General features: G+C 39.4%; 62 protein-coding genes and 1 riboswitch (1 of these 63 running past the window's edge). Of the genes, 5 read left to right on the top strand and 57 right to left on the bottom strand.

Annotated elements, in window-relative coordinates; genetic code table 11:
* Together dapB and IEO70_RS18970 are read right to left on the bottom strand one after the other, a co-directional pair.
* On the bottom strand, positions 1-195 hold the beginning of the coding sequence (gene dapB, locus IEO70_RS18975) for a 4-hydroxy-tetrahydrodipicolinate reductase (RefSeq protein WP_190999947.1). 606 nt of this gene lie to the left of the window's left edge; 195 of the gene's 801 nt are visible here — the first part of the coding sequence; its start codon is at positions 193-195; the stop codon falls past the left edge of the window.
* A 1-nt stretch (position 196) separates the two neighbouring features.
* Positions 197-535 carry a nucleotide pyrophosphohydrolase gene (locus IEO70_RS18970; protein ID WP_190999946.1) on the bottom strand — a complete coding sequence of 113 codons (339 nt, stop codon included), beginning with the start codon at positions 533-535 and terminating at the stop codon, positions 197-199.
* A gap of 243 nt (positions 536-778) precedes the next feature.
* Between IEO70_RS18970 and IEO70_RS18965 the strand changes: the two genes are divergently transcribed.
* The gene (locus tag IEO70_RS18965; protein WP_190999945.1) at positions 779-1651 is read left to right on the top strand and encodes a YitT family protein; all 873 of its coding nucleotides are present in this window, start codon (positions 779-781) and stop codon (positions 1649-1651) included.
* A 213-nt stretch (positions 1652-1864) separates the two neighbouring features.
* Here the strand turns inward: IEO70_RS18965 and IEO70_RS18960 are convergent, their stop codons facing one another.
* A complete protein-coding gene (locus IEO70_RS18960; RefSeq protein ID WP_190999944.1) occupies positions 1865-3154 on the bottom strand; it encodes an MFS transporter in 1290 nt (429 codons plus the stop codon).
* A gap of 174 nt (positions 3155-3328) precedes the next feature.
* Between IEO70_RS18960 and IEO70_RS18955 the strand changes: the two genes are divergently transcribed.
* The gene (locus IEO70_RS18955; RefSeq protein WP_190999943.1) at positions 3329-4567 is read left to right on the top strand and encodes a helix-turn-helix domain-containing protein; all 1239 of its coding nucleotides are present in this window, start codon (positions 3329-3331) and stop codon (positions 4565-4567) included.
* Between the two features lie 69 nt (positions 4568-4636).
* Here the strand turns inward: IEO70_RS18955 and IEO70_RS18950 are convergent, their stop codons facing one another.
* From IEO70_RS18950 to IEO70_RS18800, 31 genes are all read right to left on the bottom strand, one after another.
* Positions 4637-5317, bottom strand: coding sequence for a zinc metallopeptidase (locus IEO70_RS18950; protein WP_190999942.1), 681 nt, complete (start codon positions 5315-5317; stop codon positions 4637-4639).
* Positions 5318-5371: 54 nt separating this feature from the next.
* On the bottom strand, positions 5372-6163 hold the full coding sequence (locus tag IEO70_RS18945; protein ID WP_190999941.1) for a sporulation protein YpjB: 792 nt from the start codon (positions 6161-6163) through the stop codon (positions 5372-5374).
* An 84-nt stretch (positions 6164-6247) separates the two neighbouring features.
* The gene (gene lhaT, locus IEO70_RS18940) at positions 6248-6838 is read right to left on the bottom strand and encodes a lipoprotein heptaprenylglyceryl N-acetyltransferase LhaT (RefSeq protein ID WP_190999940.1); all 591 of its coding nucleotides are present in this window, start codon (positions 6836-6838) and stop codon (positions 6248-6250) included.
* A gap of 398 nt (positions 6839-7236) precedes the next feature.
* Positions 7237-8004 carry a menaquinol-cytochrome c reductase cytochrome b/c subunit gene (locus IEO70_RS18935; RefSeq protein ID WP_190999939.1) on the bottom strand — a complete coding sequence of 256 codons (768 nt, stop codon included), beginning with the start codon at positions 8002-8004 and terminating at the stop codon, positions 7237-7239.
* A gap of 58 nt (positions 8005-8062) precedes the next feature.
* The gene (gene qcrB, locus IEO70_RS18930; RefSeq protein WP_190999938.1) at positions 8063-8737 is read right to left on the bottom strand and encodes a menaquinol-cytochrome c reductase cytochrome b subunit; all 675 of its coding nucleotides are present in this window, start codon (positions 8735-8737) and stop codon (positions 8063-8065) included.
* 3 nt (positions 8738-8740) lie between these two features.
* On the bottom strand, positions 8741-9253 hold the full coding sequence (locus tag IEO70_RS18925; RefSeq protein WP_190999937.1) for a QcrA and Rieske domain-containing protein: 513 nt from the start codon (positions 9251-9253) through the stop codon (positions 8741-8743).
* A 166-nt stretch (positions 9254-9419) separates the two neighbouring features.
* Positions 9420-9875, bottom strand: a complete 456-nt coding sequence (locus IEO70_RS18920; RefSeq protein WP_190999936.1) for a YpiF family protein — start codon at positions 9873-9875, stop codon at positions 9420-9422.
* Positions 9876-10098: 223 nt separating this feature from the next.
* Complete coding sequence (locus tag IEO70_RS18915; protein ID WP_190999935.1) at positions 10099-10638, bottom strand: ReoY family proteolytic degradation factor; 540 nt, start codon at positions 10636-10638, stop codon at positions 10099-10101.
* An 87-nt stretch (positions 10639-10725) separates the two neighbouring features.
* Positions 10726-11991 (bottom strand): tetratricopeptide repeat protein, encoded by a 1266-nt coding sequence (locus tag IEO70_RS18910; RefSeq protein ID WP_190999934.1) that lies wholly within the window; start codon positions 11989-11991, stop codon positions 10726-10728.
* Between the two features lie 310 nt (positions 11992-12301).
* Positions 12302-13591 carry a 3-phosphoshikimate 1-carboxyvinyltransferase gene (gene aroA, locus IEO70_RS18905; protein ID WP_190999933.1) on the bottom strand — a complete coding sequence of 430 codons (1290 nt, stop codon included), beginning with the start codon at positions 13589-13591 and terminating at the stop codon, positions 12302-12304.
* Between the two features lie 11 nt (positions 13592-13602).
* A complete protein-coding gene (locus IEO70_RS18900) occupies positions 13603-14706 on the bottom strand; it encodes a prephenate dehydrogenase (RefSeq protein ID WP_190999932.1) in 1104 nt (367 codons plus the stop codon).
* 26 nt (positions 14707-14732) lie between these two features.
* Positions 14733-15833 carry a histidinol-phosphate transaminase gene (gene hisC / locus IEO70_RS18895; RefSeq protein ID WP_190999931.1) on the bottom strand — a complete coding sequence of 367 codons (1101 nt, stop codon included), beginning with the start codon at positions 15831-15833 and terminating at the stop codon, positions 14733-14735.
* 161 nt (positions 15834-15994) lie between these two features.
* Positions 15995-16357, bottom strand: coding sequence for a chorismate mutase (gene aroH, locus IEO70_RS18890; protein ID WP_190999930.1), 363 nt, complete (start codon positions 16355-16357; stop codon positions 15995-15997).
* A 19-nt stretch (positions 16358-16376) separates the two neighbouring features.
* The gene (aroB, locus tag IEO70_RS18885) at positions 16377-17453 is read right to left on the bottom strand and encodes a 3-dehydroquinate synthase (protein ID WP_190999929.1); all 1077 of its coding nucleotides are present in this window, start codon (positions 17451-17453) and stop codon (positions 16377-16379) included.
* A 2-nt stretch (positions 17454-17455) separates the two neighbouring features.
* Positions 17456-18628, bottom strand: a complete 1173-nt coding sequence (gene aroC / locus IEO70_RS18880) for a chorismate synthase (RefSeq protein ID WP_190999928.1) — start codon at positions 18626-18628, stop codon at positions 17456-17458.
* Positions 18629-18737: 109 nt separating this feature from the next.
* Entirely contained in the window at positions 18738-19514 is a 777-nt protein-coding gene (locus IEO70_RS18875; RefSeq protein WP_190999927.1) for a CheR family methyltransferase, read from the bottom strand.
* Positions 19515-19753: 239 nt separating this feature from the next.
* Positions 19754-20200, bottom strand: a complete 447-nt coding sequence (ndk, locus tag IEO70_RS18870) for a nucleoside-diphosphate kinase (protein WP_190999926.1) — start codon at positions 20198-20200, stop codon at positions 19754-19756.
* 101 nt (positions 20201-20301) lie between these two features.
* On the bottom strand, positions 20302-21264 hold the full coding sequence (hepT, locus tag IEO70_RS18865; protein ID WP_190999925.1) for a heptaprenyl diphosphate synthase component II: 963 nt from the start codon (positions 21262-21264) through the stop codon (positions 20302-20304).
* A 101-nt stretch (positions 21265-21365) separates the two neighbouring features.
* Positions 21366-22076: a demethylmenaquinone methyltransferase gene (locus IEO70_RS18860; RefSeq protein ID WP_190999924.1), complete on the bottom strand. Its 711-nt coding sequence runs from the start codon at positions 22074-22076 to the stop codon at positions 21366-21368.
* 4 nt (positions 22077-22080) lie between these two features.
* Positions 22081-22899: a heptaprenyl diphosphate synthase component 1 gene (locus IEO70_RS18855; protein WP_190999923.1), complete on the bottom strand. Its 819-nt coding sequence runs from the start codon at positions 22897-22899 to the stop codon at positions 22081-22083.
* Between the two features lie 140 nt (positions 22900-23039).
* The gene (gene mtrB / locus IEO70_RS18850) at positions 23040-23264 is read right to left on the bottom strand and encodes a trp RNA-binding attenuation protein MtrB (protein ID WP_190999922.1); all 225 of its coding nucleotides are present in this window, start codon (positions 23262-23264) and stop codon (positions 23040-23042) included.
* Between the two features lie 16 nt (positions 23265-23280).
* The gene (gene folE, locus IEO70_RS18845) at positions 23281-23847 is read right to left on the bottom strand and encodes a GTP cyclohydrolase I FolE (protein WP_190999921.1); all 567 of its coding nucleotides are present in this window, start codon (positions 23845-23847) and stop codon (positions 23281-23283) included.
* Between the two features lie 549 nt (positions 23848-24396).
* On the bottom strand, positions 24397-24669 hold the full coding sequence (locus tag IEO70_RS18840) for an HU family DNA-binding protein (RefSeq protein WP_190999920.1): 273 nt from the start codon (positions 24667-24669) through the stop codon (positions 24397-24399).
* A 705-nt stretch (positions 24670-25374) separates the two neighbouring features.
* Positions 25375-26853: a stage IV sporulation protein A gene (spoIVA, locus tag IEO70_RS18835; RefSeq protein ID WP_190999919.1), complete on the bottom strand. Its 1479-nt coding sequence runs from the start codon at positions 26851-26853 to the stop codon at positions 25375-25377.
* A 294-nt stretch (positions 26854-27147) separates the two neighbouring features.
* Positions 27148-27864 carry a hypothetical protein gene (locus tag IEO70_RS18830; protein WP_190999996.1) on the bottom strand — a complete coding sequence of 239 codons (717 nt, stop codon included), beginning with the start codon at positions 27862-27864 and terminating at the stop codon, positions 27148-27150.
* Complete coding sequence (locus IEO70_RS18825) at positions 27864-28064, bottom strand: DUF2768 domain-containing protein (protein WP_190999918.1); 201 nt, start codon at positions 28062-28064, stop codon at positions 27864-27866. Before IEO70_RS18825 ends, IEO70_RS18830 begins: the two co-directional genes overlap by 1 nt.
* Positions 28065-28470: 406 nt before the next feature.
* Positions 28471-29514, bottom strand: coding sequence for an NAD(P)H-dependent glycerol-3-phosphate dehydrogenase (locus IEO70_RS18820; protein ID WP_235973663.1), 1044 nt, complete (start codon positions 29512-29514; stop codon positions 28471-28473).
* 16 nt (positions 29515-29530) lie between these two features.
* Positions 29531-30841: a ribosome biogenesis GTPase Der gene (gene der, locus IEO70_RS18815; protein ID WP_190999916.1), complete on the bottom strand. Its 1311-nt coding sequence runs from the start codon at positions 30839-30841 to the stop codon at positions 29531-29533.
* 225 nt (positions 30842-31066) lie between these two features.
* The gene (locus tag IEO70_RS18810; protein WP_190999915.1) at positions 31067-31252 is read right to left on the bottom strand and encodes a capping complex subunit for YIEGIA; all 186 of its coding nucleotides are present in this window, start codon (positions 31250-31252) and stop codon (positions 31067-31069) included.
* A 1-nt stretch (position 31253) separates the two neighbouring features.
* On the bottom strand, positions 31254-32144 hold the full coding sequence (locus tag IEO70_RS18805; protein WP_190999914.1) for a YIEGIA family protein: 891 nt from the start codon (positions 32142-32144) through the stop codon (positions 31254-31256).
* 4 nt (positions 32145-32148) lie between these two features.
* Positions 32149-32742, bottom strand: a complete 594-nt coding sequence (locus tag IEO70_RS18800) for a YphA family membrane protein (protein ID WP_190999913.1) — start codon at positions 32740-32742, stop codon at positions 32149-32151.
* Between the two features lie 72 nt (positions 32743-32814).
* Between IEO70_RS18800 and IEO70_RS18795 the strand changes: the two genes are divergently transcribed.
* Positions 32815-32955, top strand: coding sequence for a YpzI family protein (locus IEO70_RS18795; protein WP_190999912.1), 141 nt, complete (start codon positions 32815-32817; stop codon positions 32953-32955).
* A gap of 52 nt (positions 32956-33007) precedes the next feature.
* On the opposite strand, the gene fni is transcribed toward IEO70_RS18795, so the two are convergent.
* From fni to IEO70_RS18700, 19 genes are all read right to left on the bottom strand, one after another.
* Positions 33008-34033: a type 2 isopentenyl-diphosphate Delta-isomerase gene (fni, locus tag IEO70_RS18790; RefSeq protein WP_190999911.1), complete on the bottom strand. Its 1026-nt coding sequence runs from the start codon at positions 34031-34033 to the stop codon at positions 33008-33010.
* 15 nt (positions 34034-34048) lie between these two features.
* A complete protein-coding gene (gene rpsA / locus IEO70_RS18785) occupies positions 34049-35182 on the bottom strand; it encodes a 30S ribosomal protein S1 (protein WP_190999910.1) in 1134 nt (377 codons plus the stop codon).
* Between the two features lie 205 nt (positions 35183-35387).
* Complete coding sequence (locus IEO70_RS18780) at positions 35388-35975, bottom strand: lysophospholipid acyltransferase family protein (protein WP_190999909.1); 588 nt, start codon at positions 35973-35975, stop codon at positions 35388-35390.
* A gap of 1 nt (position 35976) precedes the next feature.
* On the bottom strand, positions 35977-36651 hold the full coding sequence (gene cmk / locus IEO70_RS18775; RefSeq protein ID WP_190999908.1) for a (d)CMP kinase: 675 nt from the start codon (positions 36649-36651) through the stop codon (positions 35977-35979).
* A 226-nt stretch (positions 36652-36877) separates the two neighbouring features.
* Positions 36878-37075 (bottom strand): DUF5359 family protein, encoded by a 198-nt coding sequence (locus IEO70_RS18770; protein ID WP_190999907.1) that lies wholly within the window; start codon positions 37073-37075, stop codon positions 36878-36880.
* A 64-nt stretch (positions 37076-37139) separates the two neighbouring features.
* Positions 37140-37796: a flagellar brake protein gene (locus tag IEO70_RS18765; protein WP_190999906.1), complete on the bottom strand. Its 657-nt coding sequence runs from the start codon at positions 37794-37796 to the stop codon at positions 37140-37142.
* A 173-nt stretch (positions 37797-37969) separates the two neighbouring features.
* Complete coding sequence (ypeB, locus tag IEO70_RS18760; RefSeq protein WP_190999905.1) at positions 37970-39325, bottom strand: germination protein YpeB; 1356 nt, start codon at positions 39323-39325, stop codon at positions 37970-37972.
* Positions 39326-39340: 15 nt separating this feature from the next.
* Positions 39341-40162 carry a spore cortex-lytic enzyme gene (gene sleB, locus IEO70_RS18755; protein ID WP_190999995.1) on the bottom strand — a complete coding sequence of 274 codons (822 nt, stop codon included), beginning with the start codon at positions 40160-40162 and terminating at the stop codon, positions 39341-39343.
* A gap of 574 nt (positions 40163-40736) precedes the next feature.
* Entirely contained in the window at positions 40737-41417 is a 681-nt protein-coding gene (gene prsW, locus IEO70_RS18750) for a glutamic-type intramembrane protease PrsW (RefSeq protein ID WP_190999904.1), read from the bottom strand.
* Positions 41418-41567: 150 nt separating this feature from the next.
* Positions 41568-42533 (bottom strand): asparaginase, encoded by a 966-nt coding sequence (locus tag IEO70_RS18745; RefSeq protein ID WP_190999903.1) that lies wholly within the window; start codon positions 42531-42533, stop codon positions 41568-41570.
* Between the two features lie 109 nt (positions 42534-42642).
* Positions 42643-43623, bottom strand: coding sequence for a YpdA family putative bacillithiol disulfide reductase (locus IEO70_RS18740; RefSeq protein WP_190999902.1), 981 nt, complete (start codon positions 43621-43623; stop codon positions 42643-42645).
* A gap of 129 nt (positions 43624-43752) precedes the next feature.
* Complete coding sequence (locus IEO70_RS18735) at positions 43753-45027, bottom strand: Glu/Leu/Phe/Val family dehydrogenase (protein WP_190999901.1); 1275 nt, start codon at positions 45025-45027, stop codon at positions 43753-43755.
* A 209-nt stretch (positions 45028-45236) separates the two neighbouring features.
* Complete coding sequence (locus IEO70_RS18730; protein ID WP_190999900.1) at positions 45237-45815, bottom strand: adaptor protein MecA; 579 nt, start codon at positions 45813-45815, stop codon at positions 45237-45239.
* 290 nt (positions 45816-46105) lie between these two features.
* Positions 46106-46906 (bottom strand): metallophosphoesterase, encoded by an 801-nt coding sequence (locus tag IEO70_RS18725; protein WP_190999899.1) that lies wholly within the window; start codon positions 46904-46906, stop codon positions 46106-46108.
* Positions 46907-47072: 166 nt separating this feature from the next.
* Positions 47073-47534: a YpbF family protein gene (locus tag IEO70_RS18720; RefSeq protein WP_190999898.1), complete on the bottom strand. Its 462-nt coding sequence runs from the start codon at positions 47532-47534 to the stop codon at positions 47073-47075.
* Positions 47535-47609: 75 nt separating this feature from the next.
* Positions 47610-48296: a LysM peptidoglycan-binding domain-containing protein gene (locus IEO70_RS18715; protein WP_190999897.1), complete on the bottom strand. Its 687-nt coding sequence runs from the start codon at positions 48294-48296 to the stop codon at positions 47610-47612.
* Entirely contained in the window at positions 48293-48889 is a 597-nt protein-coding gene (locus IEO70_RS18710; RefSeq protein ID WP_190999896.1) for a CPBP family intramembrane glutamic endopeptidase, read from the bottom strand. The genes IEO70_RS18715 and IEO70_RS18710 overlap by 4 nt, the downstream gene beginning before the upstream one ends.
* 1 nt (position 48890) lies before the next feature.
* Complete coding sequence (locus tag IEO70_RS18705) at positions 48891-50402, bottom strand: RecQ family ATP-dependent DNA helicase (protein ID WP_190999895.1); 1512 nt, start codon at positions 50400-50402, stop codon at positions 48891-48893.
* Positions 50399-51484 carry a helix-turn-helix domain-containing protein gene (locus tag IEO70_RS18700; protein WP_190999894.1) on the bottom strand — a complete coding sequence of 362 codons (1086 nt, stop codon included), beginning with the start codon at positions 51482-51484 and terminating at the stop codon, positions 50399-50401. The genes IEO70_RS18705 and IEO70_RS18700 overlap by 4 nt, the downstream gene beginning before the upstream one ends.
* 263 nt (positions 51485-51747) lie before the next feature.
* Between IEO70_RS18700 and IEO70_RS18695 the strand changes: the two genes are divergently transcribed.
* Complete coding sequence (locus IEO70_RS18695; protein WP_190999893.1) at positions 51748-51996, top strand: ferredoxin; 249 nt, start codon at positions 51748-51750, stop codon at positions 51994-51996.
* 337 nt (positions 51997-52333) lie between these two features.
* Here the strand turns inward: IEO70_RS18695 and IEO70_RS18690 are convergent, their stop codons facing one another.
* The gene (locus IEO70_RS18690; RefSeq protein ID WP_190999892.1) at positions 52334-52915 is read right to left on the bottom strand and encodes an ECF transporter S component; all 582 of its coding nucleotides are present in this window, start codon (positions 52913-52915) and stop codon (positions 52334-52336) included.
* A gap of 286 nt (positions 52916-53201) precedes the next feature.
* A riboswitch (FMN riboswitch) is annotated at positions 53202-53350 on the bottom strand.
* 240 nt (positions 53351-53590) lie between these two features.
* Here IEO70_RS18690 and serA point away from each other — a divergent pair.
* Complete coding sequence (gene serA, locus IEO70_RS18685; protein ID WP_190999891.1) at positions 53591-55165, top strand: phosphoglycerate dehydrogenase; 1575 nt, start codon at positions 53591-53593, stop codon at positions 55163-55165.
* 125 nt (positions 55166-55290) lie between these two features.
* Here serA and IEO70_RS18680 read toward each other — a convergent pair whose 3' ends face one another.
* The 3 genes from IEO70_RS18680 to sigX all read right to left on the bottom strand — a co-directional run bounded on the left by IEO70_RS18680 (position 55291) and on the right by sigX (position 57426).
* Complete coding sequence (locus IEO70_RS18680; RefSeq protein ID WP_190999890.1) at positions 55291-55989, bottom strand: peptidoglycan DD-metalloendopeptidase family protein; 699 nt, start codon at positions 55987-55989, stop codon at positions 55291-55293.
* A gap of 200 nt (positions 55990-56189) precedes the next feature.
* A complete protein-coding gene (locus IEO70_RS18675) occupies positions 56190-56900 on the bottom strand; it encodes a hypothetical protein (protein ID WP_190999889.1) in 711 nt (236 codons plus the stop codon).
* On the bottom strand, positions 56872-57426 hold the full coding sequence (gene sigX / locus IEO70_RS18670) for an RNA polymerase sigma factor SigX (RefSeq protein ID WP_190999888.1): 555 nt from the start codon (positions 57424-57426) through the stop codon (positions 56872-56874). Before sigX ends, IEO70_RS18675 begins: the two co-directional genes overlap by 29 nt.
* Between the last annotated feature and the right edge of the window lie 245 nt (positions 57427-57671).

The following is a 57671-nucleotide window of genomic DNA, read 5'->3' as shown; positions in this document are numbered from 1 at the left end:
AAGGCACTCTTTAATATCTGTAAAAATTGGCGCCGGAATATTTTCAAATCCCTTTACATCTTGTAAATTGCCGCCGTCATTTTTTCTGTCGATAACTGCAACAAGCTCGAAATGTTCCGTATTATGTACTAGCAGGACAGCTTCTTTCCCCATTCTTCCACGCGGTCCGGCTACTGCTATTTTAATTTTCTCCATATTATTCATTCCCCTTTTCTTCTATTCTTGTCCATCTATCTCGATCTCGCGTTTTAAACTTATTCATAACCATCTCATGCGCTTCTTCCAAATCGATATTTAACGAATTGGCAAAGCAAATAAGAACAAAAAGCATATCGCCTAATTCTTCTTGTATTTTCTTCTCCGTCTCGGTATCCTTCTTCGGTTTCTCGCCATAATAATGATTCACTTCGCGCGAAAGCTCTCCCAGTTCTTCTGTCATTCTTGCCAGCATTGCAAGCGGGCTGAAATAACCTTCCTTGAATTGACCGATATACTGGTCGACATCCAATTGCATGTCCTTCATGCTTTTAGCCATTATGTATCACCCTTATCAACAAATATATTTCTATTATAGCAAATGTTTGGGTGCAGACTGAAATTTACGGATTAACGCTAGCAATACGCGCCCTTACATATTAGCTAAATTAATGGAGCATTTCAATTGTTCAAAGCGAACTGTTTTATCATTTATGTAATACATAACGCCAATTGGCTTTCTTGCTATTTTTCTTATATAATGAGAACGCAGTTGATGTCTTTTTAGTTTGGAGGTTTTGCAGTGGTATTTGGCTTAAAATACAAAAATATATTCTTTATTCTTTTAGGAGCTGCCATCTTTGCTTTCGGTTTGGTTCATTTCAATATGCAAAACAATTTGGCTGAAGGCGGATTTACCGGCTTAACGCTCATTTTGTATCAATTGTTCAATATTAATCCCTCTTATTCCAATTTGGCTTTAAACCTTCCACTATTTCTAATTGGATGGAAATTTCTCGGAAGGAATTCATTTCTGTATACAATTATCGGAACAGTCGCACTGTCTGTATGGCTATGGATTTTTGAAAGATATCAAATTAGTCTTGGCCTCGAAAATGACTTGATGCTTGTTTCATTATTTGCAGGTGCGTTTATTGGAGTCGGTCTAGGCATCATTTTCCGTTATGGAGGCACAACCGGCGGAGTCGACATTATTGCCCGTCTTGTTCAAAAATTTGTCGGCTGGAAAATGGGCAGAACGATGATTATTTTCGATTCATGCGTTATTATTCTTTCGTTATTTACATATTTATCAATTCGGGAAGCGATGTATACATTGATTGCCGTTGCAATTGGAGCGCGACTTGTTGATTTTATGCAAGAAGGAGCTTACTCTGCCCGTGGTGCGATGATTATTAGCGATAAAAATGAGCAAATAGCTGATGTAATTTTAAAAGAGATGGAACGCGGAGTAACTATTTTGCGCGGACACGGACCTTATTCAAAAGTCGATCGTGATGTTTTATATTGCGTTGTCGGAAAAAAGGAAATGGTCCGACTAAAAAACACAATTATGTCTGTCGATCCTCATGCCTTTGTTACGGTGAGCATGGTGCATGACGTGCTTGGAGAAGGCTTCACATTAGATGAAAACAAAAATCCGATTGAACATTAAAGCAAAAGCGTAGGCGCCCCCTAAAAAGCACCGTATGAACTGGAAGCCGCCGACCAAGATATAGAAAACACGAAGGGCGGTTGACGAAGGGCAATAGGTGCTGGGCGCTGAAGCTAGACGTCGATACTCTTCATAAAATTTAGTAGACTTTTACAATTTCATAATACGTTTAGAAAAGCCATCTGCTGCAGATGGCTTTTCTTATCCCGCAAACTATGCGGTTTCCACTTCTTTCACAGCATGTTCTATGTGCATCATCCTCATATTGGAAGGTCGGAACACGTATAGAGTTATGATTATTAATGCCAAACTAGAGCCGAACAAAAGCAAGTGAGCCGGCACCAGGTCATAAAGCAAACCGAACAGCAATGTGCCAAGCGGCATCATTCCCATTGCCATTGTTTCAAGGATGCCAAACACTCTTCCCCTATATGCTTCATCCACCTCTTTTTGCAGCAAAACTCCAACTGGTGTGTTCGTTAAAACACCGCAGCTTGTTAAACCAAACATCATAATCATATAGAAGATGACAATACCAACATAAGGAAAATCAATGACTAATGGAACAGCAAGCATTCCTATAATGATTGACATTGATAAAATCGAACGTTTCGAAAACATAAGCGGGTTTTGAACCGTGCTCCTAGAAGACATATAAATGGATGCGATCAGCATGCCGACTGCTCCAGCCGCTTCAATGACTCCGATATGTCTCGCTTCAACCTGAAGGATTTCTACTAAAACGTAAGCCCCACCTACATTAAAAGCTGTAAAAAAGAAGTTAAGCCATAATGATACCCATAAAATCGTTGAAACAATCGGTTTTCCTTTCACGTAAGCAAGGCTATCTTTCATGCTGGTCACGATTCCTTCTTGCTTCACTTCATTATCTTGCGCCGCTTCAGCCTTTTTACTGAATAAACGGAAATCCATCGTTGCTTCTAACAATAAAGAAATCGCATACGCAATCATGTGAATGAGCAGAAAGACATGCATTGAAACAAAGCCATACAACATTCCTCCGATAACCGGTCCCCCAATTGCAGCAACAGAAAGAGATAATTGATTGAAAGACATTGCTTTTTGTATGCGATCTTCATCAACTAAATTAGCAATTGAAGAACTAAAGGCTACACTTGTGAAAGTACTGCTAATCGCATAGCAGGCGGTTGTTATATAGACCGCAACTAGTGACAAGTCAACGATACTCGAATAGAGAAGCAGACCACCAACCGAAATAACCGCACCTGCCTGACCTGTCAGCACAAGCATCTTCTTCGAAAATCGATCTGAAAAATAACCAGCAATTGGTGCCAAAATCGTTCTTGGTAAAATGCTGCAAATCATATTTGCCGCAAAGCTGAATGCTGACCCTGTCATCGCTAAAATATACAAACTTAAACCAAATGAATATACATTAGAACCTAATGAAGAAATCATTTTACTAATTAAAAACGTCCATAAGTGATATGTCGCTCTCTTCATTTTTACAGCTTCATTCATAGCTTAACACCATCCAATCCCCAAATGTTTAATTTAATTAAACTTAATATAACACAGGAAGTTTTTTCCTGACAACAGTTTTTTAAATTTAATTAAACTTTTTATACTTTACTACGCAATTATTGTTTAATATAATTAAACCAAGAGACAGACGTTGGAAATAGGGTGAAAAAAATGAACGGAATTGGCAAACGAATTAGAAAGCTTAGAAAAGAGAAGAAACTGACATTAGAGACACTTTCTGGAGATCAACTTTCCAAAAGCATGCTCAGCCTGATTGAGAACGGTAAAGCGCAGCCATCAATGGAAAGCTTGCATTTTATCGCAAGCAGGCTCGGCGTAGAGGTAAATGCTTTGCTTCAAGATGACGATTCAGAAGAGGTTCGGCTATTGCTGGATAAAGTCGAACAATTGATGGCAGAAGCAAATACGGTAGAAATGTACGAACCGATCGAAAAACTGATTGAACCGCAAATACCCAATCTTCAAAAACGAAATTATGAAAATGCGCGCCTGTTAGATTTATATGCCCGTCTTGCCTATGTAACAGGATCATACAAGGAAGAATCACATATGCGGGATGCCATCACACGATATAAGGAATTAAATATGTTCAATCACGTCATAGATTGTTATATTCATTTATGCTGGAGACAATTTGAACAGCGTCATTACAAAGAAGCGTTGCAGTTTTTACATGAAGCCGAAGCGCACACTGAAGGAAAACAGCATTTCATCAATAATTTAACGAAGCTTGATATGCACTATATGTTAACGATTATGTATTTAGCAGTTGATGATATTGAACGTGCTATGGAGCACTTGCAGGAAGGGATTAAATTATCTAAAGAAGATAAAATCTTTTATCGGATCGATGACTTATACCGCTTTATGTTAATTCGCGCAATTATGGATTGCGATGAAAAAGCAGCTGAATACTATATTTTAAAACTTGAGCAGTATTCAGATTTTGCTGATGATACAGCTGTTAAAGTGTCATTAAACTTTATAAAAGCACATTACTTGAACCAATTTAAGAAAGAATTTGATGAAGCTCTTACTTTACTTGAAGAGACCGTCAAATCTCATAAAGACGTAATTTCAAGTACTGGAATCACAGGGCTTTTTAAAGTAGAAGAAGCCTATTGCCACTGGGCATTAGGACACTATGAACAATCACTGGAATTGCTAAAAAACGAGAAAGTCTCTGAGTACATTCATCATCCTTATGATTTAGCCATCAGCTATCAACTTTTTGCTATACGAGCCCTTTGCTATGAAGAACTTGGGCAACACGAAAAAGCAATGGTCGAGATTACACTCGGCTATAACTTGGTAAAACCTTTACCTAAAAACTTGTACCAATCATTTATTTTTGACACATATGAAAAAGTAACAGGAATGAAAGTATAAAAAAACAGGTTGTTCCTAATAGGAGCAACCTGTTTCTTTCTTAAAAAGGAACGGTGACGGTTTTTCGAGTTAGTCTTCAGAATTCATGCCAGTGTAAATCATGATCAGACGAACTAATTCAAGCACAGCAACTGCAGCTGCTGCCACATATGTTAATGCTGCCGCATTTAAAACTTTTTTAGTTTCGCGCTCTTCATCTGAGCGGATAATACCAAGTGATACAACTTGATCCATTGCTCTTGTTGAAGCATTGAACTCTACAGGTAACGTAACGACTTGGAATAAAACCGCTGCAAGCATACAGATAATCCCGAACAGAACGAAATTAGATAAACCTGCAATAAAACCGATTAAAATCAGTACCCATGACAAGTTTGAACCAATGTTCGCAACAGGGACAAGCGAGTGACGCAATCTCAGGAATGCGTAATCTTGCTGGTCTTGAATAGCATGGCCAACCTCATGGGCAGATACGGCAGTTGCCGCTAATGAATGACCGTGGTAATTTTCAGATGATAAACGAACAACTTTGCTTCTTGGATCGTAATGGTCGCTTAAATACCCTCTTGTTTCTTCAACATGGACATTGTATAAACCATTATCATCAAGAATTTTTCTTGCTACTTCGGCACCCGTCATGCGAGAAGATGATGCAACTTTTGTATAACGTTTATACGTTGACTTCACCTTGAATTGAGCATAAATCGGGATCAAAATGATAATCGCCAAGTAGATTAAATAACTAGCCATTGTTACCTCCCAAAAAAAGTATTACTATTATTTTAGAAATAATAGCAGTAACTGTCAATCTTTCTGTTTATTCTTATACTTTAAACCCTCCTTTGAGCCGCGGTATTTTTTCCAGCCTACATACGATAATGTTGTAATAATGACACTGCCTGTCGATATAATGACCCACCAAAGAGAAGGGTCGGCTTCATCCTCTTCCATTTCATCAAAAAGCGATTGCATTTCATATTTCAAGACAGCCAATTCCTGCTGCTCCACTCCATTAAGATATACTTGCGGGCGATATTGATCAATATAATAAAATTTCGAATCCAGCATTTGAACCGTCTCCGGATGAAAATCCACTTGCAGGCTGGCATATATTAAATCGTATTGCTCCAGCAGACGATCTAATTCACTTTCGAACATAGCCTCATCATGCTCACCGGCTGCACGAATCGCATCTTGAAAAGCGCCCATCATTTGCTCTTCCATATTCGTCCATAGCGGCTGACTATCAGTATGGACGGCATCTACGACAAGCCTCAGCTTTGTAGCGGAATTTACTTTTTCATTATGCTCTGCATCCGGATCCTTCATCTTCTGCATTAGTTCTTCATATGCTGAATACACAATTCTAAATTCATCATTTGTAAATACATTTTCACTTGCAGTCACATCTAAAAAATTTGCTGAAAAAGAATCTAGTAGTTTCAAAGCTAAATCATACCGTTGCACCTTCACCATTTGCAATATTTCATCCGTCTTTGCATCAAGCTTCTGCAAATCTGAAGAGGCATCAGCAATATTAGCGTATGGAATAAATACATAAAAGGCAACAAATAGTATTAAGATTTTTTTTACCACAGCATGTCCCTCCTCTTCCTCTATTACTTATATGAGAGAGAGAATGCTAGTATAACTAAAATTCAAAACAATTAAATGATAAGTCTACAGCGTTAACGTCCAGCATTGTTTTTTCATACCAAAATAGTAGCAGACAAAAATTGAAAGGACACTCAGCCAGAAAGTAAAGTAAGCAATTTCATTTATATAAACCGACAATGAACCATACCAAGGCATTTGCCCAAATACATAGTCAATGATTTCATTATGTAATGTGAATACAGCAGCAACGGAGAGGTGCCACACTTTTATTCGGTAAAAAGGTGAATACAGTAAAGCTTGAATAGCCATTGCAGCATGAGAAGCCATCAACATATACCCTGTCCAATGGAAATTATCGCTGACCATTAATGTCCATACATTCATAACTACCGCCCAAACGCCGTACTTAAATAATGAAATGAACGCAAGCGCCTCAAACACCCCCCAATTTTTATTCATAAGAAATCCAATCAGTACAATTACAAAAAACAAGCATGCAGTAGGGCTGTCCGGAACAAACGGAATGAAAATCAATTCGGTTTCTGCAAGCTGGTGTCCATACCAATCATATCCGTATATCGTGCCAAAAATATTTATGATCAAAAGAAACACTATAAATTTTTTATTACGGAGAATGGCATAAATCTCATTCATTCACTTTTCCTCCTTATCTCTTATAAATCTAATATGTTAATCTATCATACTACAGTCATGAAAGAAAAAGAAATTAGAACAAAAGCGTAAGCGCCCCCTAAAAAGCACCGTATGAACTGGAGGCCGCCGACAGAGACATAGGAAACACGAAGGACGAGAGTCACAGCGACGAAGATATGCAGACGCAGCGCCTTTAGTCGCTGTACCTTGCTTGCGGGCCGATTCCACATTTCGCGTTGACTTATCGAAGGAGGCTGCCGAAGGGCAATAGGCTGGGCGCTGGAGCTAGACGGCGATACACTATTTTCAACTTATACAAAATGTAGATTTATAATTTCCTAAAACTTAAAAAAAGATGGTTTAAAGCTTGTAAGCCTTAACCATCTTTCTCTTCTTTCTTATTCAGCTTCAATTCCTGCTATAAATTCAGAAAGCAGTTGCAGGTCTTCGTCTGTGCCTTTATATAAACCGGCCGGCATAGAACCTGTTCCATTTACAGCGATTTCAGCAATCTCTTCAGCTGTTAATCCCGTTCCGGCTAAAGTAGGGGCTCCAGGTCCGCCTTCCAAGTTTCCGCCGTGACAGCCGATACAGCCGCTCGCTTCATAAACAGCATAGCCAGGATCTTCTTGGTCAATTTCAGGTCCTAATACAATCTCACCTTGCTTCTTGGCAGCTTCCCAGTCATGCATATCAACAGAAGCCCAAGTCAAATAGAAAATGCTGATAACAGACAGCAACATGAAGCCTGTTGCAAACGGACGCTTAAAAGGACGTCTTTCCGGTCCGCGGTCGATAAATGGCGCCAACAATAACGCACCAAATGCCAAACCAGGCATAACCATTGCTCCAATCACATTGTATGGACCGGAAGCATACGTATATTTCAATAATTGATATAAGAATAAAAAGTACCAGTCAGGTAACGGTATATATCCGACAGCTGCCGGATCGGCCATTTTCTCCAAAGGCGGATCATGAGCAACACATAAAGCTAAAAATCCAACTAAGAAGACCGCTCCTACCATCCATTCTTTCAAAAGAAAGTTGGGCCAGAATGCTTCCGTTTTCCCAGGGTACTCCGAGTAATCTTTCGGAATATTCGGTGTTTTCACAGCAGTAATACGTGAATCACCTACAAACTTCATTCCTTTGCCACGATGCATCGTACAATCCCCTCCTCTTGTTAAAAGCTTCTAAATTTCAAATTTATCACCTTTCGGCTTACAACGGACCGGATATACCTTGCTTACGAATCATCATGAAGTGGACAGCCACCAATCCAAGTAATGCTGCCGGCAAGAAGAACACGTGGATTGCAAAGAATCGTGTTAACGTTACAGCTCCGACTATTGTAGGATCCCCTGCCAGCAAGGTCTTAATCTGGTCGCCAATAAGGGGAACAGAACCCGCAATTTCCAGACCAACCTTTGTTGCGAACAACGCTTTCATATCCCATGGCAATAAATAACCTGTAAATCCAAGACCTAACATGACGAAGAAAATTAAAACTCCGACAACCCAATTCAACTCACGTGGTTTTTTGTAGGCTCCCTGGAAGAAAACCCTTAAAGTATGTAAAAACATCATAACAATAACGACTGATGCTCCCCAGTGATGCATACCACGAACGATTTTTCCGAATGCTACTTCATTTTGCAAATAATAAACCGATTCCCAAGCATTTTTAATATCCGGTACGTAATACATCGTCAAAAACATTCCGGATAATACTTGAATAACCGTAACAAAAAATGTTAATCCACCAAAACAATAAACAAATGCTGAGAAATGATGGGCCGGATTAACATGCTCAGGTACTTCATGATCGGCAATATCGCGCCACAGAGGCGTAATATCGATTCGCTCGTCCACCCAATCATAGATCTTGTTTAGCATACATTACGCCCCCTTGTTTCTGTTTGGCTCTATTGCACCTAATTTGATAATTCCGTCTTCGACCTGTACTAAATACATGTCTAGAGGTCCCATTGGCGGTGTGCCTTCAACATTCATGCCATTTTTCTCATATAATCCGTTATGGCAGTTGCAGAAGAACCTATTCGGATTTTTGGAATCTGTATTCCAATCTACTACACACCCAAGATGTTTACAGATTGGAGATAGTGCAACAATCTCGCCAGCTTCATCTTTAAAAACCCACGCTACTCTTGTTTCTTCGGAATCATACCATGCATCTTTCTGCTGAACTAAAAAGCTGACACGCTGAGGCTCAGTCGTCAGGTCGCTTTCCTTCATGGTCGTTGCTACAAAATCACCGCTTGCACTCGCTTTTAAAACAGGATCGACTGCAAAACGCACCATAGGCATTAGCATCCCCGCCGCCATGAAACCGCCTACACCTGTTAACGTATAGTTCAGAAATTGACGTCTTGAAACGCGCTGTTTACTCATAAAATCCCCCCTCTACCTAAAAAACTTCAGTCCGACGGACAATTATCAATATAATTCTATAAAACTAGGACATCCCCATGATACTTCATTACCAAAATAAGGTCAATATTCTGATAACACAAAATTTGGTATTTGTGTGTTGCATACCCAAAATTTCATATTTTATTCATTTTTTCCATTTTTGACTAATTACTTTCAATAACATTTTGACTTGTTCTTCCATCATTGGCTGCTTATATTTTTCTTCTAAATGTTCTAAAGGAATAGGGCTTATCCAAAGCAAGCTCTGACCAATCTCCATTTCAAGTGTTTTCCATTCCGCGTCAGACGTAAGAAATAGCACATGAGAAAATTGTTTATCCAAATCTGCTTTCCACTTTAATAATAATTCGAGCCTTTCTTCTTTAGACCAATCACTGCAATATGTCAATGGAGGCATTAATAGGACTCTTCCTTTAAACTGCTGCTCAACCTGCCTCGATACAATCGATATAAAATCATGAACAGAAGCACTTTGCTTCGCTTGCTCTTTAAACGTCAAACCAATCAGCGGCATGACTGCTGTATCGACGTATTCTCTAGCTTGAAAAAACATGTCCATATCTTGAGGTAACCATTTCATGTTTTTTTCGCTCCCTATCTTTTTGTTCATCATACCATTTTTAGTATTTTTTTACATAAAATTCACAAAACATTCAAAAAAGCCGTTATCGCTCCTTTTTCATTGAAACTCCCGCTTGAATTCGCATCAATGAAAAAGGACAGGGCATGGCAGGTATAAGGTTAGAAAGTTATCTGCGTTCAAAATTTCTTACCATAAAAAAATAGCCTTCCGAATCGAAAGGCTACTCCATATTTTGCAAAGCAGTTGTTAACTCTTGAAATAGTTCTTGATCATGGTGATCCAACGCTTCATCTATTTGCTTTAGCAGCTGAGTTCTTTTAAATGATGTCAGCGAAAGTTGTAACACTTGCTCTGCCATTTTTTTGTCTTGCTCATTTGTTTCCATATTGCTCGGTATAAAAGGATTTTTCTCAAGAACGACAGCATAGTGATAGGAAGAATAAGCTGAGCGAAAGTGCAAGGTAATATAAATGTCCTCATCCCTGTTCAAACGGATATCGTGGAAAGATTTTTCCGCATCAGTTGTCATGATGTTGGACTTATAAAACTTAAACGGCGCTTCATCTACACAATGTGTTGACATTACCAAACCGCGGGGACAAAATTGTGCATCCTCAACAAAATGTACTTTCTTCATCAGCTGATCGTGGCTCATTAAGTAGTTCAGTATCCATACACACTCACGTCGTTTGAGCTGGTAATGATTCAAAAACCAGCGAATGAATTCCTTTTTTTCGTTCACAGAAACAAGGGCAGCCATTTTAAATCCCTCCTCTGTAGCATTGTTTATCTTATTTCTTTGAAAAGGTTTAAAACCCTCCCAAAAGATTTGTACACTGCTTGAGTGCTATTCCTCATTGGATTGAACACGTTCCTTTAATGATAAATACTCTTCGTTCCAAGGATCGAATGCAAGAAGCTTATTAATAATTTCTGCAAAAAGCTTCATGTCTCCTTCTTCAAGTAAAAAATATCCATACTCTAATAAAAATTCTTCATTTTGGCTATATTCCTCATAAGCTTCAGCATAATGCTTTCCGGCTTTATCAAATTCTTCTACTTGATTGAAACAATATCCTAGAAGCCAATCAAATTGAGGATCGTTTTCCCCTAATTCAGTAATACTTTCAATTGTTTCAATACATTCTTCATATTCTTCCGATTGGATAAAATATTTAGCCAAAGTGATGCCTGCCTCTAAATAGCCAGGATCTATAGCAATTGCTTGACGGAAGTATGAAACAGCCTCCAATTGCTTATTGAGCTTTAAGCAAAGCTTCCCTGCTTTAAAATACAATTCTTTATTGTATTCATCTTGTTTTATACCCTCTTTTGCGATTTTGTAAGCCATTTCATAGTCATTAAGCATCTCATAAGAGCTTGATAAATATAAGTAAAGCGAATGAAATTCATGGTCAATTTCTTTAAGTTTTGTCAGTTGGCTGACTGCTGTTTTATATTGACCTGCCTGAAAAGCGGTTAAGCCATATTGGAAGAGTGTATGAAGTTCCATTTTCTTTTGCAGACTTTTATCATAAAAAGGAAGAGCCTCTTCAAATTGCCCAAGATTGCTGTATGATTCCGCAATACGCTGGTTAATAGATACACCTGCCATTTCGTCGTTTTCCTTCAACACTGTCTCGAAGTATCCGATTGCCTCTTGGAAACTTCCTTGCATGTAGCATTGCTCACCTAAAGCAAAATCTATGACGGTTTCTTCCGGAAGCAACTTCTTCGCATCAAGCAGCTTTTTATAAGCGACTTCATACAATCCGTTTAAAGAATAAAGGTCGGCTTCTAGCAATAATACGCTTGGATAGACGGGGTCATCCTTTTTCACTTGTTTGACAAGCTCTAACGCATCATCTTCCTGATCAAGTTCGATGTAGATTTCCGCTAAAGAAAGCAAAAGCTCTCCTTCATCAGGATGCGTTGCCAAAAGCTGTTCGTACAACTTGATTGCCTGCTCCAGGAAGCCCAGTTCCACTAGATTTTCAGCAAGTACAAAGATGTCCTCTTCCAAACCGCTGTTTTGTATTGTATGTATATGACGATATGCTTCTTCAAATTCACCATTATTGATTTTTTCTAAGATTTTTTCGATAGTTACCATATTAATTCCTTCCTAACTTTTCCTTCTTTTTCAAACAAAAAGCGCTGTTAAAAGAGAGTGTTGATTTCCGCTGCGGGCGGACGCTTTCCGCTCCAATCAACAAACAATCTACGTTAAAAAATCACTAATTAAAATTAACAGTGCCAATCAAAAAAAGAGTGTACTTTATTCTATCATAATATGGTTATTATCTTTTCCACAATATATGGGTCTTCAAACAGTAAGAAAAACCGTTACCGGTCCTTTTTCATTGACTTTCGTATCTTTCAAGAAAAAAAGCCATCAAATCACTTTGATGGCTTTCGTCTATTTATTTTTGCATTAATTGGTGCAGATGCTCAAAGAAGTTTGGATATGATACGTTAATAGCTTCTGCATCATGCAATGTTACTTCTTCTGGACAGATGAGCGCTGCAACTGCAAGCATCATTCCGATGCGGTGATCCCCGTAGCTAGTCACTTCTCCGCCATTTAAGGATGTTTTCCCTTTAATAATCATGCCGTCTTCTGTAGCGACGATATCAGCCCCAAGTTTAGATAGCTCAGAAACTACCGTATCAATACGATTTGTTTCCTTTACCTTCAGCTCTTTCGCATCCGAGATGACAGTTGTGCCGTCTGCTTGTGTTGCCATTAGAGCAATAATCGGCAATTCATCAATCAATCTTGGGATAATACTGCCATTTATAGCTGTAGCTTTCAGATTAGACGTTGAAATTGTAATATCACCTATCGGCTCTGCTGCATCAGGAGCATTTGTTTGTTTAATGGTCATTGTTGCTCCCATATTTTTTAACACATCTAAAATTCCGGTGCGTGTTTCATTCAAGCCGACACTTTTCAGACAGATTGTGCTATTTGGAACAATAGCCCCAGCCGCCAGGAAAAATGCTGCCGATGAAATATCACCTGGAACCGTTACAGAAGTAGCTTGCAATGATTGTCCGCCTTCAACAGTGATTGCATTGCCATCGCTAACGATATTACCACCAAACATTTGCAGTATAGTCTCTGTATGGTTTCTTGTTTTTTCTTTTTCGATAACCGTTGTTTTGCCATTGGCTTGAAGTCCCGCCAAAAGAATAGCAGATTTTACTTGAGCGCTTGCAACCGGCAACGTATATGTAATTCCCTTTAACGTTCCGCCTTTGATTGTAAGCGGCGTATATTTTCCATCCTCGCGTCCTTCGATTACCGCCCCCATCTCCCGGAGCGGTTGCACGACTCTTGTCATCGGTCTTTTGGCAATTGATTCATCACCTTCCAAAGTCGTTTCAAACGGCAATGAGGAAAGAATACCCGACATTAGACGAATCGTCGTCCCGCTGTTGCCGACATCAAGAATTGTATCCGACTGCTTAAGGCCCTTGACACCTTTCCCTTCTACAGTTACCGATGTTCCATCCTGAGCAATTTCGACACCAAGTTTGCGGAAACAAGCAATAGTACTTAGGCAATCATCTCCTGCGAGGAAATTTTCAATTGTTGTCTTCCCTTCAGCCATCGAGCCAAACATAATTGCGCGATGAGAAATCGACTTATCTCCAGGGACTGCAACCGTTCCTTGCAATCCTTTTACATTCGTTATCATTTTCTCCATCGTTTCACTCCTCACATTATGTATACCCCATAATTCGTATGATCAGCTAGGCAGTCCTCTGCCGCCTTCCGGTCTTCTTCCGATTGGAACGAAATAACGAGCACACCGTACAACTCTTCCCTTGTTTCCAAAATACGTATATTCGTAATACTGATTCTTGACTGCGCTAAATAGCCTGTAATTTCAGAAATGACACCCGGATAATCGGGTACGTCGACATACAGATCATAAAATGCTGGAATCGCCCCTTGAGAACGTACAGGCAATTCGTCTCTAAATGTCTTCGCACTTGAGAAATACCGGAAAATCGAGTCGCTGTCGCTAGCCTGAATATGGCGCTTAATTTCAGCCATTTGTTCAATCCAATCGTCCATCAGCAATAATAACTCATCTTTATTATGAAGTAAAATGTCTCTCCACATTTCCGGACTGCTTGAAGCAATTCTCGTCGTATCTCTAAAACCGCCGGCAGCAAGACGCGCCACCAAATCATTTTGCTTCGCCGCTCTTTTAGCACTATGCACAAGACCAGCCGCAATAATATGCGGAAAATGACTGATTACACCTGTCATCTTGTCATGCGTCTCAGGAGAAACTGTAAGAAATTTTGCTTTCGTACCGCGCAGCCATGCTTTAAGCTCAGCCAATTTTTTCTCTTCTTCTTGTTGCGTTGGAGTAAGCAAATAAAAAGCATTTTCAAAAAGATGGGCTTTCGCTGCAGCCGGACCGCTCTTATGCGAGCCTGCCATCGGATGACCGCCGATAAATGTCGCGCCGCTTTTCTCCAGTTGCTTAGCGCTTTCTGTCACCTTTATTTTCGTACTGCCGACATCTGTTACAATCACATTTTTCTTTAATGAATAGCGAGATAAATCACCTATTAATTGCACAGTCTGCTTAACAGGCGTACCTAATATAATTAAATCTGCTTCCTCTGCACCTGCCCGGACAGAGTCACAAATATCATCGATAATTCCGAGCGCTTTAGCAAGCTGGGCACTATTATCGTTAATATCATAGCCGTAAATACGGACATCACGATGCGTATTTTTGATTGCAAGAGCAACCGATCCTCCAATTAAGCCAAGACCAATAACAAAAACAGTACCTCTCAAGCTTTCTCCTCCTCAGCTAACTACGATCATTTATTTCTTTTCTCAGCCAATAATCCACGCAATTCAGAAATGATGCCGTCATTTTGTTCTTTAGTTCCGACCGTTATTCGGACACATGTCGGAAAACCAAGAGCGACACCGCTTCGAACAATATATCCCTTACTCATCAAATAATGAAACACATCGTCCCCGCTTATGCCGAAATCTATTAAAATGAAGTTGGCTTGCGATGGATAGTATGATAATTTCTCTTCTTCACAGAAAGAATAGTATTGCTGCAGTCCTTCACGATTTTTCTCGCGACAGCTCTCCACAAAATCTTGATCCTCCAATGCTGCAACAGAAACCCATTGTCCGAAAGTATTGACATTGAATGGTTCGCGCACAGGATTCAGTTTTGCGATAACTTCTTCGTTGGCAATTGCATAGCCAACTCTGAAACTAGCTAAGCCGTATATTTTAGAAAATGTGTGAAGAACGATAACATTCGGATATTTTTCAACAAGCTGCAAGCTATCCGGATAGTCTTCCGCCACTACATATTCGCGATATGCTTCATCTAAAACAACTACTACATCTTTAGGAACCGCTTCAAGGAAAGGAATTAAATCACCTTCCGCAATGTAAACACCTGAAGGGTTATTCGGTGTGCACAGCCACACAACGCCTGTATTTTCATCAATCGCCTCAAGCATCGCATTAAGGTCATGGTCGCCCTCTTTTGTCAGAGGAATTTCTCTCACTTCCGCATTTTCTACTATTGCATTATGTTTATATTGCGAAAATGATGGAGTCGCCATCACTGTATTGATTCCCGGGCGCAAAATACTGCGTGAGATAATGCCGATAATCTCATCCGAACCATTACCCAATAAGAACCGGTCCTCAGGCAGATTATAAAATCTAGATAGCGCTTCTTTTAATACACTTCCGTTTCCATCGGGATAAATAGCAAACTGGGATGGCTTTTCCTGTAAAGTTTCCAAAACTTTCAATGAATATCCATAAGGATTTTCATTGCTTGCAAGCTTTGTAATGTTATCTAAGCCGAATTCCTTTTTTACCGCTTCAGTGGATCTGCCTGGCTGATACGCCTTTAAATCTAGTATATTTGTTTTCCACTTCATTTAAATCGACTCCCTTTTAACGTATTAAAGTAATAAAGTTATTTTATTGTAGCATATTTTTAATCCGTACGATAGTTTATTAACTGATAATTTAAAAAACTAAAATTATAAGAGAGAGGCTCTCAAAAGCGAGCTAACGCATTCGAGAAGCCTCCATTTAATTATCGGTTTAAATCCGGACGCAATACTTTAGCACCTTTTAAATATACGTGTTTAATGTCTTGCTGACTTTTGTCTGTATTCCAATGCAGCATGATTCTCACGCACTTTTCCAAAGCACCAGGAACCGGAATTTCTTGGAAGCACATCACCGGCACATACTTCCATCCCTCTACTTTTCTCAAAGCTTTTGCGGGAAAGGTTGCCGTAATATCATCCGTGACAGAAATGATAGCCGAACCTACAGTTTCAGGTTCAATGTTATTGCACTCAATGATTTCTCTGAGAAGTTCTTCGGTCGCATCAATTATTAGCTTCTCATCATTTTCCGCAACTGTTGTCGCTCCTCTTACTCCTCGAGTCATCCTTTTTCCTCCCATTTAGTTAAAAATACCGCTTTAAGCAGTCGATAATTTCGCTATCACCCAATTGAATCGTACTTGGATTGCCGATCTCATTTAAGACGACAAACGTGACCTTGCTTCCTGTTGTTTTCTTATCCTTTTTCATGCTGACCAGCAAATCCTCATAGGCTATATCAGGCAATTCCGTTTGATAGCCAAGCTTTTTAGCCCAAGCAATAAATTCGGAAATATTAAAGGTCAACCCGCATTTTTCAATGCTCATCTTCAAGGCAAAAATCATGCCGATCAAGACTGCCTCACCATGCGTCGTTTTTCCGTAGCCCAAGTTGCTTTCAATACTATGGCCCAAAGTATGACCGAAATTCAAATATTCACGTATGCCCGTTTCCCTTTCATCCTGCTTAACGATTGCCGCTTTAATTCCGATTCCTTTTCGAATCACTTTAAGCAAAACATCGTCCGGCATTTCACTGACGTTAGTCACACTGTCTTTCATCCAATGGTAAAAATCCTTGTCCTGAATGAGCCCGTGTTTGATTGCCTCAGCAAACCCTGAGCGCCACTCATGCTCAGGTAATGAACGGAGCAAATCATAATTATAGAACACTGCTTCTGGCTGATGGAAGGCTCCAACCATATTTTTTCCGAGTGTATGGTTGATGGCTACCTTCCCGCCGACTGCACTATCATGCGCGAGCAATGTCGTCGGCAAACCGATAAAACGGATGCCGCGCATATAAGAGGCTGCAACGAAGCCAGCTAAATCGCCTGTTGCTCCTCCTCCTAATGCCAAAATTAAAGATTTTCTGTTAATGTGTCCCTTCAAGCCCTCTCCATGACATTGTTCAAACACTTGAAATGATTTGGCCTTTTCACCGCTTGGCACAATGGTCGTGACCATGTTCGGATAAGCGGATTTCAAACAGTTTTGCAAAGGTTGTAAATATAAAGATGCAACCGTTTCATCTGAAATAATCCATACATTGGAAACCGGTGCAAGCTCTTTCTCAATAAAAGCAGGAAGTTCCTTATATAAATTGCTACCGATTACAACAGGATAAGTTTTAGAAGACGTTTCAATCGTTAGCTGTTCCATTATCAAAACTCCTTTAATTGTTGTCGATATAGCTCCAAATATTCTTTTAAGCCTTTCAATGTATCGCTTGGGAACTGATCAACAATCGCACTTGCCAGCTCCCAAGCTACTGCACTTTCAGCCACAACAGCCGCTGCCGGCACTGCACAGCTGTCCGAGCGCTCAATGCTGGCATTGAATTCTTCCTTCGTGTTGATGTCTACGCTTTTCAATGGTTTATACAGTGTCGGAATCGGCTTCATTACACCTCGAACGACAAGCGGCATACCGGTTGTCATTCCGCCTTCCAAACCGCCTAATCGATTCGTCAAACGATAATAACCGCGCTCCTCGCTCCAAGCAATTTCATCGTGAACCTCGCTTCCGAAACGGTCGGCTGCTTCAAACCCGATACCAAATTCAACACCTTTAAACGCATTGATACTCAAGATTGCCGCTGCCAGTTTTGAATCCAACTTTCGGTCATAATGCACGTAGCTTCCGACACCAGCCGGCATACCTTCAACGACCACCTCGACAATACCGCCGATAGAATCGCCATTCGCCTTAGCATCATCAATTGCTTTCATCATTTCAATACTCGCTTGTTCATCTAAACAGCGTACTGGAGAAGCTTCCGTTTTCTCTTGCAGTTGCTTCATGCTTTCATATGAACAATCTTTCGCCTCAACTCCGCCAATTTTCACAACGTGCGAGCCAATTTCAATGCCAAGTTGAGAAAGCAGCGTTTTGGCAACTGCTCCTGCTGCAACACGAACCGTTGTTTCACGCGCTGATGAACGCTCCAAAACATTGCGTAAATCACGGTGACCGTATTTCATGCCGCCATTCAAATCAGCATGGCCTGGTCGCGGTCTTGTAATTGTACGGGCAATATTTTCCGCTTCTTCATCCGTAATCGGCTCAATGCCCATTATTTTCGTCCAATGCTTCCAATCATTATTTTCAACAACCAATGCAATTGGCGATCCTAATGTTTTACCATGGCGAATGCCTGATGTAATTTCAGCTGTATCTGTTTCAATTTGCATACGGCGTCCTCTTCCATGCCCTTTTTGGCGCCGAGCAAGATCCTTATTTATATCTTCTGCTAATAAAGGCACACCGGCCGGCATACCTTCAATAATTGTTGTTAGCTTTGGTCCGTGTGATTCACCAGCTGTTAAATAACGCAACCTATCCATCTCCTTTTTAGCACTTTAAAGCTTTTATGTAAGAATATATCATAAACTAGACAATTGCTGAAATAAAAATATTGGAAAAATTAAATAATTTCGTTCAAATCTAGCATTTTTTATAAAAAAACGTATCTTCCGGGTCAAAACCATACTTGGCGGAAGAAAAAATCTGTTCGGTACTGCCAACGAATAAAATTCCGTTTTGCTTTAGAGCGTTACTGAATTTTTGATAAAGCATATCCTTCGCATCTTCCGTAAAATAAATAAGCACGTTTCGACAGACTATTAAATCAAAATTTGAATCAAATGAATCAGCCAGCAAATTATGCTTTTTAAAAGTTACCGACTTCTTAATACTTTCATCTACGTTATAATAATCTGCTTCCTGCTTAAAAAACTTTCTTTTTACATCCATCGGCACTTCATTCAGCGATCTTTCATGATACACACCTAATTTCGCTCTCGCCAACACATTATCATCAATGTCCGTTGCTAAGACCGAAAATTTAGCGGACGGCAGCAGTTGAGAAAGTATCATAGCCAGTGTGTACGGCTCCTCGCCGGTAGAGCAAGCAGCACTCCACACCTTAATTGTTCCGCTGTTCTTTTTAATTAACTCCGGCAAAATCTTTGTCTGCAATACTTCCCAGCGCTTATAGTTCCGATAGAATTCTGAAACATTGATTGTCATCCGGTCAAGCAGCTCATGCAAAGCGTCCCTATCGGCAGCTACATGCTGGTAGTAATCTTGAAAGCTCTTAAATCCCTTTTTTTCATACAACGAAGTTAGCCGTCTTTTCATCTGCGCCTCTTTATATAAACTTAAATCAATGCCTGTCAGAACTTTTAATTTCCCGCAAAAAAGTTGATAATCCCTCTCCATGAAAATCTATATCCCCCATATCCAAAAAATATTATGTAATAATATTTCATTTTTCCCCACTATATAGTATAGCGAAATTTGACATAATAAGGTTGATTTTTCATGAAATTTGTAAGAAAAACCGTTACCGGCCCTTTTGGTTAGGCAGCTGTCCGCGTTCAAAAATTATACATTAATAAGAAAAAAAGGGCTTCCCAATTGCCATAAAATGACTTTCAAGAAACCCTTCATTGTTTAAATTAGTAAATCCACTCGTTGATTAGTTTTGAGTAAGCAACAAGCTCTTCTTCTTTAAAGAATAAGCCGATTTCGCGCTCTGCGCTTTCAGGTGAATCTGAACCGTGGATAATGTTCTTACCAACAGTTGCAGCATAATCGCCTCTGATTGTGCCAGGCATTGCATCTTTAGGGTTTGTAGCACCCATCATTTGACGAGCTGTAGCGATTACATTATCGCCTTCCCAAACCATAGCGAATACAGGGCCTGAAGTGATGAAGTCTACAAGCTCACCAAAGAAAGGACGCTCTTTGTGCTCTCCGTAGTGCTGTTCAGCAAGCTCAGTAGAAATTTGCATAAGTTTTGCTCCTACTAATTGGAAGCCTTTCTTTTCAAAACGTGCTACTATATCCCCGATTAATTGGCGTTGAACGCCGTCTGGTTTTACCATCAAAAAAGTTTTCTCCATGTAAATCCACTCCTATACGTATTTCTATTAGACTGCAAGACAATCCACGAAAAATCTTAACATTTTTTCACTATTATCGCAACTTGTACTAATTGAAGTATTCAAAATTTTCTTTTGCCGATATACTTTGCGATATCATATAGATTTTTCCGGGCACGGATATTCGGTAATTTATCCAGTTCCCGCATCGCTTTCTGCAAATATCGATCACTTACTGCAATCGATTTTTCAATTGCTCCTGATTGATTGATCAACTCAATAATTCTGCGTAACTCATTATCCTCTATATGCTCATGAACTTTAACAATTTCCCTTTTCAACTCGGGGTCTTCGCGGGCAAAAAGAACCGGCATTGTTATGTTTCCATGCTTCAAATCACTGCCGGCAGGCTTACCAAGCACTTTTTCAGAAGCAACAAAATCTAAAATGTCATCTGTTATTTGATAGGACATCCCTACATAATAACCAAATCGGAACAGGCTTTTATGAATTTTCTCATCCGCTCCAGCAACAACTGCTCCCAATTGACAGCTCGTTGCGATTAAAAGCGCTGTTTTCCGTTTGATTCTTCTAAAATAAGTAGTAACGGTTTGTTCAAAATGGTATTTATCGCGAATTTGTTCAATTTCCCCTAAACAAACTTCGACAATTGTTTTTGACAACAATTGATGCGTCAATGGCTTCTTTACTTCCGTAATCAATTGCAGTGATTGTGCCAGTATATAGTCTCCGGTATACATCGCCACTTTATTGTTCCACATTGCCTGGACAGTCGGAGCCCCTCTTCTCGTCAGCGCTTCGTCTACCACATCATCATGAACAAGTGACGCCATATGGATCAATTCCAAAGCAGCTGCTGCTTTTTTGATCATAAGCATATTATAATCTCCAAATTTAGCAGCCAATAACACAAATACAGGACGAATGCGTTTGCCCCCGGCATGCAATAAATGCAAACAAGCCTCTTGCAGAAGAGGATCGCCGGCGTTTATGCTTCCTTCTAATTCCTTTTCTATCGCTTGTAAATCTCCGTTAAAATAAGAGGATAACATTTTATATTTCATATATTCCACCTAGCTTAATTATCGTCAAAAACTTGTTCTCTTTTAAATTATCCATTCTATTGAACAATAAACCTTTACGACTATATCCCTGTCTGCAAAAACTATTGCTCCGGCTTATAGCCAAAATGCGTCGCCGCTACGCCTCCGGTATGCGCTTTATAGCTGACCTTGATAAAGCCTGCTTTCTCGAACATGCGGGCAAGCTCTTTCATTCCGGGAAATTCCCTTGCTGATTCATTCAGCCAAGCATATTCCTTGTAGCTTTTTGCGAAAATTTTACCAAATAACGGCATAATATATTTGAAGTAAAAGAAGTAGCCTTGCTTAAAGCCGATTAGTGTAGGCTGTGAGGTTTCAAGACAAACGACAAGCCCGCCCGGCTTGACAACTCTGTACATTTCCCTAAGTACTTGGTCATAATCAGGCACATTTCTCAATCCGAAGCCGATTGTCACATAATCAAAAGAATTATCTGTAAACGGCAGCTCCATCGCATTTCCGTGAATTAGCTCAACATTATGCAACCCAAGATGCTCCACTTTCTCTTTGCCGACTTTGAGCATATTTTCACTGAAATCAAGCCCGATTACACTTCCTTCTTGGCCTACTGCTTCCGCCATTGCAATAGACCAGTCCCCTGTGCCGCAACAAACATCAAGCGCTTTTGCTCCCTTTTGGACATTCATCGCCTTCATTGTTTTTCCGCGCCATTTTATATGCTGCTGAAAACTGATGACAGAATTCATATGGTCATAATTTTTCGAAATGTTTTCAAAGACAGCATGCACTTTCTTTTCTTTTGGTGTTTCCATCCTTTTACCCTTCTTCCGCATATGAGCTTTCTTTCAACTCATTTTCTGTAAGTATCGCTTGCAAACTTCTATACAGGCTTGAATTTTGATTGAAGCTTGAAAGCAGAGATTGAGAACAAGCAGAATGCAATGATACAATTCTTTTTTCTGCCGATGACAGCAACTCACTTCTTTCACGCTCTACTAAATCCTTAGCCTGTTTTTTGAAGATTAAACCCGATAAGGAATTGAACAAGAAAGAATCTCCCTGTGCAATGAACTGTTCTCTTTGCTGCTTTAATGCGCAAATTAATAAATATTGCTCAATAAATTCTTGGTAATGACTCTTTTTGAAGCATTCTGCAACTTTAACAACGAGAGATGATTGAATTGTCCGGATGGCTGAATACAGTGCCTCTTCATCCACAAAATGCAACTGATGCAGAATCATTTTATGTTCATTTATATCTTTAATACCAACCGCCAATGAGCGAATTAGATCGATACGTTCCAGTTTTGACAGAATGAAATAATAAAGCCCGCTGTAGTAGTCTCCTGCCAATACTGTCAATTGATGTTCAGTAAGTGACTTTCCGTCATTAATCGTGGAAGAGGCGGGTATATGATCATGTATATCCAACGCAATTTGCACGAGTATAGTAGCTGCAATGATTTGATCACGTTCTTCGTCGGATAAATCGATATCCTTCAATAACATAATCAGCAAATACAGCTTATCGTCATCTATAATCGGATCAGACAAATAGCGGCGAACATAAGGATGAGAGGCTAATGATAAAATATAATTATGTAAGTGCTTTTTATATGCGTTTATGTTATCCATACTAATCACCCTTACTTTCATTCAGAGCAGCCTCGGTTCACGCTGCCATTTTCATATAATTAATAATGTTACAAAAGCCTAATTATTATAACATATAAATTCTAATAACTTAAACCGCAAAAATAGCAGGATAAACCTGCTTATTTTCGCGTACTCTCTACCTCACCAAAAGGCGTGTAAATTTGAGCATTTCCACGAACTTTAATAGCGGAAGTATGCTCAGTGAATTGGGCGATCATTACCTCACCTTGGTCAAGCTTCTCCGAATGGTGAAAACGGGTATCCGAACCTCTCGTTAAGCCGATTACATTGACCCCGTCCTCTTTTGCTTTAATGATTACGTAATCTGAACCTTGTTTACTCATTGTTTCACCTCAATCATTAGCTCTTAATGAACGATAACACTTCTGAGCGTGATCTTGCATCTTCAGCGAAAATTCCGCGGACAGCAGAAGTGACTGTTTTCGCACCCGGTTTTTTCACACCTCGCATCGTCATGCACATATGCTCTGCTTCTACAACGACCATGACGCCATGCGGATCCAAACTTTCTAAGATGCTATCGGCCACTGTAGACGTAATCCGTTCCTGCAACTGAGGTCTTTTTGAAACGGCTTCTACCGCTCTAGCCAATTTGCTTAACCCCGTAACAACACCATTACGCGGAATATAAGCGACGTGCGCGACTCCGTAAAAAGGCACAAGATGGTGCTCACAAACAGAGAAAAACGGGATGTCTTTCACTAATACCAGTTCCTCGTGATCTTCACCGAAAACGGTTTTGAAATACTCTTTCGGATCTTGATGCAAACCGGAGAAAATTTCCTCATACATACGCGCTACTCGCTTAGGTGTATCCAGCAGTCCTTCTCTTGTCGGATCTTCCCCTACTGCTTCCAGAATCATTTTTACTGCTTCCTCTATTTTAGCGTGATCTACTTTTCCCAATTGATTTTCCCTCCAAAATTCGACCGCCAAGACTATCAATTAAATCTTATCGTTAATATATTTTTTTACAATATAACGCTTTACTAGTAAGTTACAAGACATAATTATAACAATCTTATATTAACACATTTATAAAAATTCTCTAAACGAAAACAACTTCTCTCCAAGAACAAAAGCGCAAGTGCCCCGGTTTGCACCGAATGCACTGGAGGCCGCCGATCAAGATAAAGGAAACATGAAGAACGCAAGTGTTTGATGTGTCTAGTTGCATCGGCCAGCCAGTTTTCATCTTCGAAAAGCTTCCTCGAATATCTTGTATAAATCATGACTGCCAAGTGATGATTTTTACAGCTCGGTTCATTAGTGTTGACTTATCGAAGAGAGGTTGACGAAGGGCAATAGGTGCTTGGCGCTGGAGCTGGATGTCGATACATTTTTTACTTATACACATTGTGAATTTTTGTAATTTCCTAGTGAATAAAAAAAAGAGGAATAATCATGCCAAAAGCATATTATTCCTCTTATACATATTAAGTTAATATGTAAACATTATTTAACTGCATCTTTAAGTGCTTTACCTGGTTTGAAAGCAGGCACTTTGCTTGCAGCGATGTCGATTTCTTCCCCAGTTTGAGGGTTACGACCTTTACGAGCAGCACGCTCACGTACTTCGAAGTTACCGAATCCGATAAGCTGTACTTTATCACCATTTTTAAGTGCTTCTAAAATTGTATCAAAAACAGCATCAACAGCTTTCGTTGCATCTTTCTTAGAAAGCTCGCTAGCTTCTGCAACTGCATTAATAAGTTCTGTTTTGTTCATGCCATTCACCTCCTCCCAAAGGGAATTTCATTTTCAACATTCTCATTCATTCTGTTTCATGTTGTACAATGAGGTTTGTTCAAATCATTTTTATTTAAAACTTTTACCCATGCTATGCATAAGCCTATTTATCCTACTCTATCTATTAAAAGAAATCAAGTAGCTACAAATCAAAAAGCATGTACAAAAGCTTGAAATACGTAAGAATGGCTGTTTCTCATCTCATTTACTGTAAGTAGATTATCACAATCGTTTCTTGTTATCAAGAGTATTCAATAAATAATGGTAATCTTTTAGTAAAATAAAATATTTTCTTAAAATTTCTGTCACTGTTTTCTTAGCCTTCCCATTAACACCATTAAATAAACAACAAATTTGAAATATTCGGTAATTAATAAATTATATCAGAAACCTTTGCACACAAAAAGAAGAACCGGGACTTTATTCTTAATAAAGTTCCGTTCTTCCCGTTTTTTTACAAGATAAATATATTTTTTTGAACTTAAAAGACTGTCTAACCTTATACCTGCCATGCTTGGTCCTAAGCTGCCTCCCCCAAGAAACCAAAGGCGGGTTTCTCGTGTGATTCATCTTACTCCTCCCGCATGGCTCCTTTTGATTTGAAATACATTATAGAAGGTAATCATCTGTGGCTGACTGCAAATTCTTGCGTGTGTGCCTTATCAAAAGGACCGGTAACGGTTTTTATAATATAATCGCAATCAAACCGCCTGATCCTTCGTTAATAATGCGCTCGAGCGTTTCCTTCAGCTTATATCGCGCATTTTCAGGCATTAGTGACAGTTTAGCCTGAATGCCCTCTCTAACCAGACTGCTTAAGCTTCGACCAAAAATCTCGGAGTTCCAGATCGACAACGGATCATCTTCATAATCTTGCATCAAATATCGAACGAGCTCTTCGCTTTGCTTCTCCGTCCCGATAATCGGCGCAAACTCCGATTGGACATCAACCTTAATCATATGAATAGATGGAGCAACCGCCTTCAGACGAACACCGAATCTAGGTCCTTGACGAATGATTTCTGGCTCATCGAGACTCATATCGGCCAACGAAGGGGCAGCAATTCCATAGCCGGTTTGCTTCACCATTTTCAAAGCATCCGCAATTTGATCATACTCTGCTTTCGCATGGGAGAAATCCTGCATCAGCTCTAATAAATGATCCTTGCCTCGAATTTCAACCCCGACTATTTCTTTTAAAATTTGATCGTATAGCTCATCGGGTGCAAATAAGTCAATTTCCGCTATACCCTGGCCCATTTCCATACCCGCAAGGCTTGCGTTATCAATAAACTCATAATCTTTAAATTGATGGACAACCCGGTCCACATCACGTAATCTTTTAATATCCTTCACTGTATCTTTTACGGCATCCTGATAACTTTCTCTCAGCCAATGGTTCTCGCGAAGAACCATTACCCAACTCGGCAAGTTCACATTTACTTCTAATACAGGGAACTCGTATAATGCTTCTCTCAGGACATTCATTACATCCGATTCCCGCATTCCCTCTACGCTCATCGCCAGTGTAGGGATATTATATTTCTCTTGAAGTTTTTCCCGAAGTGCTTCAGTATCCGGATGGAAAGGCTGCACAGAATTAATGACAATGATAAACGGCTTACCTACTTCTTTTAGTTCCTCTATAACACGCTCTTCCGCTTCGATATAATCACGTCGAGGGATTTCACCGATTGTTCCGTCAGTTGTCACAACAACTCCTATAGTCGAATGATCTTGAATAACCTTGCGTGTTCCGATTTCTGCAGCTTCATGAAATGGTATTGCTTCTTCATACCACGGCGTCGTAATCATACGTGGGCCGTTTTCATCTTCATATCCTTTCGCACCCGGCACTGTATAACCGACACAATCAACGAGGCGGATATTGACCTCCAAGCCTTCTTCTACTCGAATATTTGCTGCGGCATTCGGCACAAATTTTGGTTCTGTCGTCATGATCGTTTTTCCGGCAGCACTTTGCGGCAATTCATCTAATGCGCGCGCTCGATCTGCTTCATTATCCATATTAGGCAATACGACTAATTCCATGAACTTTTTTATAAACGTTGATTTTCCAGTACGAACCGCTCCCACAACACCTAAATAGATGTCACCGCCGGTCCGTTCTGCTATATCTTTAAAAATATCTACTTTTTCCACGAGATTCCCTCCCGATATTAGAGTGCTTGGGGTAAAATAACGACACACGTTAGATAGACACTATATATCTATGATGTTGTCCTATCACTTTATGCAAAACTGATACAATTTATTTACTGATCGTTATATACCTCCCATTTTTGTTTCCAAAGTGCTGATTCAACAATATTTCATCCCACTACAGTTAAAACCGACTGTATGTTGTTTTCATTATTGTTAGTACTTAATTAATATTGGGCTAAAAACAAAATAACCTTTCCCTTACAAATATATTTTGTAAGAGAAAGGTTATTCCTAATTTGGCATAAAAACCGGAATATTGTTTTCATCTGTTGTATAAGGCAAAGAAAAAGCTGGAACAAATATCGAATCTTCTGTTAATATGTATCGAATATCCTCTCCCGGCTCTACGATTGCTCCGTCGTCCAGAGAAGCTTTTAAATCAGCTGTATAATCGATATACAAATCCCCCTTGGAATCTATAACAATCGGAAGCTGAGCTTCGGAAAACGGGCTTTGTATAAGCGGAACTTCATTGTAGCCCAGCGCTTCATAATCGAGTGTGAAAACATTCGTATGTAACTGCTCTTTAAAAGGCAAGTACGGATTGCTGTCCATATACATAGTTAGGCGCAGATTGTATTCTTGTATCAATTGTGCGGCACGTAAGTCCAATACGCGCACTAGAGGATTTTCTTCAACATCAATGAGGACATATTGGAAAGGACCTCCATTTTCGTAAGCATTGCCGGGAGCATCTTCTAAATATTTGCCGATTAGCTTCTGAAAATCAATCGGATATTTTTGATAATACGGCACATCCGCTTCCTGATTTTTGATTGGGAGCAGACCTTCTGTGTCTTGTCTGAATTGATCGACTGCTGTTTGTACCGATTGCAATTGCATATCATTCGGAACAGTATTTTCCACCTTTTGACTTTGCGGATACATACATCCCGCGAGTAAAACAGCAAGCAAAAGCACAAGGATGCTTAACTTTTTCTTTTGCATCATTTTGTCGGCCCACTCGCCACTACTACAAATATAATGATTCCTGCGAAAATCATCAGTGTATAAGCTACAATTGCTGTTAAAATTCTCAATATCTTATTTTTCAATTTAAAGCGGCTGAAGTAGATAGATAATAATGAAATCATCATAAACAACATGGCTCCAAAAGAAATCCACATTTTTTGCAAAGCTGGCGACATTTCCTTCACTCCCTCTGACGTTTATCGATACCTTTGTGTTATTTCCTTTTTTTATATACTTATCCATTATAGTACAATCTTGCATTAAAACGACATATTTTTCTATAAATTCACATCTTTTTCATATAAGAAAAAACCGTCACCGGTCTTTTTTCATTTATAGATACACCACTTAAATCCCTTCAATGATAAAAGGAGCATGGCAGGTGTAAGGTTAGACAGCCAGCTACGTTCAAAAATTGAATTTTCTTTATGCAAAAAAACAGGAGTCTGCTCAAATTGCAGCTCCTGTTCCTTGACTAAATTTCCCATTTTAGGTTTTAGAGTCTTTTTTATACATAGCATTGTATGAATTAATCTGAAATAAGGCATCTTCATCTGCCTATAAATCTTGATTTTCCGGATATTATTTTGCGGAATGCAAAATATCCACTAAATCTTCCATCTCAGACTTCTTATCGCGGGACATTAACGAATCAACCGCAGCCTGAACATCTTTATGTTCAAACAGTACTTTGTATAAAGCTACCGTAATCGGCATTTTTACATTGTACTTTTCAGCAAGCTGATAGCCGGCCTTTGTTGTGCGTACACCTTCAACAACCATTCCCATCGCATCGAGCGCTTGTTCAAGTGTATAGCCTTTACCAAGCATATTTCCAGCACGCCAGTTTCTTGAATGGACGCTTGTACAAGTAACAATTAAGTCTCCGATTCCTGTCAGTCCGGAAAAAGTCAGTGGATTCGCCCCCATAACAGTGCCTAATCTGGCAATTTCAGCAAGTCCTCTTGTCATCAATGCAGCTTTCGCATTATCTCCATAGCCAAGACCGTCGATAATACCGGCTGCCAAGGCAATAATGTTTTTCAAGGCACCGCCAATCTCAACCCCAATCAAGTCCGGATTCGTATAAACTCTGAAATTTTGATTGATGAATAGATCTTGAACTTTTGCAGCAGCCTCCATATTTTTCGAAGAAACTGTAACGGTTGTAGGATGACGCAGAACTACCTCTTCCGCATGGCTTGGACCTGATAAAACAACGATATCCGAAATTTTTTCCTCATTACGTTCCTGCTCAATAATTTCCGAGATGCGCAACAGTGAGTCAGGCTCAATTCCCTTACTCACATGAACCACTGTAACAGGCTGATTGGCATCTTTATTGATTTTTTGAACAACCTCTCTGATTGCCTTTGTAGGCACAGCAAGTATAACTGTATCAACGCCTTCAAGTGCTTCAGCCAAATCCGTAAAGCCGACAATGTTAACCGGTAGCTCAACGCCCGGCAAGTATTTCTTATTCTTATGGGTTTGGTTAATCTCCTCAATTTGAACAGCATTATTTCCCCAAAGTTTTACGTCATGACCATTATCAGCTAGAACCATGGCAAGTGCAGTTCCCCAGCTGCCGGCTCCGGCTACTGTTACTTTTTTCTTCAAATCCATGTTCATCACTTCTTTCTTATTTTCTTTGACGTGCGAAGATTTTTATCGGCGTACCTTCAAAATCAAACGCATCACGAATACGATTCTCAAGAAATCTTGAATAAGAGAAATGCATTAATTCCGGATCATTAACGAACACAACAAAAGTAGGCGGCTTCGTTGCAACTTGCGTCGTATAGTATATTTTCAAGCGTTGACCTTTATGAGTCGGTGTCGGATTCATTGCTACCGCATCCATAATCACTTCATTTAAGATATTAGTCTGTACGCGTAAAGCGTGACTTTCGCTCACTTTATCGATGATCGGCATAACAGAATGGATACGTTTCTTCGTTTTTGCCGATAAGAAAACAATCGGAGCATAATCTAAGAACAAGAAGTGTTCACGGATATTTTGTTCAAAGTTTTTCATTGTTTTATCATCTTTTTCAATGGCATCCCATTTGTTTACGACGATAATAACACCACGTCCTGCTTCATGAGCGTATCCTGCGATCTTCTTATCCTGTTCACGGATACCTTCTTCCGCATTCAGGACAACTAAGACAACGTCGGAACGTTCAATTGCGCGCAATGCACGAAGCACACTATATTTTTCGGTGCTTTCATACACTTTTCCTTTCTTTCTCATACCGGCTGTATCGATGATGACATACTCTTGGCCGTTATATTTATAAGGAGAGTCAATCGCATCTCGAGTTGTACCTTCGATATTGCTGACAATGACACGGTCTTCTCCAAGCAGTGCGTTTACTAATGAAGATTTTCCGACATTCGGTCTACCAATCAATGAGAACTTAATAATGCCTTCATCGTATTCCTGACCATTATAAGAAGGGAAATGCTTCGCTACTTCGTCTAATAAGTCTCCTAAGCCCAAGCCATGTGTACCTGAGATCGGGAATGGCTCGCCAAACCCAAGCGCATAAAAATCATACACTTGTTCTCTCATTTCCGGATTATCGACTTTGTTAACTGCCAATACAACAGGTTTCTTTGAGCGATAAAGTATTTTTGCAACTTCTTCATCAGCTGCTGTTACACCTTCGCGGCCATTTGTCATAAAAATAATGACATCCGCTTCATCAATCGCAATTTCTGCTTGTTGGCGAATTTGTTCAATAAACGGCTCATCGCCGATATCAATTCCACCTGTATCAATTATATTAAAATCATGAGTAAGCCACTCGCCTGAACTGTAGATACGGTCACGTGTCACGCCTGGCACGTCTTCAACAATAGATACGCGTTCTCCTACAATTCGGTTAAAGATAGTTGATTTACCAACGTTTGGTCTTCCTACTATCGCAACGACAGGTTTTGGCATATTCATCACCCTTTCATGTTTAATTCCCCATTCATTTATGTGAAGGAAATGCTTCTAGTCGTCTGTTTTCGGCATATTCAGTCTATACGTATGTACTGCAACGAAAGTAGCACGTATGTTTCTTCGTTTACACCTGCAAAACAACCCTTCTTATAAAAAGAAGGGTGTAACTATCCTATAGTAACAAATTTTTCTGTTCCAAACAACAGCAGAGGACCAGTTCATTTAATGCTTGACAATGATATAGACATCCTCACTAATCTTATGGGCAATACCATCCAATATTGCCTCAAGGTTCGCAGCAACTGAATCCATCTCTTCTATTGTATCACAATGAAACAAAGCAGGCGCAATCAAAACCTTCTCTTTTCTCGTTGTGACAGAAGCTAAAATATACTTTTCAATTACCATATTACAGAATCCCCTTCTTATCTGCATCTATTTTGCTAGGAAGACGAATAGCATTCTCTAATGTCGGCACATTGCCGATAACCTTGATTGCTTTCTCGATATCCTTTTCCTGAGGCAAAATAAAGACTCCCACTCTGCCATCATCCAAATCGCGCTTTGCGAGCGGCACAAGCGCTGGAGTACCAGAATCTCTATACACACCGAGCGCAACAGCCGTATCATGAAGAATAGCCTGCCGCTGTCCGAGATTAGCGATCGTTGCTCTGACATTAAAATTTTTCGGATTTAAAATGAAGCCCATCCCATAGCGCAAAACCTCTTCCTGACGTGCCGGAAGTCCAATATTCATGATATATATATTGTCGACATACAATCCTGCTCCATCAAAACGCGGTTCCACGTATTCAATATCAACAATATCCTTCAATGTCGAACCGGACATCAGCTTTTTGCAGCCAATTATGCAAATGATGACGGCAAGAATCGCAAACCATACGTTACTGAATATGTAAACTGCTGTCACAAGCAATGAAGTCAAAATTACTAAGTAATTTCTCCCTTCAAAGGCAATCGCAATGCCTTCAATATAGGTGTTGCCGCGCTTCACCAATTCATAATCGTCCAGTCCCGTTAATGTATTCCGTTCCATATTGCGGACATCCCGGAATTGCGATGCTGCAATCGTCAAAAAAGTAATAGCCGTATATTCTTCCAGCAAAAGAGCAGGAACAATAATGCTTCCCAACCCGGCAGCAATAACCCCTAAGGCAATATGAATGATCTTGCCATGAAGATAAGTAGGGTATTGCCGATAATCGCTTTTCAACATAAATAGTCTTGTAATAATTCCAGCCAAACAGCCGACAAAAATCGGCCAAACATACGCATTCATACCCTCAAACCTCTTTCTTATGGAAATGTTTCGTATGCTCATATAAGATTCTGCTTACCATTTCGATAAAAATCCACCCTAACAAAAAGGCGCAGCAAATCGTCATTTCATCGAGCCAGCCCGAAGTGAATAAAGCATAGTAAAGACCTGATTGAGCATGCGAAAAGAACACAAATAAGTCACTTATTACCATTCCCATAATGATTGTAATCATACGCTGTCCGTTATTCCGAAGAAGCATGATGGCCATGTATGTAAGCAGAGCATTATCGACCCACGATGGCAGCCATAAAAACCATAACGGTTCAAGCATGCTGTACACATAATAGACAGCTTTCGCCAAAGCAAGAACAAATGAAATTACAATCATGTTCATGATTGATTTGAAGGGTAAATGCCCAATATAAAAGCAAACGGCAGCAGTTGCATAAAGAACCGCAACATTCACTTGCTGATCTCCCATAGGAATCAAGTATTGAGATAAAACAATCATAACGAGCAGATGGATACATAATATTAGAGGTATTTTTTTTGATAAAAAGAAGAAAATAAGAATGATGGCAATCCAGCTGCCAGCTAAAAAAATGTAGCCTTCCATTACCGTAACTCCCTTTTTTATCAAACAGTATAGACATTTAACGCCTTATTAAAACATAAAGGAGCTGTATATATGGGAAGAGACCGCCAAGAAAAGAAGTTAAGAAAAAGCGGAAGAGTCGAATCTGACCGCGACCAAGCATTACATTACGGAGGCGCTACCAGGTTGGATACCCCGACCGAAGCAAGAAAACTGAACGATAATAAAGACTAAAGAGGACAGGCTCAATTTTTGAGCTTGTCCTCTTTAGTCGCGAATATATTTTTTATAGTAATTTTCGCTGTGACAGCCAATGATACGTGTCTCCGCTAATTACTTTTTTTACCTTTTGTAGTTCACTACATTTTGTGACTCCTAATGCTGTCATAATGATTCTTAAATCATCATGTACAAGGTTGATTTCATTTATTAAATGATCCAAGCCATGTTGTTTATAAACCTTCAGAAAGTAACCGGCGACTCCGACCGCATCGGCACCAAGCGCCAAACATTTCGCTACATCCATAGCATTTTGAATACCTCCGGAAGCGAGGATTGTCATTAAAGGAGTCTTGCTCGCCTCTACAATTGAAGCTGCCGTTGAAATTCCCCAAGAATTAAAAAAACTCAGCAAACGATTTCGCCGTTCATTTTCAATCATTGCAAAGTTTGTGCCTCCGTAACCGCTAATGTCAACCATTTGCACACCGATATTCGCCAAAGAAGTGACTGTTTCTTTACTCATGCCAAAACCGACTTCCTTAGCAATAACCGGCACAGAAACAGTTTGGCAAATTTCCTCGATCCGATGTAAGGTGTTGCTGAAATCCCTGTCTCCTTCCGGCATAACCAATTCCTGAATCGGATTAATGTGGATTTGGAGCGCATCGGCTTCAAGCATCTCAATAGCTCGTTTCGCCTCGTCTGTTGTCGCTTCGCTGCCGACATTGGCAAAAATAACACCGTTAGGATTCTCCTGTCTTACAACCCGATACGTTTGCCTCTCTCGCTCATCTCTTATTGCTGACATTTGCGAACCGACAGCCATAGCAATACCTGTCTCTCTTGAAGCAATTGAGAGCGCGCGATTAATGTTTTCTGTTTCTTCTCCGCCACCGCCAGTCATCGCATTGATAAAAATGGGTGAACTTAAAGAAAGCCCACCCATTTGTGTGTCAATACGAACTTCATCAAGAGAAATTTCCGGTAAGCTAACATGAACAAATGCTACATCATCAAGACCGGTTGCTCTGCTTTGCCCTGTTTTCAAGGCATATTCAATATGTTCTAACTTACGCTTTTTTCTCGACAAATTGTATCACCATATTTATTTTTTGAAATTCTTTAATTGATCGCCGATTACATCACTGAACTGGAATCCTGTTGTTTCTTCAGGCAATTCATATGAATGATCTTCATTAGCAGACTGCTCCTGCAATTCCTTAATGCTCAAAGACAGGCGTTGATCTGCTTCATTGACATCAAGTACTTTTACTTCAACTTGCTGACCTTCACTTACTACTTCATGAGGTGTGCCGACATGTTTGTTGGATAGTTGAGAAATATGAACAAGACCTTCCACACCAGGGAATACTTCAACGAAAGCACCGAATGAAACAAGACGCTTCACTGTACCTTGAAGCACAGCACCTTTTGGCGCTTTTTCACCGATTGATGCCCATGGTCCAGGCAATGTTTCTTTGATAGAAAGCGAAATTCTTTCATTGTCCGGATCGACAGAAAGCACTTTTACTTGAACAATATCACCTACGTTCACAACATCAGACGGCTTGTCTACATGCTGATACGATAGCTGAGAAACATGAACAAGCCCATCAATTCCGCCGATATCTACGAAAGCACCGAAATCCGTCAAACGTTGAACAGTACCTTGAAGCACTTGTCCCGCTTGAATTTCCTCCAGGCGTTTTCTTTTAGATTTATTCTTCTCGTCTTGCAGAACCGCTTTATGAGATAAAATTAGACGGTTGTTTTCCTGGTCGATTTCCACGATTTTGAAGCTTAATGTTTTGCCTTTATAATCTGAGAAATCTTCCACAAAGTGGTCTTCCACTAAAGAAGCAGGCACGAAGCCTCTGACGCCAAGATCAACTACTAAGCCGCCTTTTACTACGTCTTTTACTTCCGCTTCAATCGTTTCATTAGCCTCGAATTGAGCCGCAAGTGTTTCCCAAGCTTTTTTAGCATCAACTTTACGTTTAGACAAAATCAAAGTTTCTTCTTCTACTTTTGTCACTTCTAAAGTTAATTCATCACCTTCCGAAGCAGCATCTGATGTTTTTTCAATGTGAAGACTGCTCAATTCACTAATTGGAATAATACCATCTACCTTGCTGTTCTCCACATCAACGATTACTTGTTTATCTTCTACCTTTGTGACGATACCTTTTACGATATCCCCCACTTTAATTTCTTTCGCTTCGTATTGTTCTTCAATCATATGTACTCCTCCTAACTCATGACGGCTGAATGTGTCCTTCACATATACCTAATAACGCTCATGTAAAGTTAGTATGCTCCATTATCGCAAGCAAAAATCACCGAAAGGCTCCGTGAAAGTTTCACATTGCAAGGTCACATATCTTCAGAAAAATATCCTTTAATTAAAAGTCTTATAAAATCGGCATTTTGTCAAGTATTCTGTTTTATTTATACTCATTTATAAGTTTGGCAATCTCGCCCATAATGATTTCTGTTGCTTCCTCAGGCGTAAGCTTCTTGCCTTCATTCTTATAAACAGAAAAATCGATCGGCTGTCCATATACTACTTTCAGCCTTTTAAACTTCTTGTAAGGTCCGATAATCGCACAAGGAACGACAAGCGCATCCGTACGTAAAGCAAAGAAGCCGCAGCCGGCAAGCCCTTTTTGCAATTCGCCCGTCTCACTTCTTGTCCCTTCCGGAAAAATACCCAATACCTTACCTTCCCTCAGGATCGATAATCCTTTTCTTAACGCTTCTCGGTCACTCATGCCACGTTTAACTGGGAACGCATTTAACCCCGGAAGAAGATGTTTTAAAATCGGCGTTTCAAACAACTCTTCCTTCGCCATAAAGTGAACTGTTCTCGGAGCGTTAATGCCGACGACAGGCGGGTCGAGCACAGAAATGTGGTTAGCGCACAACAGTACGCCGCCGTCTTTCGGAAAATTTTCTCTGCCGATTACATCAAATCGGTAAATCGGCTTCAAAACCGCATAGACTAAGTTTTTAGCAAACGAATATAAACTCATCTTATTGTACCCTTTCATTAATTAATGAAATAATACGCTCCGCTACTTGATTTATGTTTAATGAAGTTGTGTCGATTTCAATAGCATCTTCTGCTTTTTTCAAAGGTGCTACTTCCCTTTCGGAATCATAGCGATCACGATCAGCAATTTCTTGCTTTAACGTCTCTAAATCAGAAGGAAAACCTTTTGCCAGGTTTTCAGTATGTCTTCGTTTCGCTCTCTCATCTACACTGGCGATTAAAAACACTTTCAACTCTGCATGCGGCAGAACATGGGTGCCGATATCGCGGCCATCCATGACAATGCCTCCATTACCTGCAAGCTCCTGCTGTATTCTGACCATTTCTTTTCGAACTGAAGCATGCTTAGCAACAGCCGAAACAGAGTTTGTAACTTCAGATGAACGGATAGCCTCCGTGACGTCAATACCGTCTAAGAACACAAGCTGTCCATTTGAGCTTGGCTTCAAGACGATTTCACTGTTTAATAACAGATCGTATAATTCATCTTCACTCTCAATATTTATATGATTAGTTAGTGCTTTTAATGTTAAAGCCCGATACATTGCTCCGGTATCAATATAAATATATGCAAACTGTTCAGCAACTATTTTAGCCACCGTACTTTTACCTGCGGCAGCCGGTCCATCTATTGCAACTGATATTCTTTTCGTCATATGTCCTCCTGCTAATTAAAACTGCAATCTTTTAACATTATTTATTTTAACATAAAACACAACTTTATTCAGCGGCGTGCAGATAGCAAATAAGAAAAACTGTCACAACCCTTTCTCGACATGATTATACTGCTTCGATTCACCTCGATATAAGGTTAGACACTGAACCAGATACAGTATTATATACTTTCTAATCAATGCCAAAAATCCCGGCCTCAGCCGGGATTTATTGTTTGTTGGTCTTAATATGATTTTGCAGCACATCAATAATCACTTCATGATTGTCCCGATATACACCTTCATATTTCGCTAACTTTTTAAGTTCAAGAAACGTATCGCCATCATGAACGAATAATTGAAAAAACAACAAAAAAAATAATTGAATGATTGCCAATTTCATAATAATACGTTCTACTTTTTTCATCTTGTTCAACCTATCTTTTTATTTGCTAGGATAAACAATCTTTATTCATTTTATTCGTATTTAATTAAATCCCCTTATTCCTCTGTTCTAACTGCTTCTCGAATACAAATCGCATAATGTTTTGTTGATCATTATTTGAAATATCCAAAAATTTAAGAGATGCGGTTCTTACTTTCCCACGCTGATCGATTGTCCTAATAACTTTGCACGGCGTCTTCACATAATGAATGTTCCCCGATTTCAAATGGATGACCAGTATGATGGAAATAAATGAATCCAGTTTCAAGTCAATGCCATGCGGAAGAATGATGGAAGTTCCGCCTGCACTAATATCTTCGGTTACTGTCGTAAACGGCTTGACATCGTTATTGTCACTATGTATGGCAGCATCTATCTTTGTCTCTATACGAACATACTCTCTTCTCTGTATTTTAATATGTTCTTCTTTATCCGGATAGAACATTTGCATCATTTGAATCGGATGGTTGACTTTCCCCAATACTTCCGTATCAAACAAATACACCGAAGATGTCTCGTTACTAATATATGTCGCCTTCAATTTGGTTCCATCAGCCAGCAATGTTGTTTTATTGTTGGCTATATTAGTCGGAAAATCAATAAAGAGGGTGCGGCCGTTAAATTCTAATATTTTTGATTTGTATTCCTCAGGCTCTGAAGAATATTTCGATTTTAATATTAAGCTGTCTCCAATTTTCAGCATAATCTCCCCACTCCAAAGAAATTGTAAAATAATACTTATTCTTCTATTATGACAGAAAAATCTAAAAATGAAAGCGACTAGCAGACACTATTTATTAATTTTTGGCACAAAAAATAATAACCTTACCCAACTCAGAAAATAAAGCTTCTTCTAAGCTGAATAAGGCTATTCTTTTAAGCGTTAATATTGGTTGCAGGCTCACTATCACTCAGTTTTTCCACTAATTCCTCCGCATTCGTCTCAGCATTAATATATATACGATACGTGTCATTATTTATCACACCAATAAATTCATGACAAAGGACTTCTTTCCCGAGTGAATTTGTTATAATCGCTAACCTATTTTCCTGTATATCGACATTTGAATTAATCTTTGCTTTTGCTTCTTCAACGGATACAGTCGGTTCAGTTATTTTTCGTTCTTTATTTGTCTGCAAGTATTCTTCAGCAGAATAGCCGATGACATCTCCATCATCAAGTGCAATTTTCACTTTGATTGAGTCGCTATAGACACGGACGCCATCCTCTATATGAACAAAATTAAAAATACCGACTGAATCATATTGCGAGCTTTCAAATAAGTCCATTGATGTATAATTTTGCTTCTCAAGAAATTTCTTTGCTTTTTCTGCTGCTTCATTTAAGCTTATGGTCGCTTTGCCGATTTCCCTATTGTTCATAAAGAGAATCGGATAGCCGACTTTCTTGGTGATATCAAGATGTGCCTGGCTGTCTGTTTTCGGGTCATTGATAACGATGCTATAAAACTTGAAATCTGAACCATCTCTATTCTCTTTAATAGTCATTTTCATTTCATCGCTATATGTTGGAACAAAGCGTTTAGCGATATCCAATGCTTCTGACTTTGAAATTTCTTTCCCTGTCAAGTTGCGGAAGCTCTTCTCTTTTTGCTTATAAGTCACATATGAAGGTCCGAATTGAGAAGCTTCGGAGTAACCGGTCACCTTCTCTTCTACGACTTCCAAACCATCAATAATCGAGTTATCCTGTACTTCCTCGCCAGCTGCTAAAGCCATTTCAATATCGGTAAAGCGCAAATTATTCTCCAAAACAGTAGTTTGGACATTGCGGAGCTCAGATTGTATTTCTCCGGATTGTTCATATAAATTTTGCAAAACAGCATATTCATCTTCTGTAAGCGGTTCATTTCCCAAATCTCTGACCGCAGTTTGATAGCTGAAATTGCCGATCTCTGAAAGGAATTCCTCCGTTTTATTAAATGGTAAAAGACCTAACGGAAGAAAACCGACATCGTTCTGCGCTTCAGAAGTTATTCTCCATACTTCCGTTAAAGCCGGCGATAATGAACTGCGTGAATTCATGGCCAATGTTGTGCCGATTTTGTCGTTCAATAAATCAACTTGGTAGGTCAAATCATGAAATGCCCGCTGGTAATTGTTTTCTGATTGCTGTAAAACAGCATTCTTTTCCTCGCGCTCCTGATAGCCCCAGTAAGCGGTTCCAACAAGAGCTATCGCTAATATTGCAATAATAATTCCTCTAGCCATCTCAACTTCTCCTTTCTATTTGCAGAATATGTGATTGCCGATTTGTTTAATTTGCGGTCGTGACCATATCCATTTGCTCGTAGCCGTTTGCGGATTAAAATAATAAGTTGCGCTTTCGGACGGATCCATACCATTAATGGCATCAAGAGCCGCTTGCCTCGCGGTCGCGTCAGGCTCAAGCCAAATTTGCCCGTCAGCCACTGCTGTGAATGCGAGTGGTTCAAATAATATTCCCGAAATAGTATTTGGGAAAGAAGGACTTTCTAATCGGTTTAAAATCACAGCTGCAACTGCCACCTGCCCTGCATACGGCTCCCCTCTCGCTTCACCATATACAGCTTGAGACAATAGCTTAATATCATTTTCTGAGAATCCGGCAGGTGTATTAGTTGCCTTATTTGTTGATGATGTATCCGATTTATTCTGACTCGCAGAATTATTTGAAGATGGTTTTTTAGATTGGCTAGTCGCGTTATTGTTTTTGGAAGCAGTTGAGTTGTTTGTATTTTTCTTCACTTGTTTTTCAATCGGGACATTCCCATAATAAGTGAATGTATTACCTTGATTGATTTGTTCATGCACCCAAGCTTTATTAAAATTTGAAGCTTTAGTTAGCTTAGTTTTAGTTTTCGCGCCGGCAAGCCCATCTATAGGCAGTCCGAAGTCTGATTGAAAATTACGAAGGGCCCAATAAGTTCCCCAACCGAAAACACCATCAATTTTCCCATTGTAAAATCCGATGTTTTGCAAGCGTGCCTGCAACTCAACTACATCATCGCCTGTTGCCCCTTTTTGAATGACCTGCTCAGAGAAAGCCTCAGCCTGCCGACTATCCATAGTAGATGCAGCCAATAATATAATTGCGCACACACAAACCAAACGAATGACTACTTTTTTCACGTAAAAACACCCCTGACTATAATTAAATGGAAGTAAGCCTATTTTGAGCTATCTTTACGTTTTTATTCCTAAATTAGAAAAACCGGCACCGATCCTTTTTCATTAGGTATATGCTACTTAGATTCACCTCAATGAAAAAGGAGCCATGCGGCAGGACTAAGACAGCGGCGCCGTGAAACCCGATTTTGGTTTTACAGAGTGGATGGCTTAGGACCGAGCATGGCAGGTGTAAGGTTAGACAACGAGAAAAAACGGCACCGATCCTTTTTCATTAGGTATATGCTACTTAGATTCACCTCAATGAAAAAGGAGCCATGCGGCAGGACTAAGACAGATGCGCCGTGAAACCCGATTTTGGTTTCACAGAGTGGATGGCTTAGGACCTAGCATGGCAGGTGTAAGGTTAGACAACGAGAAAAAACGGCACCGGTCCTTTTTCATTTATTGCTACTTGCTATCACTTCAATGAAAAAGGAAGAAAAAGAAAAAGCTATGCATGTGCGCATAGCTTTTATATATTTTGATCTCTCGAAATAGATGCAACGTGCTGATCCGACAGAAATCTCGCTTTTTTTACTTTATATATCCCAAGCCACCAAAGAAAAATCATAAAAGGCAAAACTAAATAAAGCCATAGCGTTTGATGCAATAAAATATAATCATATAATCCGTGCAATAACGTCGGGAGCAGCAATGCCAGCAATAAATATTTTTTCTTATTAGCACTTGAGAATTTACCTTTGCCTAAATAAAATCCCATGATAACGCCAAACAAAGCGTGACTGGAAACCGGTAGTAACGCTCTGCTTAGAGCAAATTCAACCCCGTTTGCAATTAAATATAATATATTTTCCACCGAAGCAAAACCAAGTGAAACAGCCGATCCATACACAATTCCATCATAAGGCTCGTCAAAAGCAACGTGTGGATAAATGGTATAAATCAAAATAAACCACTTAAAAAATTCTTCCAAAAGCCCAATAAAAATAAAGGAATTAATGAAATCACTGCTGACCAGGTTCTCCGCTTGTACGACATATTGAATAAACATCAAAGGCAAAACAAGGAAAGCCCCCATTAAAAACACCTTAAAAACAGTTGAAAGGGGCTCTGTTCCATGCTGATCCTTTAAATAAAAATAACTCAATAAAGCCAGACCAGGTGCTAGACCTGCCGTAATAATGACCAGCATACGCGCTGACCCCATTTCTTCATCGTTTCTTTCATCGTATCATGTACAAGTTGTTAGTTCCTATCTTATAAAAAAGAGAGTATAAATGATAAACAGCCCGCTTACGAGAAATTTGTCTCACTTTATTATATTAACGTAAAAAACAGGAAATTAATAGGTGAAATCTTCCCGACTTACTTCTTCTTTAGAAGCAAGCAATACTGCCAGTTTTATTCTCGCTTTTTTACTGTCGTAATCTTCACCTAAAATAACGCCTCTTACTTGTAAATCATAGGCACTGCCTTTATATCCGTATGCAGGATAGACTTTTCCTTCTTCAGCGCTTGTCGTCATGATTAAGGTAATTTTTTCATCTATTGCTTTTTGAATGGACTCTACCATCATCGGAGTCACTTGACCGCGGCCGACCCCTTCCAGCACGATGCCTTTAACACCTGCATCGATTGCAGCTTGGACAAAAAGACCGTCACAACCTGTATAGCATTTAATGATCTCAACCCGAGGCAGGTCAGTAACTAATCGGAAGTGTTCTTTTCTGACCGGCTTCTGATAAATGCTTACAACGTCATTATCTATAATTCCTAAATAGCCATACCCGAACGATTCAAACCCTTGAAGATTGGATGCATGAACTTTTTTCACATATTTTGCAGAATAGATTCGTTCATTAAATACAACAACTACCCCGATATCATGCAGCAAAGGGCTGCATGCCGCATAAATAGAATTTTTCAAATTTGAAAATACATCTGTACCTACTTCAGCTGGAGAGCGTTGTGATCCGGTTACAACAATAGGACGGTGATCATTGACTGTAATGTCAAGGAAATAAGCTGTTTCTTCTAAACTGTCTGTACCGTGTGTAACTACGATGCCGTCGACAGTTTCATCCTGTAGCTCAGTCTCAATTGCCTGTCTGATTAAATTCATCGCATCAAAGTCAATGTGCATTGAAGGACGCTGCATAATATCAATAATCTTTAGTTCATAACCGGCCGGCAACTCGCATAATGATGCCAACTCCGAACCGCTGATAGCGCCCGAGTCCAATAGGCCGGCTTTTATCTCTTTACTGGCAATTGTTCCGCCAGTAGTAATAAGTGTAACTTTTTTCATTCGTTTTCTCACCTCATCGTTCACTATCATACAATAATTTCGTGTAGCATTAAACATAATTTTGGAGCATCCAAAGCATTTTACGGATGCTCCTTTCTTTTAAATAGCGTCACTTTTGCCGATTCATTCTCGCCTCTATACAATCAGCAATCAATCCGCCATGAAATCGTCCGTTCTCGATAAATATTTCGTTTGCATTATTGCCCGCTGCGATCACTCCGGCAATGAATAATCCTTCTACATTCGTTTCCATCGTTTCCGGATTATAGGCAGGACATCCTGACTCGTCATTGATGTCTACGCCCATTTTTTGAAGAAAATGATGATCTGGATGGTAGCCTGTCATCGCAAAAACAAAATCTGCTTTCACACTCTTCTTATATGTACCATCAACCGTATACCCCACATACTGTTCAGTTATATTGTCGATCTCCGCATTAAACTCCATTTGAATGGTACCCTTTCTGACAAGTGCATCAAATTCCGGCAAAATCCAAGGTTTTACGCTTGAGGAATATTGTTTGCCCCGATACAGAACAGTCACTCGCGCACCGGCTTTGACTAGCTCCAGCGCCGCATCAACGCTTGAATTTTTGCCCCCAATCACTGTCACGTCACAATCAAAATACGGGTGCGCCTCTTTGAAGTAATGGAATACATGAGGAAGATTTTCTCCGGGAACATGCATATAATTCGGCTGATCATAATAGCCCGTGGCAATGACAACAAACTGCGTAGAATATACGGCTTTCGATGTCGTTACAATGAAATGGCCAGACTCGTTTTTCTCCACTTTCTCGACTCGCTCAAAAGCTTGCACTTCAATATTTTTTCGAAGCACCACTTCCCGATAATAAGCCAATGCCTGATTTCTTACCGGCTTTCTGTTTTCTGTAATAAAAGCCACATCACCAATCTCCAGTTTATCGCTTGAACTGAAGAATGTTTGGTGTGTAGGGTAATTATATAATGAATTAACAACATTCCCTTTTTCAATTACGACAGGATTTAATCCTTTTTGCCCAAGAGCAATCGCTGCAGCAAGTCCGCATGGTCCGCCCCCGACTATTATCGCTTCTTTCGTAATCATACGTAACTACTCTCCTTTATCCGTTATTATCTTTATAGCTTCTGCTTATTCAGAAGAAAATTACATAAATAAATAAAACTCCTATCATGAAGGATAGAAGTTTTATTTCCAGGTGTTTGTGACAAAATGCTAAATCCAGCCGCGGAAGCGGGAAGCCTCAGCCATTTTACGAACACCGACCATGTAGGCCGCTAATCGCATGTCCACTCTTCTGTTTTGTGAAGTTGTGTAGATTGTATCGAATGCTTTTACTAAAATCTTTTCCAGCTTCTCTTCAACCTCTTCTTCACTCCAGTAATATCCTTGGTTGTTTTGAACCCATTCAAAATAAGACACTGTTACACCGCCTGAAGAAGCTAAAACATCAGGCACAAGCAAAATGCCGCGTTCTGTCAATATTTGAGTTGCTTCCAGGGTAGTCGGACCATTTGCTGCCTCTACTACGATTTTCGCTTTAATGTCGTAGGCATTCTCAGCAGTAATTTGGTTTTCAATAGCCGCAGGAACTAGAATATCACATTCCAACTCCAACAACTCTTTATTTGTTAATGTATTATTGAAAAGATTCGTCACTGTTCCGAAGCTATCGCGTCGGTCCAGCAAATAATCGATATCTAAACCATTCGGATCGTATAGCGCACCATATGCATCGGAAATACCGACTACTTTCGCACCTGCATCATGCATGAATTTTGCCAAAAAGCTTCCGGCATTACCGAACCCTTGAACAACTACTGAAGCACCCTCAATTTCGATGCCTCTTTTCTTGGCTGCTTCACGAATACAAATCGTAACCCCTTTAGCCGTTGCAGATTCACGACCATGAGATCCTCCAAGCACAAGCGGCTTACCGGTGATAAAGCCAGGTGAGTTGAATTCGTCCATACGGCTATATTCATCCATCATCCAAGCCATAATTTGCGAATTTGTAAACACATCCGGTGCAGGAATATCCTTAGTCGGTCCGACTATTTGGCTAATAGCTCGTACATACCCTCTGCTCAATCGCTCTAATTCTCCGAAAGACATATTACGAGGGTCGCAAATAATACCGCCTTTACCTCCGCCATAAGGCAAATCGACAATTCCGCACTTCAAGCTCATCCATATAGAAAGCGCTTTTACCTCACGTTCTGTTACCGCTGGATGAAAACGAATTCCGCCCTTTGTAGGACCTACAGCATCGTTATGCTGAGCGCGATATCCCGTGAAAACTTTTACTTTTCCGTCATCCATTTTGACAGGGATTTTAACAGTCAGCATTCGTAAAGGCTCTTTCAACAGTTCATATACTTCTTCCGGATAACCTAGTTTTTCTAAAGCTTTATGAATAACTGTTTGAGTTGAAGATAACACGTCGTTTGTTTTTTTATTGTTTTGTTCAGCACCAGTTTCGGCAACCATTTAGGGACCTCCTAGAAAGTCATATGTTAGTAAGATAATAAATTCATTCAGTGTTAGTATACACCTTGTGGTAGTTTAATTAAAGGAATTTAATTTATATTCTGATATAACTTTATTTTAAAAATATAATCCTTATAGGGGTTATCCGATAATTTACTATATTGCAGCACAATACCTTTTTTAAACAGCTATATTCAGGATGAAATAGCCTACTTTTTAAAATATAGATTCATCTGTTCAATTGCATTTTCTCTAATGAGCTGCGATCCGTATTCATCAATTTGATGAAATGAAAGTGAGCTGGCTTCTCCATATTCAGCGGCAATTGCACCAAGGTCATATCTTTCTTTTCCCGTAATTTCTTCAAAAATAACATAATAAAAGTCATCATAATACAGCAGCGAACTTTTTAAAGCAATCTGTTTGTTTGTAATAACACGAAAGAGCGACAGCACATGTTCAATACAGGCGAAACGGTAAATCAATTTCTTTTCATCATGCATTTTCATACAGTCGGCTACCCTTTCATTCTCATCATAAAACCAATCTTCATTTGTTTTAATTAAAATGACAAGGCCTTGCGTGAATTGTGAGTATATCTCCATTTCAACAGCGCCAACTAACGGAAAACCTGTCTCTTCGCTGGCCCATTCAATCATTTCATGAATGATATTTTGCGCATCATCATTACTTGTCGTTATATCAGTAACAGATAAGCCTTTTTCGAGCAAATCATCAAATGTCAAAAAAATTTTCAATGTACAATCATCCACTCTTTCAAGTCTCACAACATATCCTCCTAATTTGAAAACATAGACCACAGTTTCTGTATAATATGAAAAGTTTCTTATCTTGTGAAAAAGAAAAACCGTCACCGGTCCTTTTTCATCATGAATATGCTACTTGTATTCACCTCGATGAAAAAAGAGCCATGCGGGAGGACTAAGAGGAATCCCACAAGAAACCCGCCTTTGGTTTCTTGTGGGAGGCAGCTTAGGACCGAGCATGGCAGGTGTAAGGTTAGACAGCTATCAAAGTACAGAAACATAAGCTTTTTATCTTCAAAAAAAAAGTACCATTACAGGTTCCTTTCGTTCAAAATTTTATCTTCTTTCCCGTGAGTCAGATAAATCAAATGCGTTTCCGACTTCGCCCCTAAGCGCAACGGCAGCAAACTTGTTCCATAGCCATTACTTGTCAATACTTGTGTATCTCCTTTTCGAAAAAAGCCTCCGATTTTGTATTTTCCGATGCCGAACAGACGAATTTGCCCGCCATGTGTATGTCCGCTTAACACTAGCGAGATATGGTGCTCTTCTTTCACACGATTCATGATACGCGGGCAGTGGCTGATGAGAATTTTAAAGGAATCCTCTTCACTATCCGCAAGAGCTTGATTCAAGTCAGCCCTTCCCCACTCAATATAATCTACACCCATGAGAGAAAGCTTATCTCCGGATTGCGATTGAAACAAAACCGCTGTATTATCTAAAATTCTGACACCCATACTTAATAAAAGTGCATCAAGCTCATGATAATCAACTTCATAATCATTATTACCCCAAACAAAATAAACCGGACCAAGCTCCTTTAACTTCCTTACATTATCTTCAGCGCGGGATAAAGGCACGCCAATTTCCAACAAATCCCCGCCGATAATAACGATGTCCGTCTTACCTCTGACTTTATTTATTATCGTTTGATCAACTATTCGTTTGTGTATATCTGAAATAAAAAAAATCTTCACTTCACCAAAACTTTTCGGAAAATTCCGAAATGCGAGATGATGCTCTAATACATTATTTTGTCTCGCCAACTTCCACATATAAAACAACAACAGCACGGCCAGTAAAAGGAACCCCAATATAATACTAAGCATAGAAACTCCTAACTTAATGAATATAGTCCAATATACGATTAGCATACCACAAATTCTAAATTACACTTCATTATAAAGCCTGCCTAGTAAACGTTTCAAGATTAGTGCTAAAAAGAAAAGAGCTGCGAAAAGGATTTGTTTATATCCTTTTTCACAGCTCGGAGCTTCATTTATTTTCATGATACAAATTTATATCATATTCCCTTTTCATAATATCGAATATATGATGCCTTACTTTCCAGGCATTTTCTTGCTTCCATAAATCTTTACTGCGATCGACGATTTCACAGCGCAGAGCATGAAATTCCTTTTCAGCCTTGTCTAATTCTTTTTTTAAAATAAGCATATAACCGTAGGCGCCTATTGCAGCCGCACAATATATAAATGATTTCGTATCCGCAACAAACTTCATTAGCACATCAAACAAAGAATAGGAGTACGGCTCGATATAAAAATAGTAGACATAAACGAGCAAGAAGAAACCGAGCGCCAATGCAGCAATTGTTGTCCAATAATGCTTTTTCTTCAGCGCTTCAAATTTTCTCTTTCTGTCCACAACATTTTGCAGCATACGTTTCGTCGCCTGATCAGTCAAATTATCATCTAGCTGAATGATAACCGGATCCATTTTCATTCACCCCTATCTCTTGTCCATAAAAGTGTATGAAAGGCCGGCTCATATAAGAACTATATTTCTATTAATTTATCTTGGCGGAATTTTCAATACTTGTCCGACAGTGATTTCATTACTGCTCAAACCGTTATATCGCTTAATGATTTCCACACCTTCAGCAGAAGAGTAGTACTTTAACGCAATGCGGAACAAGTTTTCATTAGACTGAACTACATGTTCTGTCACACTATTATTTACAGTTGGCACAGATTCAGTTTCTTCTTTACTATTTGTGGTTTGTTCTTTGCTGTCAGCAGTTCCGGCTGTTTCTGTAGTTGTTACTTTCGTTTCCTCTGTTACCTTCTCTTCTTCAACAGACTCTTGTTGCTCTGTATCTGTGTCAGCTTCTTTTGTTTCTTCAGTAGCTTCCTCTTTAACGGCTGCTTCCTCATTTTCTTTTTCTTCCTCTTCATCATCAAAGCCGCTAATCTCTCCGATTGATTCTTCGTATTCCGACTCTTTCTCCGAGGAAGATTTTGCAGAATCGCTATCTTTCGTCATTTGCGTGGCTACTACCCAAACAGTCCCTAGTATAATAACAAAAAATAAAGCTAGCATTTTAACAAACGGAAATTTTATTTTCACTTTTGTTTTTTGTTTCTTTTTACCGTGAATTTCTTTTCTTGACGGCAAATTGGCAGTGCTGAACTCCTCACTTCCGTCAACTTCAGACAGCTCTTCATTTAATGTTTCATTTTCTTTATGTACCTCTTTCATACACATTCACTCCTAGTATGTTTTCGATATGTATTCATATAAATGCCTAAAAGACAATCAATGATAAAATGAGCAGTTATTGTGACTAACAAGTTCTCTGTATAGTCGTATAATAAACCGATCAAAAAACTCAACACCGTTACATTGCAAAACAGAAACAAATTAAACAAGTAACGGTAATGCACTAAGGCAAAAATAAGACTGGCAATCCATAAATTTGTATTGGTTTGAATAACACCTCTGAACAGCAATTCTTCACAAAATGCAACTACGAGAGATAAAATAACGACATGAGGAATCGAAATGCTCCGGAAAATACGTTGATTAATACCGCCATCATCATAAAATGATGCAGGAAGCCATTTCATCAAAAGCAAATCCAGCAAAACAATGCCAATTCCCGTCGTTACCCCAATTGTCAAAATCCGCACATCATCCCATTGAAACAATGCGCCAAAAGATACCCAATCGTCGAATAAAAACAACCCTAAAATAAAGGTTGCGAAAATAACAATCCCTTGCGTCAGCCAAACATTTAAAATCAGCGTTTCATCTGAAATATTCTTCAACAATTCTGCCTGCTTATTCTTCATCTCACATCTCTTCTTCCGGTAATAAAAATTTCGCCAGCTCTTCTTGCCAGCTTAAGCGAGCCATCATTTCGTTATATTCTTTAACCGAATCATCCTTCTGATAGCAGTCTTCCAAACTGGAATGGCAGTTGCTGCAGCAAAGAGCCGGATGCTTACCCGGTGTTTCAGAAAAGTAACGGCGAATCCCGTCACGATAACATTCCTTTTGAAAAACCCAATGATAAAATGATTGCCATTTTATCTGTTTTTTTCGCGCAGACTCTTGTTGATGTTTTATAAACAGTGCTTTTCTTCTATCCAAAGACCATTCTTTTTGCTGCATAAAATGTCTGAACAGCTTCTCCTGCGTTTCGGTAATTCCGATTTCCCGAGCACCGTCTGCAATCATCCGCTTCATGAACATCTCATCAGCTTCCGTCTTTGATTGAGCCAATATTTCTGTTAAGCTTTCAATTTGGTCTTCATGCAAATACTCACTATTCAGTAAGAATTGGGGCAATTCCTCATCCCCATGGCTATAAAGCAAAATCGCGGCACTTTGTTTGCCATCCCGTCCCGCTCTGCCGATTTCCTGCAAATATGATTCCATGCTTGACGGTAAATGAAAGTGAATGACAAAACGGACATTTTCCTTATTGATTCCCATACCAAAAGCACTCGTAGCACAAATAACCTGCAATTGATTTCGAAGAAACTGCTGCTGGATGAGAACCCGTTGTTCAACATCTAACCCAGCATGATAAACGGCCGTTCCTTCTATTCCGTTTTCTCTCATTACAGCTTGTATATGTTCTGCTGTTCTTTTACTTGAAAAATAAATAATGCCCGGTTTCTGCAGTTTCTTCACTAAATCAATAAGCCTTGCTTCTTTATCAGCATAAGATTCGTGCTTTTCAATAAAAAGACCGATATTACTGCGATCCACCGTTGTAATGATTTCATAGCATTTTTCCAGAAGAAGGAAGCGCTTAATATCCGCTCTTACTTCCTCGGTCGCAGTAGCTGTTAAAGCTAGTGTGACCGGGTTGTTCAGCTGCTTTCTTACTTCTCCAAGATGCATGTAATCCGGCCGAAAATCAAAGCCCCATTGAGAAATACAGTGCGCCTCATCTACAACAAACAATCCGATATCCAACCTTTCGAGCTCACGGAGCACATGGGGAAGCACCAGCATTTCCGGTGACATAAAAATGAACATATATTGATTTAAAGCCTTTAAAACGTCACTCTTCTCTTGTACAGACAAGAAAGAATTTAAAGCGATGACCCTCTTTTCACCATTGACCTTCAATTGCTCGACTTGATCTTGCATGAGCGATACGAGCGGCGATACAATGACTGTCGGCTTTTTTCGTAAATAAGTCGGGAGCTGATAGCAAATTGACTTGCCGGTTCCGGTTGCCAGCATGGCAAGTGTATCTTTCCCATCCAGAACAGCTTTAATTGTTTCTTTTTGTCCATGTCGAAAGGATTGATAGCCAAAATAGCGATAAAGTGCTTCTTCTAATGTCAATGCCGCCCCTCCCCTCTCGCTAAGGCCAAACGAATCAAAAAGTAGCTGATGGAATCAGGCAGTGCTTGCTTAAGCATTCTTAATTGCCTTGTTTGCATTTGATCAGCAGTGTCCAAAATAATTCTTATTTGTTCTTCTGATATAATCGAAGAGATATCAATATTTTCTCCATGGAACACCATTTCGACTATATGATCCTCGATCGTATTAGCCTTCAGTCCTCGTGCATGAGCAATTTCCTCAATTGTATAGCCACGCTTCAAATAACTTAAAGTAGTCAATGTGCTTCGCGTTAATGGCAATTGATTCGTTTTTTCTTGCATTTCACTAATTGATGCCAAAATTGGCACAGATCCGGTACTTGCCTGTTCAAGCATTTTATGCAGAACATCAAGAAATAAATAGTGCACATATGTTTCATCAACCTGCAGCATATTGGCGATTTGCCCATTGCTGTAGCCGACCCGATGATATCCCGATAACTTTAGGAGAATAACCTCTCCGTGCATCTTTGAAAATGCTGATAACATATTTTGTATTTCTGCATAAAGTGATACAGATAATGCTTTCCAATCTTTCTGCCGATACAAAAATGCTTTAACCCATATTTGGATGTCTTTTTCTCGTTGAACAGTAAAGTATTTATTGTTGCCGTGGACATTTTGCGATAAAACTTGAAAAATCAAGGAAAATCGTTTCCAAAACTCCTGATCCTTGCCATGAAACAACAATCCGTTAATATGCTTTACAAGCGGGAGAACGGTCCGATATTGACGCAGCACTTCCGAAGATCGGCTCAATAGTTCGTATTCTCCATTTTCTTGTGTCACAATAAGCAGACCCTTCTCTTGCAAAGAAGCGATGATTCGATTATAGTCTTCACGCGTCAGGGAGGTGTATGTCCGGTAGTACGGGGTCACTCCAAATAAATGACCATCTTGTATTGTTTGCGAAGATTTCTTCCCGGTTATTAAGTGGAAAACTGAATAAACAGTTCGTTCGCCTTTTATGCGCATTAAACACTCTAAAATAAGACTTTCTAAATACGAATCGATCATATTCATTCCAACCTTATCATTCATCAAATTCCTACAATATATTTTATCAGAATTTATCACATTTTGCTGTAAAACATTATATAAACAAGGATTCACTTTTTCTTGGACTTTCTCTATCGGAATGGTTTACAATGGATATCTCAATTTAATTGCATAAAGGTACGGAATAACCAAGTAAAGCTATTGAAAAGTTAATGTGTGCCATATACAATAAGATTTAGTAATAGGTTTTACTATACGGATAAAATCTATTAATTGTACATATCATAAAAGGGGAGGTTATAGTAATGGCTAAATACACGATTGTAGACAAAGATACATGTATCGCATGCGGAGCTTGCGGCGCTGCAGCACCTGATATCTATGATTACGATGATGAAGGCATTGCATTCGTAACTCTTGACGATAACCAAGGAATTGTTGAAATTCCTGAAGTATTAGAAGACGATATGATGGATGCATTTGAAGGCTGTCCTACAGAATCCATCAAAATTTCTGAAGAACCATTTGATGGAGACGCATTAAAATTCGAATAGTTGTTCAAGAATTAAGGAAGCAGACTGATTCAACTGTATCTGTTTTCTTCATAAATAAAAGCGGAAAGCTCTTGAGCTTTCCGCCTTTTTTATATATAAGACTAAAAATTAGATGGTTGTCTAACCTTATACCTGACATGCTTGGAGGCATACAGGATGTAGGGCATATCGGCGAAGACATGCGGACGTAACACTCTTGAAATTTGTCAATTTCCTGCATAATCCGTCTTATGCTGATCGGGCCGCTTCCGCATTTCGGTTCCCACATGTCTCCTTTTCCATCGAAGTGGTATCAAGGGGGTGAAATCAAAAATAGAAAAGAACCGGTAACGGTTTTCTAGACTTTCGCAGGCGCAACTTTGTTAATCCAAACCTGCAGCTTGCTGAACAGCAATAAGAACACCGCTGTTACAACGACCCCTTTTATTAGATTAAACGGCAAAATTGCTGAAGTCACAATTGCTCTTGTTTCTGCTGCCGACATTGCTCCCCAATTTGCAAGAACCGAATAGGCCGGCAAAATGAAATAATAGTTCATGAATGACATCACAACCGCCATTGTAATAGTAGAAGCAATTAATCCGACAATCAACCCTTTTTTCGAGCTGATTTTTTTGTAAATAAGATATGTCGGTAAAATATACGATATCGCTGCAACTAAATTCGCAATGTGTCCGATTGGAATACCTGTCTCGCTCCCTGTCATAAACCAATCTAAAATATTTTTGATTAAGACAACAACGATTCCTGACACCGGTCCATAAATAATTGTAGCTACGAGAGCCGGCACTTCACTGAAATCAATATTCAGCCATGCCGGAAAACCCGGCAGAGGAAAATTGAGCAGCATTAAAATGTACGAAATACTACTGAACATCCCGATTGCGACAAACCTTCTTAACTTTTGATCTTTTACCATTGAACTGTCTCTCCTTCTTTTCTGATCTATTCCGAAAAGAGGATAGGCTCTAACCAATGGAATCATTGCATTTTCAAGAGAGCTGCTTTGAAAAATAAAGCATCGCCTTATTTGATGCAAGTAAAAATGCATACACCAAAAAATCTTTAATTTTCGCTATCATTAATCAAAGCTGCAACCTTAAAAATACAAAACCCTTTAGCACATATATGCTAAAGGGAGAAAATTTCCAAGGTTAAATAAACGTTTGATGTTCGTTTTTTCAAACAAGTCAAAACGTCCGAACCTCCACCTTCTCCCATCCAGACTATACTGTCGGCTTTGGAGTCTCACCAAATCAGCTATATTCTTCCGAAGAAAAATATAGGTCACGGGCTTAGAAGATTAAACTTCAACACCGCCGGTCGGGAATTTCACCCTGCCCCGAAAGTAGATCTTATTAATTTGTTATAGATGGTGTACAACCAAAAATGAACCATTATTCATTTTTTCAGTTGAATCATCTATTAACTTAATTCTAACTTATTACAAATAAAAATACAATCCTTAAAATTGCATCAATATATGGAATAATAATTCTGAGAAAATTGACAGTTTTCAGTATATTTTGTAGAATTAATTTTATTGAAATATTAAAATATTAAAATATTAAATAATTTTAGGATGGTGTTATCAGTGTACAAAATACTAGTGGCTGATGCTATTAAACCTGAGGGACTTACTCCACTTCTTCAAGCTACCGGCATCGAATTAATTCAAGAAACGGTTGAAGAAGCAGCTGACAGATTGCACGAAATAGATGCGATTTTAGTAAGAAGCGCAACAAAAGTGACAGAAGAGCTCATGAATAAAATGCCTAATCTGAAAATCATCGCTCGCGCCGGGGTAGGAGTTGATAACGTAGAAATTCCTGCTGCGACAAAACGAGGAATTGTTGTTGTTAACGCTCCGGACGGCAATACCATTTCTACAGCTGAGCATACTTTCGCTATGATGGCTTCCTTAATGCGCCACATTCCTCAAGCTTATGCTTCCTTAAAAAATGGAGAGTGGAAACGCAACTCATTTACAGGAACAGAATTGAACGGCAAAACACTGGGTATTGTCGGAATGGGACGTATCGGAGCTGAATTGACGAAACGAGCTAAAGCTTTCGGCATGACTGTTATCGCTTTCGATCCTTTCTTAACTGCCGAAAGAGCAAAACAGCTTAACATTGCAGCTATGCCGTTGGACGAGTTAATTCCACAGGCCGATATTATTACTGTTCATACACCATTAACAAAAGAAACAAAAGGATTGCTGAATAAAGAACGCCTTTCAAAAACTAAAAAAGGTGTTTATCTGTTAAACTGCGCACGCGGCGGAATTATTGATGAGGATGCGCTATATGAATCTATCCTTGAAGGTCATGTAGCCGGCGCTGCCCTTGACGTATTCGTTGAAGAGCCTGCAGTAAACAACAAACTGCTTGAGCTTGATTCCGTTATCGCAACACCGCATTTAGGCGCATCAACGAAGGAAGCGCAATTAAACGTAGCGACTCAAGTTGCACAAGAAGTGCTGACATTCTTGAACGGTAACCCGGTTTCAAATTCAATCAACCTTCCTGCTATCTCGAAGGAAGTATTCGAAAAGATTCAGCCATTCTACAGCTTGGCTAAACAGCTTGGAAGCATTACTTCTCAATGCCTGCAGGAAGGTGTTCGTGAGATTTCAGTGACTTACGCCGGCTCTGTTCTTGATTTCGATACAAGCATCTTGTCAAAGAGCATTTTATCAGGATTCTTCCAATCAAGAGTTGATGTGGCTGTAAACGAAGTAAACGCAATGCTTGTTGCGAAAGAGCGAGGCATTACAGTCGGAGAGAAAATTTCACAAAATGCTTTAGGTTATAACAACTTAATCTCTGTAACAATCAAAGGCGACAACCGCCAATTGGATGTCAAAGGAACATATATCGACCAGTACGGACCTCGTATCGTAAGCTTGAACGAGTTCTCAATTGATTTCGTTCCTGCCGGCAACTTACTGTACATTCAACATTCCGATAAACCGGGTGTTATCGGTCGCGTCGGTAAAATCCTTGGCGATAACAACATTAACATTGCAACGATGCAAGTTGGCCGTAAAGAAGCCGGCGGGGAAGCGATTATGGTGCTTTCTTTCGATAAGCCGCTTTGCGACGATATGTATAACAAAATGCTTGAAATGGAAGACATTTGCCAATTACATCGTATTTCTTTATAACACTTATTTGCTAAGGGGGTGTCTTTTGACATCCTCTTATTTCTTGTTATGAAGTATATAGTTCTGAATGCGGATAGCTGTCTACCCATACAGCACACCAATAAGGAGCTGTGACGGCCTTACCATTATCCGTTTGTTTTGATTTGGATAACTTGTCCTTCAAATATACGGCTCGGATCGCTAATATTATTAAGCACTAACAACGTTTTCACCGGAACACCATAATGGTCGCTAATACTCCATAATGTTTCGCCTTTCTTCACGATATGTTTTTGCTGTTCTGCAGCTATATGATTCTGTTCATGCGCACTTACCTCAATTGTTTCCTTTTTCATATCAGCAAAAACAATGAGCGGATCAAGCGCGTTCTCCTTCTCAGCTGTCCACTCCGATTGATGCACCTCGAAGTGTAAGTGTACACCGCTAGAACGGCCTGTATTTCCCATTTTCCCGATTATTTGACCTTTCTCCACGTATTCACCCTCACGAACAGTCCTTTCGTTCAAATGAGCATAGACAGTCTCATAACCTTCGAGCGGATGTTCTACAAAAACGACATTCCCATAAGAATCTGAATAATACGACTTGCTGACTACCCCGTCACTGACTGCATGCACATCAGCATCTTCACTTCCGGCTATGTCAATTCCCTTATGCTTTCCTGCTCTCGTACCAAAATAATCGCTGATTTCTCCGGTCGTCGGCCATATCCATTCTTGTTCATTTAAACTATCAGCTCTACTAGTTGCAGCCCCTATAAATAGTAGGCTGATAAATAATGCCAGAACCGCTACCACCAGCAGCCTTCTACCATAATCCAACATTCTTTCTGTCCTCCGACAATAGTTTCTTCATAGTGTATAGTGTATGTCGGCAAGAGTTTCAATAGAACCTTACCTGATCACTTTACAATGTTGCAAAATCAATCACACGTATACTAGAGTTTGTAATCATTTCGGAAAGTATTCGTCACCTCAATAAAAAAAGCTTCGAACCAAACCTTTCTGTTTGTTCAAAGCTCATTCTATTCAGATATATCACGCTCCGGAGTATCGGGTACTGCTATCGCTCCCTTTAGATCATATGAACCGACAACGTCTACATCACTGTTTTGAAAACGTACTGTCTGAAAGTCAAAGTCCTCTGCTGTCACAAGGATTTCTGAAATCAGCATTTCATACTGCCTGTTATTCTCCAAAACCGTGTCATCCGTAAATGTAAGCAATAATTGTCCATTATGCTCTTCTATTTTCTCAAATTGAACAGAATCCGTACTGGCTATGTAAGGAACCGGATCCCCTGAAGAAGCTTCAACCTGTCTTATCGAATTTAGGGCTGCGGAAATATCGGCATATTTCGTCACAGAACCAAAAAGTTCATCATGAAGCGGCAATTTAGATACTTTATTTTGAGAAGAAACAGTATAGTTCGAATCTGTATAATCCTTATCCCGTAAAGCCGTTTCTTGTACTTTCATCTCATCTTTTTGCGAAACAGTTGATTGCTTAACGTCAAACCGATTTTCAAGAAAAATAACGGAGGTAAGAAGCGTAAAAATCATAATAGTTACTGCTGAAACAAGGATATAACGGAATTGATTTTGCTTTTTAGTCTGAGAATCCATCGCTTCATTCAATCTTAAGAAAACGGCTTGATCGCTCCGCTGATCGTAAATCTTCGGTAAACTTTTCAATGCAGATTCAACTCTATCGATTTCCCGCATTGATTCGTTCATCTTCCCACCTCCTAATTTCATCCTCACTTTCCAGCATATCTTTTAGAACTTTTAGCGCCCGATGCTGTGTCGTTTTCACCTTGCTTTCAGTCCAACCTAAAACCTCAGCTGTCTCAGCGATCGAAAGCGACTGCACATAACGCAAAATCAATGCAGACTTTTGGTCTACACTACAGCGATCCAAGCTTTTATATAATGTTTTGATATCATCATGCAAAATTGCTATTTCCTCAGGCAAAGGAGTTTCATCCTTGATTGTCTCTCTGCCCCAATCAAAATTCGAAAAAAGCCGTTTCTTCCAATTCTTTTGTTTACGGAAATAGTCAATAGCCGTGTTTCGCGCAATTGAATAAAGCCATGTCTTCTCGCTGCTTTTCCCTTCAAACTTCTTATAATTATTTAGGACTTTAATATAAACTTCCTGTATTAAATCTTCAGCAGTTTCTCTGTTTTTAACCATATAAAATAAAAATTGAAATAAATCTTGATGATATTTCTCATAAAGCTGCCGGAATTCGGAGTTCATAACCACATCCTCCTTCTCCACTATAAATTAGTCGTATATTTACTTGAAAAAGTTACAATCAAAATGATTTTCGACAGATAATCTTATAATGGATGAGTTCAGCAGTTTGGTCATACGGCTTAAGATGTATTTTATAAGAAACATTCATGATTTTACACTCACACCCCGGGGATGAAAATATATTCCCGGGGTTTTGTTTTCCACCAAGATACCCATAATGGTAATGCTATGGTGTGTAACTTATA

The sequence above is a fragment of the Peribacillus faecalis genome, assembly GCF_014712675.1.
Lineage (GTDB): Bacteria > Bacillota > Bacilli > Bacillales > DSM-1321 > Bacillus_AD > Bacillus_AD faecalis.
Note: the sequence above shows the minus strand (reverse complement) of the source record. Positions and strands in the feature narration are given on the sequence as shown.

What these genes read in the sequence shown, in the direction of transcription:
- IEO70_RS18970 (WP_190999946.1), bottom strand. Translation starts at nt 535, where the DNA reads ATGGCTAAAAGCATGAAGGACATGCAATTGGATGTCGACCAGTATATC.
- IEO70_RS18960 (WP_190999944.1), bottom strand. Translation starts at nt 3,154, where the DNA reads ATGAATGAAGCTGTAAAAATGAAGAGAGCGACATATCACTTATGGACG.
- IEO70_RS18955 (WP_190999943.1), top strand. Translation starts at nt 3,329, where the DNA reads ATGAACGGAATTGGCAAACGAATTAGAAAGCTTAGAAAAGAGAAGAAA.
- IEO70_RS18950 (WP_190999942.1), bottom strand. Translation starts at nt 5,317, where the DNA reads ATGGCTAGTTATTTAATCTACTTGGCGATTATCATTTTGATCCCGATT.
- lhaT (WP_190999940.1), bottom strand. Translation starts at nt 6,838, where the DNA reads ATGAATGAGATTTATGCCATTCTCCGTAATAAAAAATTTATAGTGTTT.
- IEO70_RS18935 (WP_190999939.1), bottom strand. Translation starts at nt 8,004, where the DNA reads ATGCATCGTGGCAAAGGAATGAAGTTTGTAGGTGATTCACGTATTACT.
- qcrB (WP_190999938.1), bottom strand. Translation starts at nt 8,737, where the DNA reads ATGCTAAACAAGATCTATGATTGGGTGGACGAGCGAATCGATATTACG.
- IEO70_RS18925 (WP_190999937.1), bottom strand. Translation starts at nt 9,253, where the DNA reads ATGAGTAAACAGCGCGTTTCAAGACGTCAATTTCTGAACTATACGTTA.
- IEO70_RS18920 (WP_190999936.1), bottom strand. Translation starts at nt 9,875, where the DNA reads ATGAAATGGTTACCTCAAGATATGGACATGTTTTTTCAAGCTAGAGAA.
- IEO70_RS18915 (WP_190999935.1), bottom strand. Translation starts at nt 10,638, where the DNA reads ATGGCTGCCCTTGTTTCTGTGAACGAAAAAAAGGAATTCATTCGCTGG.
- IEO70_RS18910 (WP_190999934.1), bottom strand. Translation starts at nt 11,991, where the DNA reads ATGGTAACTATCGAAAAAATCTTAGAAAAAATCAATAATGGTGAATTT.
- aroA (WP_190999933.1), bottom strand. Translation starts at nt 13,591, where the DNA reads ATGGAGAAAATGATAACGAATGTAAAAGGATTGCAAGGAACGGTTGCA.
- hisC (WP_190999931.1), bottom strand. Translation starts at nt 15,833, where the DNA reads ATGAAGTGGAAAACAAATATACTAGATTTAAAGGCGTATCAGCCAGGC.
- aroH (WP_190999930.1), bottom strand. Translation starts at nt 16,357, where the DNA reads ATGACTCGAGGAGTAAGAGGAGCGACAACAGTTGCGGAAAATGATGAG.
- aroB (WP_190999929.1), bottom strand. Translation starts at nt 17,453, where the DNA reads ATGGAACAGCTAACGATTGAAACGTCTTCTAAAACTTATCCTGTTGTA.
- IEO70_RS18875 (WP_190999927.1), bottom strand. Translation starts at nt 19,514, where the DNA reads ATGGAGAGGGATTATCAACTTTTTTGCGGGAAATTAAAAGTTCTGACA.
- ndk (WP_190999926.1), bottom strand. Translation starts at nt 20,200, where the DNA reads ATGGAGAAAACTTTTTTGATGGTAAAACCAGACGGCGTTCAACGCCAA.
- hepT (WP_190999925.1), bottom strand. Translation starts at nt 21,264, where the DNA reads ATGAAATATAAAATGTTATCCTCTTATTTTAACGGAGATTTACAAGCG.
- IEO70_RS18860 (WP_190999924.1), bottom strand. Translation starts at nt 22,076, where the DNA reads ATGGAAACACCAAAAGAAAAGAAAGTGCATGCTGTCTTTGAAAACATT.
- IEO70_RS18855 (WP_190999923.1), bottom strand. Translation starts at nt 22,899, where the DNA reads ATGGATAACATAAACGCATATAAAAAGCACTTACATAATTATATTTTA.
- mtrB (WP_190999922.1), bottom strand. Translation starts at nt 23,264, where the DNA reads ATGAGTAAACAAGGTTCAGATTACGTAATCATTAAAGCAAAAGAGGAC.
- IEO70_RS18840 (WP_190999920.1), bottom strand. Translation starts at nt 24,669, where the DNA reads ATGAACAAAACAGAACTTATTAATGCAGTTGCAGAAGCTAGCGAGCTT.
- IEO70_RS18830 (WP_190999996.1), bottom strand. Translation starts at nt 27,864, where the DNA reads ATGCAAAAGAAAAAGTTAAGCATCCTTGTGCTTTTGCTTGCTGTTTTA.
- IEO70_RS18825 (WP_190999918.1), bottom strand. Translation starts at nt 28,064, where the DNA reads ATGTCGCCAGCTTTGCAAAAAATGTGGATTTCTTTTGGAGCCATGTTG.
- IEO70_RS18820 (WP_235973663.1), bottom strand. Translation starts at nt 29,514, where the DNA reads ATGGATTTGAAGAAAAAAGTAACAGTAGCCGGAGCCGGCAGCTGGGGA.
- der (WP_190999916.1), bottom strand. Translation starts at nt 30,841, where the DNA reads ATGCCAAAACCTGTCGTTGCGATAGTAGGAAGACCAAACGTTGGTAAA.
- IEO70_RS18810 (WP_190999915.1), bottom strand. Translation starts at nt 31,252, where the DNA reads ATGGTAATTGAAAAGTATATTTTAGCTTCTGTCACAACGAGAAAAGAG.
- IEO70_RS18805 (WP_190999914.1), bottom strand. Translation starts at nt 32,144, where the DNA reads ATGAATGCGTATGTTTGGCCGATTTTTGTCGGCTGTTTGGCTGGAATT.
- IEO70_RS18800 (WP_190999913.1), bottom strand. Translation starts at nt 32,742, where the DNA reads ATGGAAGGCTACATTTTTTTAGCTGGCAGCTGGATTGCCATCATTCTT.
- IEO70_RS18795 (WP_190999912.1), top strand. Translation starts at nt 32,815, where the DNA reads ATGGGAAGAGACCGCCAAGAAAAGAAGTTAAGAAAAAGCGGAAGAGTC.
- rpsA (WP_190999910.1), bottom strand. Translation starts at nt 35,182, where the DNA reads ATGATTGAAGAACAATACGAAGCGAAAGAAATTAAAGTGGGGGATATC.
- IEO70_RS18780 (WP_190999909.1), bottom strand. Translation starts at nt 35,975, where the DNA reads ATGAGTTTATATTCGTTTGCTAAAAACTTAGTCTATGCGGTTTTGAAG.
- cmk (WP_190999908.1), bottom strand. Translation starts at nt 36,651, where the DNA reads ATGACGAAAAGAATATCAGTTGCAATAGATGGACCGGCTGCCGCAGGT.
- IEO70_RS18770 (WP_190999907.1), bottom strand. Translation starts at nt 37,075, where the DNA reads ATGAAAAAAGTAGAACGTATTATTATGAAATTGGCAATCATTCAATTA.
- IEO70_RS18765 (WP_190999906.1), bottom strand. Translation starts at nt 37,796, where the DNA reads ATGCTGAAAATTGGAGACAGCTTAATATTAAAATCGAAATATTCTTCA.
- ypeB (WP_190999905.1), bottom strand. Translation starts at nt 39,325, where the DNA reads ATGGCTAGAGGAATTATTATTGCAATATTAGCGATAGCTCTTGTTGGA.
- sleB (WP_190999995.1), bottom strand. Translation starts at nt 40,162, where the DNA reads ATGGATAGTCGGCAGGCTGAGGCTTTCTCTGAGCAGGTCATTCAAAAA.
- prsW (WP_190999904.1), bottom strand. Translation starts at nt 41,417, where the DNA reads ATGCTGGTCATTATTACGGCAGGTCTAGCACCTGGTCTGGCTTTATTG.
- IEO70_RS18745 (WP_190999903.1), bottom strand. Translation starts at nt 42,533, where the DNA reads ATGAAAAAAGTTACACTTATTACTACTGGCGGAACAATTGCCAGTAAA.
- IEO70_RS18740 (WP_190999902.1), bottom strand. Translation starts at nt 43,623, where the DNA reads ATGATTACGAAAGAAGCGATAATAGTCGGGGGCGGACCATGCGGACTT.
- IEO70_RS18735 (WP_190999901.1), bottom strand. Translation starts at nt 45,027, where the DNA reads ATGGTTGCCGAAACTGGTGCTGAACAAAACAATAAAAAAACAAACGAC.
- IEO70_RS18725 (WP_190999899.1), bottom strand. Translation starts at nt 46,906, where the DNA reads ATGCTTAGTATTATATTGGGGTTCCTTTTACTGGCCGTGCTGTTGTTG.
- IEO70_RS18720 (WP_190999898.1), bottom strand. Translation starts at nt 47,534, where the DNA reads ATGGATCCGGTTATCATTCAGCTAGATGATAATTTGACTGATCAGGCG.
- IEO70_RS18715 (WP_190999897.1), bottom strand. Translation starts at nt 48,296, where the DNA reads ATGAAAGAGGTACATAAAGAAAATGAAACATTAAATGAAGAGCTGTCT.
- IEO70_RS18710 (WP_190999896.1), bottom strand. Translation starts at nt 48,889, where the DNA reads ATGAAGAATAAGCAGGCAGAATTGTTGAAGAATATTTCAGATGAAACG.
- IEO70_RS18700 (WP_190999894.1), bottom strand. Translation starts at nt 51,484, where the DNA reads ATGAATGATAAGGTTGGAATGAATATGATCGATTCGTATTTAGAAAGT.
- IEO70_RS18695 (WP_190999893.1), top strand. Translation starts at nt 51,748, where the DNA reads ATGGCTAAATACACGATTGTAGACAAAGATACATGTATCGCATGCGGA.
- IEO70_RS18690 (WP_190999892.1), bottom strand. Translation starts at nt 52,915, where the DNA reads ATGGTAAAAGATCAAAAGTTAAGAAGGTTTGTCGCAATCGGGATGTTC.
- IEO70_RS18680 (WP_190999890.1), bottom strand. Translation starts at nt 55,989, where the DNA reads ATGTTGGATTATGGTAGAAGGCTGCTGGTGGTAGCGGTTCTGGCATTA.
- IEO70_RS18675 (WP_190999889.1), bottom strand. Translation starts at nt 56,900, where the DNA reads ATGAACGAATCAATGCGGGAAATCGATAGAGTTGAATCTGCATTGAAA.
- sigX (WP_190999888.1), bottom strand. Translation starts at nt 57,426, where the DNA reads ATGAACTCCGAATTCCGGCAGCTTTATGAGAAATATCATCAAGATTTA.